This window comes from Pseudomonas sp. CC120222-01a (genome assembly GCF_003097235.1).
GTDB lineage: Bacteria > Pseudomonadota > Gammaproteobacteria > Pseudomonadales > Pseudomonadaceae > Aquipseudomonas.
On the sequence record NZ_QEQQ01000030.1, the window covers coordinates 1 to 57,671 of the forward strand.

Here is a 57,671-nt window from a genome sequence, read left to right on the forward strand (position 1 = left end):
AGCCTTTTTTAGTATCGACTTCTCGCGTTCAAGGCGCGTGATGCGAGCTTCCAGCTCTTGGATTTTTTGCTGCTCTGGCGTCAACGCTTTGCTGGCCGGCGTGATGCCGCCGCGCTCTTGCTGAAGCTGATTAACCCACCGGCGCAGGGCTGACTCGACCAAGCCGAGCGAGCGTGCAGCTTCGGCGTGGCTATAGCCTTGGTCGAGCACCAGGCAGGCAGCTTCGCGCTTGAATTCAGGAGTAAAGGTACGGCGTTGCTTGGTCATCAGACACCTCTCTGTGGCGAGCATTCTCGCCTAAATTGGTGTCCGGGGTTAGTAGACCACTACACATCCGAGATTCGTAAAGACGAGAAGTAGGGAGGGGACAGGTTGGCGCATCCGCAGCTGATTCCGATTGAGGCTGCTGCTGGCCTCGTCATGAATGAAGGTGTGCTGGATGAGAATTGTAGAGTCATATCATGCAGTGGTGGCATTATGCCTTTTTAAGCGCGCGGTTTCCGCGTGGGATGACACTCACTGCTCTATGCACTCATCCCGATGTTTGCAAACTTGACACATCAGCTCGTAACGCCCACCCAAGGTCCCGCTCAAGGAATGAACGCAATGATCAAAAAATCGGTGACGGAGCTCGCGTTCGTCAACAGTAAATCGCCCCTACCCACCGTCGAGGTCGATTCGCAGTCCATAGAGGACGCAGGTTTTAGCATCTACCGTACGGTCATGCAGGTGCTCACCCAATTGGCTGAGCAGGACGCATCACTGCGAGCGACTCTCTATATGTACGGTACTGTCAGCGTCAATTTCCGCGAGCCGTGCTGGTCTGAATTTTTGCTGGTTGCAGGCCCAGAAAAGGTGCTGCGTGCCTTGGGGGCTGGCTTTGAACGTTTGCCGGCCGTGAAGTCGCGCTTCAGTGATTACGTTCCGTCTTCCGCAGCCCTGCGCACCTTCCATGTCCAGGATGGCTTAGTGTGGGAACAAGAGGATGCCAGCACTTGGTACTCCCACGCCCAGACGCTGGCTGACCTGACCGCTGAAGTCGACGAGGCTGAAGAGGCCGACGACGATGGCGACCTTATCGAGGAGGATGAAGCGGAAGAGACCTGGGATGTCGAGGACCTGGAGGCTTCGGATGACCAGGAAGAAGACTCGACGGTTGTTATCGGAAACCGGAAGGCGGCTCGCTATCGCGCCGCGCGCTCGGATGCGAAAGTGAGCACCATCCGGGCAAGGATCGAAGAAGTCTTCGGGTTGCCGGAAGGTTCTGTCGCGCTCTGTGGGCCGGACGGCCGCGCGTTGCGAGGGAACGCGCTGATCAGGACGCTGCGTAAACGTTGGGACGAAAATTGATTCGGGAAATTCTACCCGCCAAGCCGAGTTCGCTTGTACGGGTCAGTACTCTGTCTTTCGCAGAATTACTCAATGCAAGCGATTGGCCGTTGGCATTGGACAGCTATCAGCGTGGTTTCGTCTGGGGGCCAGACAAGCTGACGCAACTGGTCAATGACCTAGCAACATATGCAGCACAGGCGGATACCACCCTGCCTTACTACATGGGTGGTGTACTACTGCATCGCGACGCAAGCCAGTCGAAGCGGTTCATCATCGATGGTCAGCAGCGCATCACCGCGCTGTCGCTGTTGTACCACCGCTCTACCGGCAAGCTGCCAGTGGGGCAGGCACTCAGCTATTCGGGACAATCCCTGCGACATATTGCTGAAGGATTGCAGGCATTGAGGCAAATGGAGGCGATTGCGCCGCAGATCATCGAAAGGCTGCGACTGACAGTGATCGAAGTGGACAGCACTGACCTAGCTTTCACCTTCTTCGACACCCAGAACAACCGCGGGGTGCGCTTGGAGGCCACTGACCTGCTCAAGGCCTATCACCTGCGTGCGATCGACTACGCGCAAGGGAAGACTGAACTCAAGGCTGCACTGCAGAGGGACTGTGCAGAGCGCTGGGAGAGGCTGCAACGCCTCCCGGCGGTGCTGAGCCCAGGTCAGGACTTCGCCCCTAACTTATTCAATCGTTTTCTCTGGCGTGCGCGGCGTTGGCGCGGATCGCACACGCCTGCGGGGAAGCACGAACCGCTCCTGGCAGAATTCCAGCGCGACACTTGGCCCCACGCCGCCGACAGCCGTAGCCGTATTGACAGCGTGCCGCTCTACGCGACCCGGCACAATCGGCTAGCGTCCTGCATGACGCTGGCGGGAGATGGTGATTATGTGCTGCAGGGTAGCCAGCTGCGAGTCGGGCAAAATCCTGCAAACCTGCCTATGGCGTTGCGTCAGCCCATCCATGAAGGTGTTGGGTTCTTTCTATACGCAGACAAGTACGCAGCGTTGCTGCAACGGTTAATGAATGATCCTGCGCCTTGTCCGCAGGTCAGTATCTTCCGCATGATTTACAAACAGCTGCTGCGTAGTAACCAGGAGTACCTGCGCGAGATCTTCATGCTCTGCAGCCTGATGTATGTCGATCAGTTCGACGTTGAACAACTGACCGCTTTTGCCCTGCGCTTGGAGTTTTTGCTGGGCGCGATTCGCCTGGAGAAAAAACAGGTCAAGCAGGAAACCGCGGCCAATTTCTTCAGGCTGGCCGAGCTGAACCTGCTGGATGTGATTGCCCAGAGTTACCACCCGAAGCAGGTGCTGGACTTTCTTCAGCACCGACAACAAGCGGTGGTGTCTTCGTATGCTAACGAATCGGTATCAGTAGGGCAGGGGGTGCAGGGGCGATACAAGAGGGCGGTCCTTGATTTCTATCAAGGGCAGCTGGACTCCGAATGCTCGACCCTTGCGGGTAAATCGCAATGGCTCGAAACGTACTTGAAGGCTTGTCAGGAAGATCGCCATGAGTATTGATTCCCGTCTCTTCACCTTGGAACAGCTTGTTCATCAAGACGACGCGGCCTGGTGCTTCAACGTGCCTATCTACCAGCGTCTGTACGTCTGGGGTGATGATCAGATCAAGACATTGCTGACCGATATGGCGAATGCCTTTGATCGGGGCGAAGACCAGTTTTTTCTGGGTGGTGCCCTGCTGGTTGAAAAAACCTCTGAGCAAGATCGCCTTAAGGGTCTGCGCCGCTTCGACCTAATCGATGGGCAGCAGCGCTTCACGACGCTGTGGATGCTCAGCACGGTCGCCATATGGAACCAAGTGATGGGCGACTTCAGCAGGGTAGTGCTGAAAGACAGCGTGATTCCACGCCTGCATTTCTCGATCCGCGAGCAGGTGAACACCTTCCTCGCCAGCATGATGCCTGGCAAAAGTGGTGCAAGCCCAGAGATCCCCGATACTCAAAGCATGAGAAAAGCTCAGCAACTGATGGCTTCCTTCAAGCAGACCTACAAGCGTGCGGATGGCAAGCCTGTGGATGACAAATACCTCGAGGAGCTGGCTTCCTTCGTTTATCGCAAGGTTTCGCTCGTGCTCACGCAGGTGCCTGAGGGGATGGACTTGAACAAGTTGTTTGAGGTCATCAACAACCGTGGAGTCCAGCTTCAGCATCACGAAATTCTCAAGGCCAGGTTATTGCGCGACATCCCCGTCGAAAGCCGTTCCCGTTACGCAGCTTTGTGGAACGCTTGTGCCGACATGAGTGGCTTTGTCGAACGTAATCTCTGCCAGGATACACAGCTGGAGGCTCACCGCTTGGGTGATCTCTATAGCAAAGGGCAGTTGCTTCACGCAGTAGCTGTGCACGGGCTGCTGTCGCGAAGAGCCGAGGCTGCACAGGTGGAATCTGCTGAACGGCTGACCTTGGAGAACATTGTCAACGGCGCAGATGCCAAGTTTGACAATGGATCTGCGACCATCGCGATGGACGAAGGGGAGGCACCATGGGCGCGCAGTATTATTGGCTTCCCTTTGTTCCTTCTGCATGTGCTGCGCATCTGGTTGAAAGAGCAAGGGCAGCCGGACCTGCCCCGCGTGCTGGATCGGCACCTGCTTACCTTGTTCGAGGCCCATTTACTGCAGCCGGCGGAGCCCGCGCAGCGTACCGCGAGGGCACAAGGGTTCATTGACCTGCTTTGGCGTATGCGGGTGCTTTGGGATGAATACGTCATCAAGTGGGTCGATCAGGGGGATGACGAGGTTCATCAAATTTGCCACACCTCGATCTCTGCCAATGATGACAAGCGTTACATCAATCGCAGCCGTGACAATGATCTGAAACAAGGCATGTCGTTACTGCAGAGCATGCTCTACCACTCCCAGGAGATCACCACCCATTATTGGCTGACACCGTTCCTTTATTTCATCCACAAGCATGCGCAAACCGTGCGTGGCGGCGTGGAGGAGGTTGAGCGCTACTACGGCTTCCTGTGCCATTTGGATAACCAATTGCTCGGGGAAGTAACGAGCGATCCCTTGGTAGTGCGCACGCGGGCATTCATGAATGAGCCCTGGCGTACCGCTGCTGCGCTTCAATTCGAGGCAGTGTTGCCCTGCGATTACGGCGTCGACTTTGCCCATTACTGGTTCTACAAGCTGGACTTTGTGCTCTGGTATGAGCAGCATCGTGATCATGATGCATGGGGCAACTTTCGCTTCACAGCCAAGAACTCGGTGGAACATATTTCGCCGCAGAATCCACAGGCGACCGATACCAATAAGGTCACCAGCGCCTGGCTGAACCGCTTTGGCAATTTGGCGCTGGTCTCGCGCAGCATAAACTCCGAGTACAGCAATCTGCCATACAACGAAAAGCGCCAGCGATTCCTCAACAAGCGAGCCCTTGAGAAGCGGCCAGACTCTTTGAAAATGGACTTGATATATTCGAATAGCGAATGGGGTGATGCGAAGGCAGAAGCGCATCAAACTGCAATGCGGGAGGCAATGCGACGCCATTACCAAAGGGATTTCTGCAAAGACTAGCGGGTAGCGAAGGCTTTGGGTTTCAGCGAATCCCATGCCGTCATTCAGCCGCCTGCTTGTTAAGGCATGGAGCGCCCTCGACAAGCCTTTTCGGTCTCCCAAGTCAGGGGGCCATTAGTGGTTCCCGGCTTTACGACGGTTACGGCTCAGGCTAAGGTGATGGCATAAGGATATTATTCTCCGGCATTTTTTCCAAGGAAGGTTCTGGGGGCGCATTGATGCGCCCATTCCACTACGAGCTTGTAGTGCCCCAAAACGTGCTTGGCAAGGTGCTGTCGCTGTCCCCAGCGGGACAGGCGATTGGCGCATCCGTGTGGGTAATGCGGTCTTGCTGAATATCAAAAAATGCTTAATTGAAGGCGGAAGGTATGGATTTTTCGACGTTGTTGCACCTATGGGGTGCAGCAAGCTCTGAGCAGCTGATCGCACCCAAAATGGTTGTTGGTCTCGTTTTCATTCTTTGCGCTTGGTACTTCGTCCGTTACTTCTGTAGGTCATTCAAGCTTAGCGCCCAGCTGAAACGTTTGATTGTTAGCTTGCAGAACGTGAAAACTCTCGATCCACCTCTCCGGCGTTCTGAGCTGGAACGTCTATTCAGTGGCAGCAGACTGGAGCATTCCTGGCGCGAGTATGCTGAAACGCTGCACGATCAGTTCGAGCTCAAGGAGGGCGAACAGGTTCTTCTCCGATCACGAGCCACTGCCGGTGCTGCACATTTCTTCTCACCGCAAAGTGTGGTTGATACCCCGCTGGGGACCGAGTTCTACAAGCATCTACCGGGTATTTTGACCGGTATCGGGATCGTCGGAACCTTCTTCGGCTTGATGCTGGGCCTTCAGCACTTTGACCCGAGCACGCCTGAACAGGTTAACGCCAGCGTCGACAAGCTGTTGAAAGACGTGCTGTTCGCTTTCATCGGCTCTTTTATCTCAATCATGGCCTCCATCGCCGTCACGCTCACTGAAAAGTGGCGCCTGGGGCAGTGCTACAAGCTGCTTGAAGCGTTCAATGAAACAATCGACGGGCTTTTTGACAGCGGTGTCGGTGAGGAATACCTGGCTGAGCTGGTGCGCTCTAGCGCTGAAAGCTCGGTGCAAACCCGCCAGCTGAAGGACAGCCTGGTGACTGATCTGCGGGAAATGTTACAGAACCTCGTCGATACCCAGGTCCGTGAAAGCCTCAAATTGGCAGATACCTTGTCGACGACGTACCGAGACTCTGGGCAGCTGCTGGCCGATCAGGTGAGCGGCGCAATCGAGAATAGCCTCAAGTCGCCGCTTGAAGCCATCGCGGGTGCGGTGCAGGCCGCCAGTGGCGAACAGTCCGGGCAGGTACAGAACCTGCTACAGGATGTTCTGGTTGCCTTCATGAACAAGCTGGAAGGTACGTTCGGCCAGCAGTTCAATGGCCTGCACGAGTTGATGGGCCAGTCGGTTGCCGCCATGCAGTCGATGCAGCAGGGCTTCTCGACGCTGATCCAGGACATGCGTTCGGCTAGCGAGTCCTCTAATCAAAGCAGTTCGTCCATGATTGCCCAGTTACTGGCCGATATGCAGGCCGGGCAAAATGCCATGCAAGCGGGGATGAACGACATGCTCGCCAATCTTCAGGCTTCGGTTGCCCGTATCGGCAACGAAGGGGAGGGCGCTGGCGCTCGAATGGCCGAGCAACTAGAGAAGCTGTTCGCTCAAAGCGAGGCCCGCCAAGAGGCGATGGCTGAAAATCTCCAGGCTTTTGTCGAGTCGATCAAGCAGAGCATCGGCCAGGGCCAACAGGAAACCATGGCCAAGATTGCAGGCTCCGTCGAGGTGTTGGGTGAACAGCTCTCGGCAGTCTTCAAGCAACTGGAACAGGGTCAGCAGCAGATGGATCAATCCACCCGCGCTGCCCAGGCAGACCTGCACCAAGGTACCCGCGACCTGGTGGGCGGCCTCGACGAGCAGGTCAAAGCATTGCTGCAGACGGTTTCCGAGCAACAGAAATCTGCCCAAGACACTGTCAATGCATTGAGCGCGCAGACAGAGCAGCATCTGCTCGGTATGCAGCAAGGTGCGGACAAGATGCGGGCCGCGGCTGAGCGATTTGAAACTGCTGGGCAAAGTGTTGCGCGAGCCAGTGAATCGACGGCGGGGCTGATGGGTACAGTCCAGGGCGCAGGGGCTGAGCTTGCACAGGCGTCGCGTGAGCTGAACACCGTTGTCGCGGACTACCGGAACAATCGTGAAGCGCTCGCGAAAACCCTCGCGGTCATCGAAGGGGTAGTTGCCAGTGCTCAAGGGGAAGCCAGCGGTCGCAGCCAGTATCTTCAGGACCTGAAGGTTCAGAGCGAGCGGATGCAGGCGCTTAACCGCGAAGTGTATGAATACCTCGAAAACATCAGTGGTGTGCTGGGTAACGGTTTCAAGGAATTCGGTGAAGGCATGGACCGGGCGTTGAGACAAACCCTGGGTAGCCTCGACACCGAGCTCGATAAAGCAGTCAAGAGCCTCGCTGGCGGTGTGGAAGGGGTCAAGGAAAGTCTCGAAGACTTCGGCGACATCATGGAACGCATCAGGCGGTAACGGAGGCTAGTCGATGTTTGGTAAGCAAATGCCTTCGGCTGCCCGTTCAAAGGACGAGGGAGAGAAGCCTTTCTGGATTTCCTTCGCTGACTTGATGACAGCGATGATGATTCTGTTTCTTGTGGTCATGGTGGCGGCTTTGAGTTCCGTGACGCAGCGTATCAACCAGGCGGAGCAGGGGGAGAAGCAGCGTAGCAAGGACATCAGTCAGATTTGCGAGCACCTGAGCCTCAAGGCGAAGACTGCCAGCAAGACCATCGTCGTGGACTGCAAGGACAACCGGATCAGCTTCGGCGATGCTGGCCGCTTTGGGCATAACCAGTACGCGCTGAGCAACGATGGCCAATCGGCACTTCAGGAGGTCGTGCCGATGATTCTGGACGCAGCCAACAGTGAAGAGGGGCGCAAGTGGTTCAAACAGGTCGTGATCGAGGGGTCGACCGACACCGACGGTTCCTACCTTTACAACTTGCACCTGTCATTGCAGCGCTCGGAGTGGGTGATGTGCAGCCTGCTCGATAGTCGCAGTCCGCTCCAGGTCGGATTGTCGCCGGAGCATCAGCAGCAGATCAGATCGATGTTTCTGGCGGGGGGCGTGTCGTTCAACAATGCGAAGGACACCAAGGAAGAAAGCCGGCGAGTGGAGTTGCGTATGCAGTTCTTTGGCTTGAAGGAGAAGGAGGGCAATCTCAAGCCTGATGTGCCGGTGTTCACTAATACTGATGTGGAAAAATGTCAGTTGGCGATGAACCGATGACCAGTTCGATCGCGAGGCTTTCCGCCGCCATTAGCCAAAGCCTGTCAGCTCATCGCACGGTGCAGGCCCCAGAACCGTTGGAGCGATTTCCCCGTCTGGCTGCTGCGGGAGTCGATCTTTATGAGCGATTCGAGCGCGCTGAAAAGGCATTGCCGCCACCCGAAGAAAAGCGCCGTGCTGCGATAAGCAAGTTTCGCAATGTACTACCACTCAACGCCTCGGAATGGCGCTTGGTATTCGCCGGCCTTTCCGACAAGAGTGAGCGCGTCGGGCCGATACTGGACGATGACCAGCTTTATGCCCGCGTACACGAAGAAGTACATCAGCGTATCGAAAAGCGAAGACTGAGCCGCCGGGATTGGTTGGCGCTATGCTTCAGCTACTTTGGCTACGACGCCGCTACGCCTGCGCAGAACGCCAATTGGTGCATGTTACGCGAAGATGTTCAGCTCGGTTTCGAATGCGTCAGAGACCAGCAGAAGCGTGTGAAGGAATGGGTGCAGATCGTTCAGCAACATCAGGAGCTCTTTTCCGAGCAGGCAGGAGCCACGCTGGGTGACCAGATGTTCAAGGGCGAGATTAGCGACCTTTCGGCATTGCAGACAATTGCGCAGATCCCGGACAACAGCTGGCTGTGGCGCAGGATTTTTACCGTACTGATTTCTCGCATTTTCATGTTGGATGACGCTGAGTTTTCTCAGCGCTTGCCCGACCTGGTCGACATTGGCCGACAGCACCCGCGGTACATGAACGACATTCTGAGTGCATGCCTGTCGCGTTACCACTTGGCAGCTTATCGGGAGAAGCCATCGTCGCTGCTCAAACAGCTGGCGCTAGACAATTGGGGGAGTCCGCAGATCCGCTCTAGACAAAACAGCTGGCTGCAGTATGTCGATAAAGATGTCTGTGCGATGGTTGTGGCGTGGTTTGCGAAGGAGGATCTGGAGCACTTCTTCAACCTGCTCAAAGGGGAGGCAGAAGTCGATCAATCTCGTCTGCATTATTGGCTGCGTTTTGCCAACCAGATGAGTTACACCAGGATTGTCATGGGTTCGGATGCCTGGCATGACAGCGGGCGAGACTTCGTCCACTTCCGGGAGAAGAACAAGGGGCGCCTCAGCCGACTGGTAGGCGGGCCCGGCCATAACAATGCCGTCATTATGCAGATCGGGAACTACTTTTTCGTGGAATTCTCCGGTACGGGTAATGCCTGCTATGTGTATCAAGCAGACAAGTCGCCTTTCAACCCAGACAAGATGCAGCTCGAATTGGCGAGCGAGCTGAAGCAGCCTAATCGTGCACTGGATCGAATGCGGCATTCACCTGCACCCAGCCGCCCGGACCGCATAGAGGGTTGGCTCAGCAAATTCGATTATGCCCTCGAGCAATGGGGTATTCGTGTACAGAGTCAGGCCGCAGCGGCAGGTTCAGCCAAGCCGTTGCCTTTTGAAGACCAGGTCCGTGACGCTCTAAAGTCGGTCAAATACAAGGTCTATGATCAGCGCGAACGCGGCGGTGCATTTCAGGTCCAGCTTGATGATCATGACCCGGCCGCAGTAACTGCACTGCAGCGCCTGGGCTTCAGGCCCGTCAATAACCAGCCACTCCGGTTCTGGAGGCAGTAATGCTCAAGCGTTTCCTCAAAGGCATTGGCCTGCAGCCGAACTCGGCAGCAGAAAGTACTGAGCCGGTTTTTTCCATTGAAGAGCAGGGCATCTGTTATCCCCTGAGCTTGGCGGAGAGCACGGAGTCCTGGTCGCTGGCGAGTTATCTTGATCAGCTGGAAGAAGAGGAGTTCGTCTCCCAGTTGAGCGATCGCTGGCTTTTGACGTGGGATGAGCTCTACCGGCTGCTGGATGAGCCCGAGCATGTAACAAGCCTGCCGCTATTGGGGTTACCATCGCTTACAGCCCTCATCCCTCAATTGAGCAGCCAAGGTAGCCTTGCCTCCGACGATTTCAAGGTTTCCATCAGTGGCTGGCGTGATCCGCAGTCCAATGCCAGCGTGCAGGTGCAGCGAACGGGGGCCATCGTTCAACATCAGGGAGCCACAGAAATGCTGCCTGAGGCGTCCTGGAAACTGACCGGTGCTGTACGACAGCTTTATCTGGCACAACAAAATGAGCCCGGTGAAGTAACCAACCAGATCGGTTGGGCCAGCATCAGAAAGCTGGCGCGCAAGGCTGGCGCTGGTATGGATGGTTTCTTGGATAAGACCGTCGTTATCAAACCCGAGAAACTGCGGCTCAACCCACGAAAGTCGACGCTTGGCGACACACCAGTTATCGAGTTGCAACCGAGCTTTGATGGCCAGCCGGCCAACTGGCTTGAGAGCTTTGACGGTGCCAAGCAGGTTCAGGATCGATACCGGGTAACGGGTGACGATGGCTCGCTGACTCATGTTCTGATTGAGCCTGAAGTCAAGTCGGTACTGGACTATGTGCGTTCGTTGCCTGGGCGTCGGGTTGCTGGTGACGATGCCCTTTCATTCGTCCGTAACCCTTACAGCACACTCGGCGAAAGTGCCGCACACGTGCTGGATGCCGAAGCCTATGAAGACGAGCTCGCTGAGGCCGGTATTTTCTTTCATCGCTTCCATCTGGAACCCAAACTGGATGAAGCGGGCCAGCGTATCGAGCAGGTAACACTGACGCTCGAGCCGATTTCTCCAACCCCGCAGGCGCCTATCGAAATTGAGTTCAAAGCGGCCCATGAATTCGCGCCGCTTGTGCATGAACTGCACCTGAAGTTGGCCGCCGGCATGCCTGCAGGCTTCTGGCAGGGCTATGAGCTGGAACTCAGCGATTTTGATTTGCGCCAGTTGGCAGGCATCAATGACCTGCTCAAGCGTTGGCAAAACGAAGCGGCCGGAATCGAGTTTGAATCGGTCCTGGACCTTTCTCTCTACGGCGACCGTGTGACAGGCATTGGTGAGGCGGAAAGAATTACTTCGCCTTTCCTGGTCAAAGAGGCGACCGAGAACTGGTTGCCGAAAGATGTGGCAGCGCTGGGCATCGACGCAGAAATCCTGGGTCGGTGGGATCCTTCCGATCGTACTCAATTTGAAGCGTTTGGGCAGCGGCTGGATCAAGCACGCGCTGCCGGTGATGACACGGTCTGTTTGCCAGAGTCCGAAACACCACTCTCGATTGCCGCAGCAGAACAACTGTTGGATGCCTGGTCGAAGAAGATTGCACCTGTCGAGACCGGCCAAGTTGAGCAACGGGAGAAAGTTGGCCGCGCCGTACTGCAAATCGGCCACAACATTGACGAGCCGACTTACGTACAGGTACGTCAAGCAGCGTTACGCGCCGCTTTGGATGCAACGCCAGAGTTGCCTGGTTTGCTCAAGCCTGAGGTCGTTCTGCGTGACCATCAGTTGCAAGGCGTGGCGTGGTTGCAGCATTTGTTCCGCTTGTCCCCCACGGACGTATCGGGTTGCTTGCTCGCTGATGACATGGGGCTTGGGAAAACGATCCAGTTGCTCACCTTCCTGGTCTGGTACCTGGAACAGTACCCAAACGATCAGCCAACGCTGATCGTCGCTCCGGTTTCGTTGCTCGATAACTGGGAGCGAGAGCTTCACCGTTTCTTTTTTGCTGACGCACTGCCCGTATTGAAGCTGTACGGCTCGGCCTTGAGTGCGGTGAAGTTCAAGAAAGATGAAATCCCTGCGGACTTGAAAGCCAAAGGCATCAAGAACCTGCTGCGCCCGGGTTGGATGGGCGATGCCCGAATCGTCCTGACGACTTACGAGACACTGCGCGATCAGGAGTTTTCCCTGGCGCGCCAGCAATGGTCCATCGTCGTGTGTGACGAAGCTCAGAAGCTGAAGAACCCGGCGGCACTGGTGACTCAAGCGATCAAAGCTATCCCCGCACGCTTCCGAGTGGCGTGTACTGGTACACCAGTCGAAAATACCTTGATCGATCTTTGGTGCCTGTTCGACTTCATTCAGCCAGGATTTCTGGGCGGCTTGAACCAGTTCGGTCGCGACTATCAGCGCCCCATCGAAGCCGCACTGGAGCGTGATACGGATGCGCTGGAACGTCTGCGTGGGCTGATCGAACCGCAGACTTTGCGGCGGACCAAGCAGGACATCGCCAAGGACCTGCCGGCCAAAATCGAAGACGCAGCATGCCGTTCACTTGGCATGCATACCCTGCAGCGTAACCTGTATCTGTCCGAAGTTTCCGCATACAGCCAGAAGCAGCAGATCGAAGAGCAGCTCGATCAGAAGACCTCCCGCATGCTGGGCTTGCTGCACAAGCTAAAGCTGATTTGTGCCCATCCTTACAGCGTTCAGCCAGACACGCGGTTGCGCGACAACTCGCCGAAGCTTCAGTGGCTGATTCAGACGCTCGAGTCGATCAAAAGGGCCGGCAACGGCGACAAGGTCATCGTCTTTACCGAGTTGCGCGATATTCAGCGGGAATTGCAGCACGCAATTCAGCAGCATTTCGGCTTTCGGGCGACGGTCATCAATGGCGATACCAGTACCAGCAGTCAGAGCTCTAATAGCCGGCAGAGGCTGATCGATCAATTCCAGGAGCTGCCAGGTTTCGCCGTCATCATCCTGTCCACTATCGCCGTCGGATTCGGGGTGAACGTGCAGTCCGCCAACCACGTCATTCACTTCACGCGCTGCTGGAACCCGGCCAAGGAAGATCAGGCGACCGATCGGGCCTATCGGATTGGGCAGCAGAAGGATGTGTATGTGTACTACCCGACGGTTCGGGATGCGACGATGCCGACGTTTGAAGCGACGCTGAACGAGCTGCTGAGTAAGCGGCGAGCGTTGGCGCGAGATATGTTGAGTGGGACCTCGGAGCTGCAGGCTTCTGATTTTGAGGCCGTGCTGAACACGCATTGATATGTCAATTATGGGTACAGGTGCGCTCATCTCCAAGCGTGCCAATCCGCAAGAACCTGCGAGCTAGGGCGGGTGCGTCAGTGGTAACTGAGTGGATTATTTACCTGTTCGCACGTCAAGTGTTGGCACTGGACGTTCTGAGGCTTAATGTGCGCGGCATCCAGGCCGCCCATGAGCCCTCGGGCTGTGACATTCAGTCGGCTCGAAAGGTTAAACTCACCCTTTTGCCTGTGTATTCCAAGGAATTATTGAGTGAACACGGAAAATCATTCCCAGACGGCCGCCTTTCTCTGGTCGATTGCCGACCTACTGCGTGGTGATTTCAAGCAGTCCCAGTACGGCCGCATCATCCTGCCATTCACCCTGCTGCGGCGTATGGAGTGTGTGCTGGCGCCGACCAAGGATGCCGTGATTTACGAGTCCTACGCTCAGGAAGGCCGCCCGGACACCGTACGTGAAATGTACATGCTGCGCGCCGCTGGCCAGCAGTTCTTCAACTCCTCATCGTTGACCCTCGGCACCCTGTCCGACACCCAGACCGCCGCCGACCTGATGAGCTACGTGCAGTCCTTCAGCAAGGATGCCCGCGAGATTTTCGAGCACTTCCACTTTGAAGACTTCGTTCAGCAACTGGAAACTGCCAACCTGCTGTATCAGGTGGTGCAGCGCTTCGCCGCTACGGATCTGAGTCCAGAGTTCATCAGCAACTTCGGCATGGGTATCATCTTTGAAGAGCTGATTCGCAAGTTCGCGGAAAGCTCCAACGAAACCGCCGGGGAGCACTTTACCCCGCGCGATATCGTGCACCTCACCACCTCGCTGGTGATCACCGATCAGGACCACAAGCTTGCGCCCAACAGCATCGTCACCATCTACGACCCAACCGCCGGCACCGGCGGCTTTCTGTCTGAGGGGGACGAGTACATCCAGTCCATCAGCGAAAAGGTCAGCGTGTCGCTGCACGGCCAGGAGCTTAACCCCGAGTCCTACGCCATCTGCAAGGCGGACATGCTGATCAAGGGCCAGGACGTGGCCAGCATCAAACTCGGCAACACCCTGTCCAACGACCAGTTGGCCGACAAGCGCTTCGACTTTATGCTGAGCAACCCGCCGTTCGGCGTGGAATGGAAGAAGGTGCAGAAGCAGATCACCGACGAGCACAGCCATAAAGGCTTCGACGGCCGCTTCGGCCCCGGCCTGCCGCGCGTATCTGACGGTTCGCTGCTGTTCCTCCTGCACCTAGTCAGCAAGATGCGTGACCCGCGCGACGGTGGCTCGCGCATCGGCATTATCCTCAACGGTTCGCCGCTGTTTACCGGTGGCGCGGGTTCGGGCGAGTCGGAGATCCGTCGCTACCTGCTGCAGAACGATCTGGTCGAAGCCATCGTCGCGTTGCCGACCGACATGTTCTATAACACCGGCATCGCCACCTATGTGTGGATACTCAGCAACCACAAGGCTACCGCGCGCCAGGGCAAGGTGCAGTTGATCGACGGCAGCCAGCACTACGCCAAAATGCGCAAGTCGCTGGGCAGCAAGCGCCAGTACATCACCGAAGATCAAATCAGCGAGCTGGTGCGCCTGTACGGCAGCTTCGAGGAAACCCCGCAGAGCAAGATTTTCCCCGTCGATGCCTTCGGTTACCGCCGTATCACTGTTGAGCGCCCGCTACGCCTGAACTTCCAAACCAGCGCCGAGCGCATCGCTAATGTGCAGGAAGAAAAAGCCCTGCAGAAACTCGACAGCGCCGCCCAGCAGCAATTGATGACGGCCCTGCAAGCGATGGACGCCAGCGTGCTGCACCGCAACCGCGAGCAGTTCAGCAAGCTGCTGAAAAAAGCCCTTACCGCCCACAGCGTCAGCCTCAGTGCACCGGAGTTGAAAGCCCTGCTCAACGCCTTGAGCGAGCGCGACCCCGAGGCGGATGTCTGCATGACCAAGGGCCAGCCGGAAGCAGACGCCGGCTTGCGCGACAACGAGAACGTGCCGCTGGGCGAGTCGGTGTACGACTATTTCCAGCGTGAAGTCACCCCCCATGTGCCGGATGCCTGGATCGACGAGAGCAAACGGGATGAGCAGGACGGCGAAGTCGGCATCGTCGCTTTCGAAATTCCCTTCAATCGCCACTTCTACGTGTTCCAGCCACCACGCTTGCTAGCTGAGATCGACCGTGACCTCAAGGCCTGCACCGATCGCATCAAACAAATGATCGAGGGGCTGTCAGCATGAGTATTCCTGCGTATTCCACATACAAGGACTCCAGTGTTGAGTGGTTGGGAGAGGTGCCAACCGACTGGGTAGTTTCAAAGTTGGGTTATTTTTTTCGAGAGCCTCCATGCTATGGAGTTTTGGTTCCTGATTTCGAAAATGATGGCGTTCCAATGTTGCGGATTACGGACATGGAGCATGAATTCATCGATACTTCAGGCCTTGTAACCATAAGTGCAGGGCTCTCCGCTCAATATTCGCGCACGATTGTCAAAGAAGGTGACGTTGTTCTGTCGCTGGTCGGAACAATAGGAAAGGCATTTGAGGTAGGCCCAAAGCTTGCCGGAGTAAATTTGTCTCGAGCCATTGCTCGAATCCAGCTCGATGACAACACCCTTCCTCGATATTTATGCTGGATTTTCCAGTCCCGCGCATTTACCCATTTTATTGACTTGGTGTGCAGAGGTACCGCGCAGCGTGTCCTAAATTTGTCGGACTTGAGTGCGTTCAGCTTTGTCTTTCCAACTTACGTCGAGCAGTCCTCAATCAGCGCATTTCTTGACTACGAAACCGCCCGCATCGACGCGCTGATCGAAGAGCAGCAGCGCCTGATCGAACTGCTCAAGGAAAAACGCAAGGCCCTGATCTCCCTCGCCGTTACCAGAGGCCTCGACCCCACGGTGCTGATGAAAGACTCCGGCGTGGAGTGGCTGGGCGAGGTGCCGGCGCATTGGACTATAAAAAAAGGTGGCCACATTGGAATGCTTTTTGGCTCCGAAGCAGTTCCGGAAGGTATGGTGAATGACTATGGAAATCTGCCATTTTTGAAGGTTGGCTCTCTCTCGTCAGATACGCTGAGCATCAGGCAGTGGGACTTTTTTGTAGATGAATCTATTGAAAGATATTATCGACCAAAAAGTCGGTTTGTTGTTTTTCCCAAGCGTGGGGCTGCAATTTTTCTTAATAAAGTAAATGTTGTGGAAGTGGGCGCATTACTTGACCCTAATCTCATGGGCTGGGAGATGCAAGCTGGTAATAATGCGTACTACTTCGCCAGTGTGCTGAAGTGCCGAGGGCTTTCGGAGTTGGCGGATGTTTCAACAGTTCCCCAGATTAACAACAAGCACATATCCCCTGAGAAGTTTCCAGTGCCACCGTATGTTGAACAAAATGGCATTGTGGCGTTTCTGGATACGGAGACTTTTAAGTTCGATCAGCTCGTAACTGAAGCCGAGCATGGTGTTTCTTTGCTTCAAGAACGCCGTTCTGCCCTAGTCTCCGCCGCCGTCACCGGCAAAATCGATGTGCGCAACTGGCAGCCACCGGCCAGCGCTCAAGCCCCCGAACCAGCAGTAGCAGAGGCCGACTAAATGGCGGACAGCAAGGAAGCGCAATTCCAGCAGGACATTATCGACGCCCTGGCCGCCCAAGGCTGGTTGGTGGGTACGGCCAGCGGCTACGACCGCCGCACGGCGTTGTATACCGAAGATGTGCTGGGCTACTTCAAGGATGCCTGGCCGGAGCGCTGGGACAAGTTTGCCAAGGCCAACCCGAATGGCCCGGACGCTGTACTGGTGCAAAAGCTGGTGCGCGAGCTGGAGCAGAGCGGCACCCTAGATGTGCTACGGCACGGCTTTAAGCTACCTGCGGTAAAGGTTGAGCTGTGCAGCTTTCAGCCTGACCACGGCATGAACCCGGACACACTCAAGCGCTACCAGTGCAACCGACTGCGCGTGGTGCCGGAGGTGTCCTACTCGCCACATGCGCGTGAGGCTGGCAGCAGTGGGCAGAGCTACAATCCACGGCTGGATCTCGTGTTGTTCGTCAACGGCATCCCCACCGCCACTCTGGAGCTGAAAAGCGAGTTCAAGCAGTCGGTAGAAAACGCCAAGCGCCAATACCGTTACGATCGCCCGGTAAAAGACCCGCTCACCCGTAAGCCCGAGCCACTGCTGACCTTCAAGCGCGGCGCGCTGGTGCACTTTGCCGTGGGCCAGAACGAGGTGGCGATGACCACCAAGCTGGCGGGCAAAGACACCTTCTTCCTGCCGTTCAACCTCGGCAGCGCGGATGGCGGCGCGGGCAACCCGATGCCTGAAGACGACAGTCAATACGCCACCAGCTACCTGTGGCAACGCCTGATGCAGCCGGATGCCTGGCTCAAGGTGCTGGGACGCTTTCTGCACCTGGACAAGAAAACCAGCGAAGGCTTCGACGGCACGCCGGTGACCAAGGAGACGATGATCTTCCCGCGTTACCACCAGTGGGAAGTGGTCAACCAACTGGTCAACACCACCCGCGCCGAAGGGCCGGGCAAACGCTATTTGATCCAGCACAGCGCCGGGTCGGGCAAGTCCAACTCCATCGCCTGGACGGCGCATCAGCTGGCTTCGCTGTACGACGATGCCGGCCAACGACTGTTCAACTCGGTGATCGTGGTCACCGACCGCACGGTGCTGGATAGCCAGTTGCAGAACACCATCTACCAGTTTGAGCACGCCCAGGGAGTGGTCAAACCGATCAGCCGGGATGTCGGCAACCAGAGCAAATCCGAACAGCTGGCCGAGGCGCTGGCCGAGCAGGCGCGCATCATCATCGTCACCATCCAGACCTTCCCGGCGTTGTTCGATGCCCTGGACAAGTACCCCAAGCTGGCCAGCGGGCGCTATGCGGTGATCGCTGACGAGGCGCATTCCTCGCAAACCGGCTCATCGGCCAGCAAGCTGAAACAGATACTGGGCAGTGAGGCCCTAGAGGCTGAAGAGGTCAGCGCCGAAGAGTTGCTGGACGCCGCCGTGCAGGCGCGCCAACCGAACGAGCGCATCAGCTACTACGCCTTCACCGCTACGCCCAAGGCCAAGACCCTGGAGCTGTTCGGTCGCCCGGCCGACCCAACGCTGCCGGCCAGTGCCAGCAACAAGCCGGAGGCGTTTCACCTGTACTCCATGCGTCAGGCCATCGAGGAAGGTTTTATCCTCGACGTGCTGCGTAACTACACCACCTACAGCACCGCTTGGAAGATCGCCCACCCGGATGGTGAAGATGACGAGGTGGACAGCAAGAAGGCGCGCATCAAGCTGGCGCGTTGGGTGCGTTTGCACCCGTACAATATCAGCCAGAAGGTCGAGGTGATCGTCGAGCACTTCCGCGCCAATATCCGTGGTCTGCTGGGTGGCAAGGCCAAAGCCATGGTCGTCACCAGCAGCCGTCAGGAAGCGGTGCGTTACCAACTGGCGGTGAAGACTTATGTACAGCAGATGGGGTACAGCGATGTGCACCCGCTGGTGGCGTTCTCCGGCAGCGTGTTACCGGATGAGCTGATCCCTGAAGAGGTGACGGAAAGCAGCAGCCTGCTTAACGCCGGCCTGAATGGCCGCGACCTGGCACAGGCGTTCGACACCCAGGACTTCAACGTGATGATCGCGGCCAACAAGTACCAGACCGGCTTCGATCAGCCCAAGCTATGCGCCATGTACGTGGATAAGAAGCTGCAAGGCGTAGACTGCGTGCAAACTTTGTCGCGGCTGAACCGCACCTTCGGCGACAGCAAGCAAACCTTCATTCTCGACTTCTTCAACGAGCCGCAGGACATTCTCGACGCCTTCTTGCCGTACTACACCAAGGCCGAGCTGACCGATGTGACTGATCCGCAGATCATCTATGACCTGCAGAAGAAGTTGGATGCCGAGGGGATCTATCACTGGCAGGAGGTCGAGGCGTTCGCCATGGCCTTCTTCGACCCCAAGGCGGCGGCCAGCAAGCTCAGCTACTACTGCACACCGGCCAAGGAGCGCTTTGCCAAGCGCTACGCCTTCTCGGTGGAGTCACGCCAGCAGGCGCTGGACTTCAAACGCACGGCCGAGGCTAACGGCGACAGTAGCGGCCTGAAAAAAGCCGAGCACGCGCTGAAAGAGGCCGGCGAGCAAATCGATCAACTCGACCTGTTCCGTAAAAACCTGCAGAGCTTTGTGCGCCTGTACGAGTTCCTCTCGCAGATTGTGCCCTACGAGGACCGTGAACTGGAGCAGCTCTGCGTGTACGCCAAACACCTGCACCCGCTGTTGCGCGTGGATCGCCTACAACAAGACGACGTGGATGTGGGCGAGCTGCAACTGAGCCACTACCGTCTGAGCAAGCGCGCCGAGCATCAGCTGCGCCTGAACGAGGAAACCGGCGAATACACCCTCAAACCTAGTAGTGATGTGGGCAGCGGCAAGCCCCATGATCCGGAGAAGAAGCGCTTATCGGAAATCATCGAGGCGCTGAACGATATCTTCGGAGCCGAGGTGAGTGATGACGACCAACTGCAGTTCCTTACCGGCATCGCCCAGCGCATCAGCCGCCAGGAAGATGTGATGGCCCAGGTGAACAACCACTCGGTGGATCAAGTGATGCACGGCCTGTTCCCCAAACGCGTGTTGGACACCGTGCTGGACGCCATGACCGACCACGAGAAACTCTCGCTGGAGGTACTGGATAACGAGACGAAGAGTCGGGCGTTTGCGCTGGTGATTTTGAAGATGCTGAAGACAGCGGCTGGATTTGATCAGAGCGGCTTGCACGGTGCCTGAACACCGTGTGTAAGGATAGGATGCAACGATGGCAATTCCTGATTTTCAAAGCGTGATGCGGCCTGTGCTGGCCACTGTGCAAAATGGTATGCCGATGCCACTCAACGAGGTGCGCGAGCAGGTGGCCGAGCAGTTTCAACTGACCGAGGAGGAGCGCAAGGAGCGGCTGCCCTCTGGCCATCAGTCAGTAATCAACAACCGAGTGGGCTGGGCACGTACTTATTTGAACAAAGCGGGACTGCTGTGCATTCCTACTAAGGGGATGGTGCAGATTACGCCGCGCGGCCTCACTACTTTGGCTGATGGCCCGGAGCGCATCACGGTTAGTTGGCTGAAGCAGTTCCCTGAATTCGCAGACTTCCATACCGCCAAACCGCAAGAGCTTGACGCGCCTGCCTTGCTACCTGTCGAGGTTGCTGAAACCACGCCTGACGAGCAGTTGGCAGAAGCGCATCAAGCATTGGTACAGTCACTGGCAGATGAGCTGTTAGTGCAAGTCCGGGCTGCTACCCCCAGCTTTTTTGAGCAGTTGGTGGTCGATCTCATGATCGCGATGGGCTACGGCGGATCGCGTAAGGAAGCCGGTAAGGCAACCCAGGCAACCAATGATGATGGGATTGACGGGATTATTAAAGAAGACAAGCTCGGGCTTGACGTGATTTATCTGCAGGCCAAGCGCTGGACCAACACTGTGCACCGTCCGGAAGTCGACAAATTTATCGGCGCTTTGACACGCCAGCGTGCCCGCAAAGGCGTGTTTATCACCACGTCGGATTTCTCGGATGGCGCCCGTGCTGCAGCGCTGGGGCTGGATATCAAAGTGGTGCTGATCGACGGTGTCGAGCTGGCGCGACTGATGGTCGAGAACAACTTGGGTGTGAGCATTAAGCAGGTGTATGAGGTGAAGCAGTTAGACAGCGATTATTTCGCAGGGGAGTGAATTGTAACGTTTGGTCTTAACAAGACTTCGGCAGCTAATACTGACTCATATCCCTCTAATATGATGTCAGCGCCCGATGGCTCCCCTGCGCTTCAAGATCAATGCAGCAGTGAGACGATAGTGATACCTGGTGGCGTCGGAATGATCTTTCAGGTACTGGGTAAGAAACCAGCGCACATGCTTTAGCTGCCAGGTCCACGGATTATCTCGATGCCATCGCTGTTGAATGGCAGCCTGCATGATTCGGGCTTGGCGTAGGTGGCGTTGCTGCGTCGTTCTCGAGCCGGCCAGGGTGCCGCTCAGGAACAGCGTCATATCAAAGGGTTTGCTCATGATCGTCCACCAATGTAGGCCGAAACCACATCTATCCGGTTGTGCCCAAGCTCAAGGCTGATCTGTAGGCGTGCCTGATGATCAAGTTCGCGCTCTGTGCGAAAACCATGGCCACCATTGATCGGAGCTGCGAGGCCTGTAAGTTGCTGGTAACGTTTGCAGGCGTATGCCGCACGCAGTTCATGGAACCCCTTTAATCCGTATTCATACATTATTGCGCGAGCAGGGAGCACAGTCCGCTGAATGAACACGGCGTAGGTTTCATCCCGGGACAGTAAGTTGCGGCTGCCGGTCGGCGACGCTTCACGCGCCAACTGTAGTGCCGCCTTTACCTCCTCATTTGCGATGACCCATCGCGGAGCTGAAGCCCCTGAGCGGCCGCCTTTGGTGCCGTCCTGTATATTGATGCGGCCTAAGTACTCGGCTTCGCGGTGCAAGCGTGGCAGGTCCGCCAGGATCGCTTCGCGCAGGCGCATTCCGGTAGTCCGGGCCAGCATGACAATCGCTGCTACCCGCTCATGTTGCTGTTGTGCCAGCACCTGCGCTACTCGTTGAACGTTTTGATAGTCTTGGCCATCCGGCGCACGGGTGCGTACGATGGATCGCTGCTGTCCCAACGCTTGGCTCGGACTGACAATTCTCACGTCCAGATCACCGCGCAGCGCTGCGAGGGCGCGGTTAACGCTGCTCAGGCGGTTTTGCGCGGTGGCGATGCACAGTTCGCCTTGCTGGATCTGCTGGCGCAGGTATGCGACGTAATCCTCCAGCGTCTGTCGATCAATCTGGCGTGCATCGTTGTAACCGGGGCCGTCCTCCGATCGGCACCATCGCACGAAGGCTTGCCAGCGATCGCTGTGTGCTTTGACGGTGGCGAAGTGGCCGCCTGCGAACATATCCTCGAGTGCCTGACGACCGGCATAGCTCAGTTGGCGACCGTAGCCAAAATTGCGACCATCACGCCGACCGACCAGCGCCATTGTCTTCACCTTGATCGTTGGTTTGCAGGAGCCGCAGCAGGGCTTTCCAGTGGGGGCCGATGGTGTCCAACTGTCCCCAGTGTGCTGGGCGGATGAGGAGGGCATTTTCGCTGTGCTGCAGCAAAGCCCCTTCCTCTTGCAACTGCTCGATGAGCTGAGCCAGGTCTATGGGCTCAGGTGTTGCACTGGCGACAGCGGCGACAGTGGCGACAACACCCGCCGCATCTCGCTTGGCAGGTGGCGACAAAGTGGTGACGCTGGCGGCGACACACCGTAACTCGGTCGGCGAGCGATGTTGCGCTCGATAGCGGCGCACGGCGTCATTGAGGCGGAACATGGCGCACCTCGAATATGTCCCCGTCATTGTCCAGCCAGTTATGGGCAACCAACTGCAGCAATAACTCGAAGGTGTGCCGCGTGCTTTTACGGGCAAAGCGGGGGCCGTTGCGCGTTAGGTCGCGCAGGCGAAACGGTGGCCAGTTCTTCTTTATCAACCAGCGCAGCAGGCAGTCGGCCTCTGCGCGAAGCTTATTCAGAGGCTCCTGTTCAGTCAGTCGTTGGTTCTCGGCCAAGTAGTAATCCATCAGCGTAGAGGCGCGCTGAATGTGCATGTCTTCCAATGCAGTCGATTCCTCAACCACCGCCATCACACCAGCCATGCGAAGTACGTTCGCGGCGGCTTTGCCCGCAGCAGCTTGCACGTTGACCAGCTCGCCAAATTCCCCAGACTCGCATTCAATGGTGTCGTGAATGGCAATCCAGGCCTCACGGGCGCGGCGGCTCAACTCCAGGGTTACAGGGTTGAGGCCGCCGTCTTTATGGCGTGACCAAGGCTTCTGCATCAGCGCGGCAATGCGTTGCTGGTACAGGCGCACCTTTGGATCTCGGGTCAGGTCGATGGCTTTGTACAGCCGTTGTCCAATCAGACGCTCGGGCCAACTGATCAGGCAGCGCCCCAGGATGCCCTGGTCTTTGATATCTGCGTCCTGAAGCAAGCGGTTGGCCAGGCGGGGTTGCAGCATCAAGTGCATGCTGAGACGGCGGTCATAGGCACGCAGACTTTCCCCTGCCATCGCGCGCGACCGATCAATCGGGCTGCCGTCCCACAGCGTCGACAAGTGAGTGATCGCCTTAATCATGTTGTCTTTGTTCATGGTGCTGCCGCCCAAAAACTGCCCGCCTTCATCGCTGAACAGCCCCATGCTCGGCAAACCATGGCAGAGGCTTTTGACCAGGCCTTCAATGGTCGGCTCAGCACTGAGGAGTCTCGGTTGGACGGGTTCAGGTTGGGCGTCCAGTGCTGGCTGTGCTGACTTTTTCGAGGCCGGTGACTTCGCGGTGAGGCTCATTGCAGCTCGGTGCGCCTTGAGCTGTTCGCCATAGGCGATCCACTGCTGCCTCTCCCAGCTGCGTACGGCCTGCAACGCAACATGGTCCACCGCGCTTTTGCGATCACCCGAGCAAGCCACTGTCAGCAAGTACAGCGACAACGGATAAATTCTGCCGTCGAGGTGAACATTGGCGTGCGCCTGGCTCGCCAAAGCTGCCGTGGCCAGAACAGATTGCGCGGCCATGGCGCAGGGCACGCCGATCACTTCGGCCATGCGTTCCACGGCCGGCCCCAAAATATCGCCCAGCGCCGCGACCGGGTAGGGTAGAGGCGTAATCTGCTGTTCCAACAAGGGGCGTGGTGGCCCTTGGACTTCGCGCAGTTGCATAGCCTTCCTCCATAAATTACCGATCTCTCCCTCACGTCATCCCGCCAAGAATGTTGAGTGTTATCAGGGATCAAGGCCCCTGCGACCTGTGAGGGTGTCCACTGACGCGGGACTGGCGGCTCCTTACGACCAAGAGCAAGGGCACCTCATGATCTGGCCTCCTGAACACCGTTACCGGTGGGCGGGTGGAGGCTGCATTGGCTGACGAGACCAGTGCCGCGAGATCCTGAGCTAGGTGCAAGCAGCACTGCGATGACCGGGGCATGCCTGAATGTCAGTCAGGTGCAGTCCATTCCCTGGTCTGCGGCACCATCATCTACAGCGCTGTTGCTGGTGACATCGGTGTTTGTCACGCCGATTGTCACGAGGGGAATTGCCGCAAAGCCCTGTGCGATGAGGGCTGCAGCAGTGGTAGGAGCGCCCGTCTCTTTTCTGGAAAAAGAGACGGGCGAACGGTTGGCACAAAACGTTGGCCGAGCAGGTTCGTTGCTGCAGGGCTAAAGGGTTAGCGGGCAGCCGCACTAGGCGGATTGTTTAGAGGGCGTCCATCATTCTGGCGAATGACCGTGCGAGCCTCCGGGCGCGAATCGCACTTTGGGATGAACCACCGGGTTAGCGGCATGACCTTCAAGGCTCTGGTCATCTGGGGTGCTGCCTAAGGCAGCGCTTTGAACCTTCGTTCTATCGCTCACCGCGGCTCGGGTCAATTGGTGAAGGGCACATGGAAATGCGTCAGATTCCACCTCTGGCGTGCTTTGGAAGTCGGTGGGTGTCAGTGGCAAAATGGCCGTTTGTCGCTTTTCTAGTGTTAGCCCGTGAGCATGGGGATGCGAAGCCTCCCCATGCTCACGGGCTTAGCCGGAGAAGCCAAAATCGAGGCGAGTTGGCGACTGTCGCCATCCGCTCAGACGGCAGGATGTAGATGGCACGCGGTCTGTCGCCAGTGTCGCCGTTGTCGCCGCCCTATCGGATGGGTACTACGTTCCGATCCCTAGCCACATTCATCGCGCTGGCCGAGAGATTGCCCGTCGACGCCTTCAGAATGTACTCGCTCCACCAAGCCATCATCGGCCGTCGGCGCTCGATGTAGTCGGCTCGATTGTAGGCACTGCGCACCTCATCCTTGTCGACGTGTGCCAACGCCACTTCGATGAGCTCCGGGTCCCACCCATGTTCATTCAAGATGGTGCTGGCCATCGAGCGCATGCCGTGACTGACCAAGCGGTCCTGGAAGCCCATGCGTTTCAATGCCATGTTGGCGGTCTGGCTATTGGCATGAGTACGAGGGTTTCGGTCTGCGGGGAAGACGTATTCCCGATGACCACTGTGGGACTTCAGTATCTCCAGCAATGACATGGCTTGATCGCTCAACGGGATGCTGTGCGGGCGGCGCTTCTTCATCCGCTCCGGCGGGATGGTCCAGGCACGCCTTTCAAAGTCGATGTCTGCCCAGCGAGTAGTCGCCGCCTCGGCGGGGCGAGTCATGGTGTGCAACTGCCATTCGATCAGACAACGGGTCGTGCGCTTGATACTGGCGTTCGCTATTTCCAGCATGAGTTCAGGAAGCTCTTCGGGTGGTAGCGCCGCCATGTTTTCTTTCTTCGGCTTCTTGAACACCGCCCGAATCCCGCTGAGCGGATTCGCGAAGATCATTCCCGAATTGACCCCGTAGGTCATGATCTCGTTGAGGCGCTGGCTAAGCCGCTTCACCGTTTCCAAGCTGCCTTTGGCTTCGATAGGGCGAAGGATTTTTATCACCATCGGTGCGCTGACTTCCGAGATCGGAGTCGATTTCATGCTCGGGAAAACGTGCAGCGTGAGCGAGCGCCAGATGTCCTCGGCATAGGCCGGAGTGACCGAGTCCTTTTTCAGCTCGAACCAGGCGGTAGCTACTTTCTCGAACGTATGTTCCGTCTCGGCTAGCTTGGCCTGCGCGAGCTCATTGCGCTGAGCTTTTGGGTCGATCCCCTGCGCAAGTACTTCCCTAGCCTCAACCGCTTTTCGCCGAGCTTGCGCCAGAGAGACCTCAGGGTAGGAGCCGAGCGCCATGTTGATTCGATTTTTGGTGACCGGATGCCTGTAGTTGAAATTCCACTGCATCGAGCGGTTGACCCGTACTCGGAGCTGGAGGCCGTCGCCATCCGTGAGGACATAGTCCTTGTCTTTGGGCTTGACCGCCTTGAGCTGGCGGTCGGAGAGGCGAGCTGTTTGAGCGCACATGGGAGAAGCTCCATGACACCTTTTGGTATTCCCAAGATTAGCCCCAGGTAGGCTGGAATACCACCGGGAATACCGGGATGGCTGGAACTCAAAAAACCGTTGTGGCCCTCAAAAGAGCAGTAAACCCTTGATTTCACTGGCTTTCAGGCACAAAAAAAGACGTCCGTGGACGTCTTTGATTGATCATTTGGTGGAGCCGGGGGGATTTGAACCCCCGTCCGCCAGTACTCCGCTGTCGGTACTACATGCTTAGCCGTGTCTACTGATTTAATCCGCAGCCGCCCGACGGGCAGGGTGCTTTGGATGAGTTGTGTAAGTTTTAGTCACTTCGCCCACAACGTGCTACGCGACGATCCTGTTCTATATGACAATCAGTTCGGGTTTACAGGCATCCCCTAGTGATTGCTGGAGCCGAAGCTACCAGAAGCAAAGGTCACTTACGCTGCGAGAGCGTAGGATTCCTCGCCGTAGGTTTCGTCATTGGCAACTATAAGAAGTTGCAACAGTGGATTTACGAGTTCTGTTACCAACTCGGCATGCACCTAGAGTTTCGCTACCGGCGTCGAATCCTAATCGGCCCCACACTAGCTCTTGGCTAACGCACCTTACGGCACGTGAGGCGGAGTATACGCCATTGTGCGGGCGACGTCGACAGCCGGTCCTGTCGCCCGCGCTGCGAGGGCTCAAGCACCGCTGCCGCCGGCCGAACCGCTGCCTTTTTCGGTTTTTTCCAGGCGTTCGAGCACCTTGCTGGTGATGGCGATGCAGCCTTTGGTGTCACCGGAAGCCTGGGCGGCCTTGGCTTTGTCGACTTGTTCGGTGAGGGCTTTGTCCAGGCCTTCGGAGGTAGCACCGGCGGTGGCCATGCTGTCGTCGATCTTCTGCAGGTTGGCGGTGCACAGGTCTTCGGCGGCAAAGGCCGGCGAAGCCAGGAGGGTAGCGGCCGCGAAGAGGGCCGAAAGCGCGGTACCTTTCATGGGTGTCTCCTTTTATGGCCGCTTGGAAGTGGGCCTATAAGGGTGGACTGCCGGGGTTTGGCGAGGGTTCAATCGGGGTGAGGATGTGTGGGAGCGGGCGTGCCCGCGAAGCAGGCGCTGCGGTGCATGGCACGGGCTTCGCCCGTGTTCGCGGGCGCGCCCGCTCCCACAGGGATTGCGCCGGTTTCTGGATATTGAGTTTCAGGGGCCGCAGCGCGGCCCCGGGGCAGGTCAGATGCTGCGTGGGCGGGTGACGCGGTCTACCAGGTAGACCAGGCCGTGATAGTCGATGCCGCTGTGGCTGGACAGGCCGATTTCACAGGTGCGGCTGGTGGAGATGCCTTCGCTGCAATACTGCACCGCATCTTTCAGGCTGCGCAGCGAGTGGGCGTTGAGTTCGGGGGTGGTGAAGCCCTTGTCGCCGGCAAAGCCGCAGCAGTGAATGCCTTCCGGAATCACCACCTGCTTGCTGCAGCGGCGTGCCAGGTCGATCAGTGCCTGGCTTTCGCCCAGGTGCTGGGTGCTGCAGGTCACGTGCACGGCCACCGGTTCGTCCTGGGGGGTGAACTCCAGTTTGTCGAGCAGATGGGTGCGGATGAAGCGCACCGGGTCGTACAGGTCCAGCCGGGTTTCGCCCAGGTCCTGCACCAGGCGCAGGGTGCAGGGGCTGGTGTCGCAGTAGATCGGGTCGATGCCGCCGCGGCTGGCGTGGAGCAGGGCGTTGATCAGTTCCTGGCGCTTGTGCTCGGCCTGCTCCGGGTAGCCCTTGGAGGCGAACGGCTGGCCGCAGCAGAGGCTGTCGGCGTTGTCCGGGAACACCACTTGGTAACCGGCCTTTTCCAGCAGGGTGCGGGTCTTGTCGAGCAGCGAGCTTTGCTCGCGGTCGGCGTAGGCGGGGCCCATCACCCTTGAAACACAGGCTGCGAGGTAGACCACGCGGGGGCGGGCGTCGTTGCTCGCCGGGCCGAAGTCCATCGTGCGCAGCGGTTGTGGCATGGCTGGGGTCCACTGGGGCAGGCGGCCTTTGCTGGCCCTGCTCAGTGATGTGCTGAGGCGCCCGAGGCGTGGGGCGCCGAGCAGTTTGCGGGCGGTGTTGGCGGCGGTCAGGGTGAAGCGGGCGCCGCTCAGGGTGGTGTGGAAATGCTCGGCCAGCCAGTCGGCAGCCTTGGCGTGGTTGGCAGCCTGGCTGCGCAGCTTCTTCACCAACTCGCCGGTGTTGATGCCGACCGGGCAGCGCTGGGCGCACAGGCCGGTGGCGGCGCAGGTGTCGATGCCTTGGTACTGGTAGGTCTGCAGCAGCTCGCGAGTGTCGACGCCGGCGCGCTTCTTCGCCTGGATGTCGCGCCACATGACGATGCGCTGGCGTGGGCTGAGGGTCAGGCCCTTGGAAGGGCAGACGGGTTCGCAGAAGCCGCACTCGATGCACTTGTCGACGATCTCGTCGGCGGCAGGCAGCGGCTTGAGATTTTTCAGGTGGATGTCCGGGTCTTCACTCAACACCACGTCAGGGTTGAGGATGCCGTTGGGGTCGAGCAGGCGCTTGAGCTTCCACATCAGCTGGTAGGCGTCGTGCCCCCATTCCAGCTCAACGAACGGCGCCATGTTGCGACCAGTGCCGTGTTCGGCCTTGAGCGAGCCGCCGAACTCGACCGCCACCAGTTGCGCGACGTCGTCCATGAAAGCCTGGTAGCGGGCGACTTCCGCGGCGCTGTTGAAACCCTGGGTGAAGACGAAGTGCAGGTTACCTTCCAGCGCGTGGCCGAAGATGATTGCCTCGTCGTAGTGGTGCTTGTCGAACAGCTGGATCAGGCGGTTGACGCCTTCGGCCAGTTGCTCGACGGGGAAGGTGACGTCTTCGATGATCACCGTGGTGCCGGTCTGGCGCACGGCGCCGACGGCGGGGAAGGTGTCCTTGCGGATCTTCCACAGCTGGTTGTACACGGCCGGGTCTTCGCTGAACTCGACTTTCTGCTCCAGTGGGTAATCAGCGATCGAGGCCATTACCAACTGCAGTTGCTCGTGCAGCAGGCTCTGGCTGGCGGCGCGGGACTCGATCAGCAGCGCGCAGGCGTTATCCGACAGGCCTTTGACCCACAGCGGCATGCCCGGCATGTTCTGCACCGAACGCAGGCTGCGGCGGTCGAGCAGCTCGACGGCGGACACCGGCTGGCGCTTGAGCACGGTGACGGCGCGGCAGCAGCTTTCCACGCTGGGGAACACCAGCAGCGCGCTGGCCTTGTGCGGGTGATCGGGCACGGTGTTGTAGGTGACGGCGCTGATGAAGCCCAGGGTGCCTTCGGAACCGACCAGCAGGTGCTGCAGGATATCCAGCGGCTGGTCGTAGTCCACCAGCGCATTGAGTGACAGACCGGTGGTGTTCTTCAGCCGGTACTTGTGCCGGATGCGGTCGGCCAGTGCGGTGTTGGCGCGGGTTTCGCGGCCCAGCCGGGCCAGCGCTTCGAGCAGGTCGGCGTGGCTGTTTTCAAAGGCTGCGACACTGGCCGGGTCTTCGCTGTCCAGGCGGGTGCCATCGGCCAGCACCAGGCGCAGGCCGGCGAGGGTGTGGTAGGTGTTCTGGGCGGTGCCGCAGCACATGCCGCTGGCGTTGTTGGCGACGATGCCACCGATCTTGCAGGCGTTGATCGAAGCCGGGTCGGGGCCGATCTTGCGCCCGTACGGGGCCAGCCAGGCGTTGGCCTGGGCGCCGATGACGCCGGGTTGCAGGCGGATCTGTTCGCCTTGGTCGCGGATTTCACGGCCGTTCCAGCTATCGCCGAGCACGATCAGCACTGAGTCGCTGATGGCCTGGCCGGACAGGCTGGTGCCGGCGGCGCGGAAGGTCACCGGTACGCGATCGCGTTGGGCCAGTTGAATCAGCCCGACCACTTCGTCCTCGGATTCGACGCGCACCACCAGCTTGGGGATCAGCCGGTAGAAGCTGGCGTCTGTGCCGAAGGCCAGGGTGGAGGTCGGGTCGTCGAAACGGCGTTCGGCGGGGATCAGGCGCTCGGCATCACGCAGGAACGCAGCGGGCAGGCTCATGCAATCTCCTCGCGGGGCCGCAGCGTCTGGCGCGCAGCGTGCCCCGGTCATTCAGGCGGTACTGTAGAGGGGGCGCTCAGGCGCCCAGTTCGCGGACCAGCGAGTCGCGGGTGATCTCGCCGATCGACTTGGCGCCGGTCAGCACCATGGCTACGCGCATTTCCTTCTCGAACAGTTCGAGCAGGTTTTTCACCCCGGCCTGGCCGTGCACCGCCAAGGCCCAGAGGAAGGCGCGGCCGATCAGCACGGTGTCGGCGCCGAGGGCGATCATGCGCACCACGTCGAGGCCGCTGCGGATGCCGGAGTCGGCGAGGATCTTCAGGTCGCCTTTGACCGCGTCGGCAATCGCCGGCAGGGCGCGGGCGCTGGACAGCACGCCGTCGAGCTGGCGGCCGCCGTGGTTGGACACGACGATGCCGTCGGCGCCGAACTTGACCGCGTCACGGGCGTCGTCGGCGTCGAGGATGCCCTTGATGATCATCGGGCCGTCCCAGAATTCGCGAATCCACTCCAGGTCTTTCCACGAGATCGACGGGTCGAAGTTGTTGCCCAGCCAGCCGATGTAGTCGGCAAGGCCGGTGGGGTTGCCGCGGTACTTGGAGATGTTGCCCAGGTCGTGCGGGCGGCCCATCACGCCGACGTCCCACGCCCACTCGGGGTGAGTCATGGCCTGCAGCACACGGCGGATCGGGCCGTTCGCGCCGCTCATGCCGGAGTGGGCGTCGCGGTAGCGGGCACCTGGCACCGGCATGTCGACGGTGAACACCAGGGTTTTAACCCCGGCGGCCTTGGCCCGCTCCAGGGCGTTGCGCATGAAGCCGCGGTCCTTGAGCACATACAGCTGGAACCACATCGGCCGGTCGATGGCGGGCGCCACTTCTTCGATCGGGCACACCGAAACCGTCGACATGGTGAACGGAATGCCATGGGCCGCCGCCGCACGGGCAGCCTGCACTTCACCACGGCGGGCGTACATGCCGGTAAGGCCGACCGGGGCCAGGGCCACGGGCATGCTCAGGGTTTCGTCGAACAGCTTGGTTTCCAGGCTGAGCTCGGACATGTTCTTCAGCACGCGCTGGCGCAGGGCAATGCTGGCCAGGTCCGAGACGTTGTGGCGCAGAGTGTGCTCGGCGTAGGCACCGCCGTCGGCGTAGTGGAACAGGAAGGGAGGCAGCTTGCGTTGGGCCGCGGCGCGATAGTCGGTGGAAGCGGAAATGATCATGGATTCTCGCAGCGTGGGTTGAAGGCGATGCCGGGCGCGTGATGGCGCCCGGCCCCTTTCACTTTAGTGATGAACCAGCATGCCGGTCAGCCAATAGGCCTGGATCAGGGTGATCAGGCCGACGATGGTGGCGAAGAACAGGCTGTGCTTGACGGTGAAGCGGAACAGGTCGGATTCCTTGCCGACCAGGCCGGTGGCGGCGCAGGCCACGGCGATCGACTGTGGCGAGATCATCTTGCCGGTCACGCCGCCGCTGGTGTTGGCCGCTACCAGCAGGGTGTCGTTGACCCCGATCTGGTGCGCGGTGGTGGCTTGCAGCGAGCTGAACAGGGCATTGGACGAGGTGTCGGAGCCGGTCAGGAACACGCCCAGCCAGCCGAGGAACGGCGAGAAGAACGGGAACGCGGCGCCGGTGCCGGCCAGGACCAGCGCCATGGTCGAGGACATGCCCGAGTAGTTGGTGACAAAGGCGAAGGCCAGCACCATGCCGATCGACAGGATCGGCCAGCGCAGCTCCCAGAAGGTCTCCTTGAAAGTGGTCAGACCAGTTTTGAAGTTGATCTTCAGCACGGCCATGGAGATCAGCGCCGAGAGGAAGATGGCAGTGCCGGTGGCGGAGATCGGGTCGAGCTTGAACACCGCTGGCATGGCGGTTGGCGCAGTGACGATCGGCGCGGTCTTGATCACCAGCTGGTCGAGGTGCGGGATGGCGAAGTTGAACACGAAGTTGTACATCGCGCCGCCTGGGGCGAAGGCCGCCTTGAACGGTTTCAGGGTCCAGATGGTGACCAGCACGGTGAGGATCAGGAACGGCGACCAGGCCTTGAAAATCTCGCCGAAGCTGTACGGGGTCGGCTGGCTGCCGCTCGGCTGTACCACGGCGGCACCGACGCTGCCTTTGGCTTCGCTGAAGGAGCGCTTGGGCTGCCAGACTTTCAGGAACAACGTCAGGCAAATCAGGCTGGCCAGGGCCGAGGTGATGTCCGGCAGCTCAGGGCCGATGAAGTTCGAAGTGAAGTACTGGGTCACGGCGAAGCTCAGGCCGGCGACCAGGGCGGCGGGCCAGGTTTCTCTCACGCCGCGCAAGCCGTCCATCATGAACACCAGCCAGAACGGTACGAACAGCGACAGCAGTGGCAGCTGGCGGCCGGTCATGGCGCCGATGTGGAAGGCGTCGATGCCGGTGACCTGGCCGGCCACGATGATCGGGATGCCGAGGGCGCCGAAGGCCACCGGTGCGGTGTTGGCAATCAGGCACAGGCCGGCGGCGTACAGCGGGTTGAAGCCCAGGCCCACCAGCAGCGCGGCAGTGATGGCCACCGGGGCGCCGAAACCGGCCGCACCTTCGAGGAAGGCACCGAAGCAGAAGCCGATCAGCAGTACTTGCAGGCGCTGGTCGTCGGTGATCGACAGTACCGAGCTGCGGATCACTTCGAACTGGCCGCTCTTGACCGTGAGTTTGTACAGGAACACCGCGGCAACGATGATCCAGGCAATCGGCCAGAGGCCGTAGAGGAAGCCATAACCTGCGGCAGCCAAGGCCATGTCGACAGGCATCTGGAAGGCAAAGATCGCCACCAGGATCGACAGGGCAAGGGTGATGCTGCCAGCCACGTGCCCTTTGAGGCGGAACACGGCCAGGGCCAGGAAGAAGAACACGATAGGGATGACCGCCGCCAGCGCGGACAGGCCGAGACTACCAAGCGGGGTATAGAGTTGTTGCCAGGTTTGCATATGGGGTGGCCCCTAATTGTTGTTGGTCAGGCACTGGCATTGGATAATTGGTAAGACCAATTTACAATGGCTGGTCGCTAGGTTAAAAGCGCTGTCGTGGGTGTGTCAATTTGTCCCGTGCAAAACTTTGGTCGCGGGTCGATGAACGGGCAGCTGCTTCCTTGCGAAAACCGTCGGCTGATGCGTGCTGGCGCGGCGCGGATCGGCGAGAATAGGCGCCCCCTGAAATTGGCCGGGGGTTTGTGGAGAGCATGTGATGGTTTTTGATCAGGTCCGCCAACGGCGCCTGTCCGACGACATCGTCGATCGGTTGGAAGGGATGATTCTGGAAGGCACGCTGACCTCCGGGCAGCGGCTGCCGGCCGAGCGCGTCCTGGCCGAGCAGTTCGGTGTGTCGCGCCCGTCACTGCGTGAGGCGATCCAGAAGCTGGTGGCCAAGGGGCTATTGGTGAGCCGCCAGGGTGGCGGCAACTACGTGGCTGAATCCCTTGGCTCGACCTTCAGCGACCCATTGCTGCAACTGCTTGAGCACAGTGCCGAAGCGCAGCGTGACCTGCTTGAGTTTCGCCATACCCTGGAGGCGTCATGCGCCTATTACGCGGCCCAGCGCGCCACCGAGCCTGATCGTGCGCGGCTGAAGGCGGCGTTCGATACCTTGCAGGATTGCTATGCGCGGGCCGACGAGGTGACGCGGGTGGAGGAGGGCGCGGCCGATGCGCGTTTCCACCTGGCGATTGCCGAGGCCAGCCATAACGCGGTGTTGCTGCATACGATTCGTGGCTTGTTCGACTTGCTCAAGCGCAACGTGGTGACCAACATTGGCGGCATGTACCAGCAGCGTACGGAAACACGCGACATGCTGATCAGTCAGCACCGCGAGTTGTACCAGGCGATTGTCGAGGGCAGGGCGGAGGATGCGCGGGAGGTGTCCAGCCGGCACATTCTGTATGTGCAGGAGGTGCTGGAAGAGGCGCAGCATGAAGCTCAGCGGGTGGCGCGGGCGGAGCGGCGCAGCGGGCGTTGAAGCCACGCTTGCCCGCAACATGCACGGTTAATGTGGGAGCGGCCTTGTGTCGCGAAAGGGCTGCGAAGCAGCCCCAGGATCTCAGCTTCGCAGCTTGATCTGCCGGGGCTGCTTCGCAGCCCTTTCGCGACACAAGGCCGCTCCCACAAGGGCCGCACAGGGCAAGAATTACTCTTCCTTGCCCTTGTTCCGCACCGCACGCTGCAGCTCGCGGTTGGAGTCGCGTTCGCGCATGGTGTCGCGCTTGTCGAACTCCTTCTTGCCCTTGCCAAGCGCGATCTCGCACTTGATCAGGTGCTTGCTCCAGTACAGCGCCAAGGCTACGCAGGTGTAGCCTTTTTGCGCCACGGCGGCCTCCACACGCTCGAGCTCGCGCTTGTTCAGCAGCAGCTTTCGGGTGCGCGTGGGGTCGGCGATGACGTGGGTGCTGGCGGTGGTCAGCGGGGTGATGTGGCTGCCGAACAGCCAGGCTTCGCCATCTTTGAGCAGCACGTAGCTGTCGGTCAGATGCGCCTTGCCGGCCCGCAGGCTCTTTACTTCCCAGCCGGACAGGACCAGCCCGGCCTCGAACTTGTGTTCGATGAAGTAATCGTGTCGCGCTTTTTTGTTTTGCGCGATGGTCCCGGTCGGATGTTTCTTTTGTTTAGCCATAGGGGCGGCATTATAGGCAAGTCATTGCGCGGTCGGCTACGGGATTTCAGTGTGCTTGAGCCACTGCAATGAATACCGGACAATACAAGGCCTGTTCTATGCACAGAACCTGTTTTCGGCACGCTGCGAAGCGCCGCCAACCAGCCTTGGAAGTGACGCCTGGATGACTACCCATATTCAACGCTCCGCCCTGCTGCCGTACCCTGCTCAGGCGCTCTACGATCTGGTCAATGACGTGGCCAGCTACCCTGAATTCCTGCCTTGGTGCTCGGCGTCGACGGTGATCGAGGCTAGCGACACGCACATGCGGGCGAAGCTGGAAGTGGCCAAGGGCGGCATGAGCCAGCAGTTCGTTACAAGCAATGTGCTGGTGCCGGGGCAGTCCATCGAAATGAACCTGGAAGAAGGGCCGTTCACCCAGTTGCATGGCCTGTGGGTGTTCAAGCCGCTCGGTGAAAAAGCCTGCAAGATCAGCCTCGACCTGACCTTCGACTACGCCGGCGCGATCGTGCGTGCCACGCTCGGGCCGTTGTTCAACCAGGCGGCCAATACTCTGGTGGATGCGTTCTGCCAGCGTGCCAAGCAGCTCAATGGTCAAGGTTGAAGTGGCCTACGCCACGGCCGAGCGCCAGTGGCTGTTGGTTTGTGACGTGCCGGATGGGGTGACAGTGCGTGAAGCGTTGCGCCTGTCCGGGATTGCCGGGCAAGTGAGCGGGCTGGATGTCGAGCAATGCCCGGTGGGTATTTTCGGCAAGGTGGTCGCAGATGCGCATGAGCGTCCGGTCGAGGAGGGGGATCGGTTGGAGATCTACCGGCCTCTGCAGCTCGATCCTAAAGAGGCGCGCAGGCAGCGCGCTGCAAAGGCCAAGGCCAAGCGCTAGCTGCTCTGGCAGGCAATAAAAAGCCCGGACCTTGGTCCGGGCTTTTTCGTCTGGCCGGCAATTACTGCGGCGAGGTTTCCAGCGGTGCTGGCGTCGGCACCGGGGTGGTCTCGATGGTGTCGATCTCGCGTTGGATAGACTCTTCCGTCGAGCCTGGCTTGGCTGGCTTCTCTTCCGGCTGCGGCTTGGCCTGCTCTGGCTGGGTGGCCGGGCTGACCGTGGTGGTGTTGCTGCCACCGAGGATTTCCTGGTCGCGGCTCACACCCGGCATGAAGTCGCCAGACAGGCTGACCAGTTGGTCGCTGTCGTTGAAGAAGATGCTCATGCGTTCCTGCTGGCGTTTGCCTCCACCAGGTTGCAGGCTGTACAGGTAGTCCCAACGGTTGGTGTTGAAGGTGTCCTGCAGCAGCGGGTTACCCATGATAAACCTTACTTGCCGGCGGGTCATTCCGGGGCGTAATTGGTCTATCATGTCTTGCGTAACGACATTGCCCTGCTGGATGTCGATTTTGTAAACCCCGGGAAACGAGCAACCGGCGAGTGCGAGCAGTCCCGCGAGGGCGAGGCTGTTTAGCAAGAGCTTGGTGTTTTGCATCGGTGGGCGACTTCCACTATCTTGGCTGGACAACGTAAACCCCGATCATACCCGTATTAAGAGAAGCTGCGAAGCAGCATCGGCGAGAAAGCTGACCATGGTTGAAAATAGCGAATTGCGCAAAGCCGGTCTCAAGGTGACCCTGCCTCGAGTCAAGATCCTTCAGATGCTCGACTCCACCGAGCAACGTCACATGAGCGCCGAGGATGTCTACAAGGCGCTGATGGAGGCTGGCGAGGACGTCGGTCTGGCAACCGTCTATCGCGTACTGACCCAGTTCGAAGCGGCTGGTTTGGTGGTGCGCCACAACTTCGACGGTGGCCACGCGGTGTTCGAGCTGGCTGACGGCGGTCACCACGACCATATGGTCAACGTGGAGACCAGTGAAGTCATCGAGTTCATGGATGCTGAAATCGAGCGCCGTCAGAAAGAGATCGTGGCCGAGCATGGCTACGAGCTCGTGGACCACAATCTGGTCCTTTATGTACGTAAGAAAAAGTAACGATTTAGCTCGTTATGAATGACAAAAGGCGACCTTCGGGTCGCCTTTTTGCTTTCTGGGGGTGAGTGCGATCTTTGTGGGAGCAGCCTTGCGTCGCGAAAGGGCTGCAAAGCAGCCCCGCGATTTATGCTTCACGGCTGAAATCGAGGGGCCGCTTTGCGGCCCTTTCGCGACGCAAGGCCGCTCCCACAGAAGGTCGTGCCAGTTTCAGGCCTTGCCGGAAACCACCATCTTGCGCGCATGGGCCAGGGATTCCTTGGTCAGGTCGATGCCGCCGAGCATGCGCGCCACTTCCTCGACCCGCTCGCGCTTGCCCAAACTTGCCACTGCGGTATGGGTGGTATCGCTGTTGCGCACCTTGTGCACGAACAGGTGATGATGCCCTTGCGCGGCCACCTGCGGCAGGTGGGTCACAGTCAGTACCTGGCCGCGCTCGCCCAGGCGGCGGAGCAGCTGGCCGACGATTTCGGCCGTCGGGCCGCCGATGCCGACGTCCACTTCGTCGAACACCAGCGTCGGAATGCGCGAGGTCTGTGCCGTGATCACCTGGATCGCCAGGCTGATACGCGACAATTCGCCCCCGGACGCCACCTTGGCCAAGCCCTTGAGCGGCTGCCCGGGGTTGGCGCTGACCAGCAGTTCGATCTGCTCCAGGCCATGGGGAGACAGGTCGTTGCCTTCGTTGGGCGTGAGTTCGATGCAGAATCGGCCACCCGGCATGCCCAGGCGCTGGATTTCCTGCTCCACGGCGACGGCCAGCTGTTTGGCGGCCTGCTGGCGCAGGGCGCTCAGCTCCAGGGCCTTCTCCTTATAGTGCTGGGCAAAGGCGCCAAGCTCCTCGCCCAGGCGTTCGATCGACTCATCACTGGCGTTCAGGCCTTCGAGTTCGTCCATCAGCTGCTGCTGCAGGTGCGGCAGCTCGGTGGGATGCACGCGGTGCTTGCGCGCCAGGGTGTAGATCGTGTCGAGGCGCTCTTCCAGGGCTTGCAGGCGCATGGGGTCGGCATCGAAGTTGTCGAGGAAGCGGTTGAGCTCGCCCATCGCTTCTTCTACCTGAATCTGTGCGCTGGCGATCATGTTCGCCGCCTCGCCCAGTGCGCGTGGGGCATTGGCTGCGGCACCGAGGCGGTTGAGGCTGGAGGTGAGGGCGCTGAGCACGTTGCCCGAATCGCTTTCGCTGCACTGGTCGATGACCTGGCGGCAGATGCCGAACAGGGCTTCGGCGTTGGTCAGGTTCTTGTGCTCCTGCTCCAGTTGCTCCAGTTCGTTTTCGCCCAGGCCGAGGTTGTCGAGTTCTTCAAGCTGATAGCTCAGCAGCTGATGGCGGGCGCGTTGCTCATCGCCGGAATTGCTCAGGCGTTCCAGCTCCAGGCGGGTCTGGTTCCAGCGCTTGGCGGCAAGCTGCACCTGGCGGGCCAGGTCGATGGCGCCGGCGTATTCGTCCACCAGGCGGCGGTGGGTGTCGGTCTTGAGCAGCGACTGGTGTTCATGCTGGCTGTGGATGTCGATCAGCAGCTCGCCGAGTGCCTTGAGGTCGCCGAGCGGGCAGGGTGTGCCGTTGATGTAGCCACGGCTGCGGCCTTCGGCAGTGATCACGCGGCGCAGGATGCACAGGCCGTCGTTGTCCAGATCGCGCTCGGCCAGCCAGGCATGGGCTTCGGGGATGTCCACCAGGTCGAACGTGGCCAGGATGTCCGCCTTGTCGGTGCCGGGGCGCACCACGCCGCTGTCGGCACGGTCGCCCAGGGCCAGGCCGAGGGCATCGAGCATGATCGACTTGCCCGCACCGGTCTCGCCGGTGATGACCGACATGCCGCGGGCGATTTCGAGGTCGAGGTGTTCGACGATGGCGTAGTTGTGGATGGACAGGTGCACCAGCATGGGGGCGGCTCCCGAAGTTCAGGTCTGGTTATTTATACAGTACTTTTTTCAGGCCTGCCAATGCCCTCTGGCGGATTCTGTTGCGGCCTGCAAAACCCACTTGCCCCTTGAAGCTGGTTTTTCCGGCCCCATATAGCCGGCAGACACGGCGAGCTTTGCTCGTACAACAGAAATTGCGGAGGAGAGTACCCATGGCTGACGAACAGCTGAATGAAAAAGACCTTAACGCCGAAGAGGCTGGTGCAGTGGATAACGGCGCCCGCGTTCAGGAGCTCGAGGAGCAGCTGGCCGCCGCCAAGGATCAGTCCCTGCGTGTTGCTGCCGAAGCGCAGAACAGCATTCGTCGCGCCGAGCAGGAGGTCGACAAGGCCCGGAAGTTCGCCCTCGAGAAGTTCGCTAGCGACCTGCTGCCGGTGATCGACAGCCTGGAGCTGGCCCTGGCGCACTCCAGTGCCGAAGACGAGCAGGTCAAGACTATCCGTGATGGCGTCGAGCTGACCCTGAAAATGTTCCAGGACACCCTCAAGCGCTACAACCTCGAAGCCATCGAGCCGCACGGCCAGCCGTTCAACCCTGAGCACCACCAGGCCATGGCCATGCAGGAAAATGCCGACGTCGAGCCGAATAGCGTGCTGAACGTCTTCCAGAAAGGCTACCTGCTCAACGGCCGCCTGCTGCGCCCCGCCATGGTGGTGGTGAGCAAGGCTCCGGCTGCCCCGCAACCTTCTATCGATGAGAAGGCTTGAAATCTGTCGGGGCATCCCCATCTAGGTGTCAAGCGTTCAAGTATTACCGCAGTTGGCCACGACAGTAGCCGCTGCCGCCAAATTCAAGTTTCGGGAGAGTAAACATGGGCAAAATCATCGGTATCGACCTGGGGACCACCAACTCGTGCGTCTCCATTCTGGAAAACGGTAACGTCAAGGTCATCGAAAACGCCGAAGGCGCGCGTACTACCCCTTCGATCGTGGCCTACGCCAATGACGGCGAAATCCTGGTAGGTCAGTCGGCCAAGCGTCAGGCTGTCACCAACCCGCACAACACCCTGTTCGCAGTGAAGCGCCTGATCGGCCGCCGCTTCGAAGAAGACGTCGTGCAGAAAGACATCAAGCTGGTGCCATACAAGATCGTCAAAGGCGGTAACGGCGACGCTTGGGTACAGGCCAGCGGCAAGGACATGGCGCCACCACAGATCAGCGCCGAAGTTCTGAAAAAAATGAAGAAGACCGCCGAAGACTACCTCGGCGAGGCCGTGACCGAAGCGGTCATCACCGTTCCGGCCTACTTCAACGACAGCCAGCGCCAGGCTACCAAGGACGCCGGCCGCATCGCCGGTCTGGACGTCAAGCGCATCATCAACGAGCCGACCGCTGCTGCACTGGCGTACGGCATGGACAAGGCCAAGGGCGACCACACCGTCATCGTTTATGACCTGGGTGGTGGTACCTTCGACGTTTCGGTCATCGAAATCGCCGAAGTCGACGGTGAGCACCAGTTCGAAGTACTGGCCACCAACGGCGACACCTTCCTGGGTGGCGAAGACTTCGACATGCGCCTGATCGACTACCTCGTGGACGAGTTCAAGAAAGAGTCCGGCATGGACCTGAAGAACGATCCACTGGCCCTGCAGCGTCTGAAAGAAGCGGCTGAAAAGGCCAAGATCGAGCTGTCTTCGGCACAGTCGACCGACGTCAACCTGCCGTACATCACTGCAGATGCTACCGGTCCGAAGCACCTGAACGTGAAGATCTCCCGCGCCAAGCTGGAGTCGCTGGTCGAAGACCTGGTCAACCGTACCATCGAACCTTGCCGCATCGCCCTGAAAGACGCCGGCATCGACGCCAGCAAGATCGACGACGTGATCCTGGTCGGTGGCCAGACCCGTATGCCGATGGTGCAGAAGGCCGTTGCCGACTTCTTCGGTAAAGAAGCGCGCAAGGACGTCAACCCGGACGAAGCCGTGGCCATGGGTGCTGCCATCCAGGGCGCCGTACTGGCCGGTGACGTGAAAGACGTACTGCTGCTGGACGTCAGCCCGCTGACCCTGGGTATCGAAACCATGGGTGGCGTGATGACCGCGCTGATCGAGAAGAACACCACCATCCCGACCAAGAAGTCGCAGGTGTTCTCGACTGCCGACGACAACCAGGGCGCCGTGACCATTCACGTGCTGCAGGGTGAGCGTAAGCAGGCTGCGCAGAACAAGTCGCTGGGCAAGTTCGACCTGGCTGACATTCCGCCAGCGCCACGTGGCGTGCCACAGATCGAAGTGACCTTCGACATCGACGCCAACGGCATCCTGCATGTCGGCGCCAAAGACAAGGCCACCGGCAAGGCTCAGTCGATCGTGATCAAGGCCAACTCGGGCCTGTCCGACGAAGAAATCGAGCGCATGGTGCGTGACGCCGAGGCCAACGCCGAGGAAGACCGCAAGTTCGAAGAGCTGGCCGCTGCCCGTAACCAGGGTGACGCGCTGGTGCACTCGACTCGCAAGATGGTCGTTGACGCAGGTGACAAGGTCACTGCTGAAGAGAAGACCGCTATCGAAGCCGCCGTGGTTGCCCTGGAAGCCGCTGTCAAAGGCGACGACAAGGCTGCCATCGACGCCAAGGTCGAAGAGCTGTCCAAGGTGTCGGCTCCAGTTGCTCAGAAGATGTACGCCGAGCAGCAGGCCGAACAGCCTCAAGGTGGCGCGCAGCAGGCAGAGCCGGAAGCCAAGCACGATGACGTGGTTGACGCCGAGTTCGAAGAAGTGAAAGGCGACGACAAGAAGTAATCGTTGCATGCTGTCGACCAGTTCACCGGCTTGTGCCGGTGAACTGGTAGGATGTCGCCGCGCGGGGGCTTGCTCCCGCGTTGGCGTATCTGGAATTCGAGATTTTTTACAGCATTTGTCCGGGCCATTCGTGGTGTGCGGGCAGGTGCTGATGGCGCGGCGCAGATGCCGGACGCCCCACAAGGTGCAAATGACCTATGTCCAAGCGTGATTATTATGAGGTCCTGGGTGTCGAGCGCGGCGCCAGCGAAGCTGACCTCAAGAAGGCCTACCGCCGCCTGGCGATGAAATACCACCCGGACCGCAACCCGGGCGATAAAGAGTCGGAAGACAAGTTCAAGGAGGCCAACGAGGCCTACGAAGTACTGTCCGATGCCAGCAAGCGCGCGGCGTTCGACCAGTACGGCCATGCCGGCGTCGACCCGAGCATGGGTGGCGGCGGTGCCGGCTTCGGCGGCGCCAACTTCTCCGACATCTTCGGCGATGTTTTCAGCGACTTCTTCGGTGGCGGTCGCGGTGGCGGACGTGGCGGTGCCCAGCGCGGCAGCGACCTGCGCTACACCCTGGAACTGAACCTGGAAGAAGCGGTGCGTGGCACCACGGTCAGCATCCGTGTGCCAACGCTGGTGAACTGTAAGCCGTGCGACGGCTCCGGCGCCAAGAAGGGCTCGACCCCGTCGACCTGCCCGACCTGCGGCGGTATCGGCCAGGTGCGCATGCAGCAAGGCTTCTTCTCGGTGCAGCAGACCTGCCCACGCTGCCACGGCCAGGGCAAGATCATCACCGACCCGTGCACCTCCTGCCATGGCGAAGGCCGTGTCGAGGAATACAAGACCCTGTCGGTCAAGGTGCCGGCGGGCGTCGATACTGGCGACCGCATCCGTCTGTCCGGCGAGGGCGAGGCGGGCACCCATGGTGGGCCGACCGGCGATCTGTACGTTGTGATCAACGTGCGCGAGCACGAGATATTCCAGCGTGATGGCAAGCATCTGTACTGCGAAGTGCCGATCAGCTACACCGATGCCGCCCTGGGTGGCGAGCTGGAAGTGCCGACCCTCGATGGTCGCGTGAAGCTGAAAATTCCGGAAGGCACCCAGACCGGCAAGCAGTTCCGCTTGCGTGGCAAGGGCGTTGCCCCGGTGCGCGGTGGTGGTGCCGGTGACCTGCTGTGCCGCGTGGCGGTAGAGACCCCGGTCAACCTGACCCGTCGTCAGCGCGAACTGCTCGAAGAGCTGCGCAGCTCGCTGGAAGGCGACAACTCGCCCAAGGCCAGTGGCTGGTTCGATGGCGTGAAGCGCTTCTTCGGCGATCTCTGACAAGGAAAATGGCTATGCGACGTATTGCAGTGATGGGCGCGGCGGGGCGGATGGGCAAGACCCTCATCGAAGCCGTTCAGCAAACCCCAGGTGCGGGACTGACAGCGGCGATCGATCGTCCGGACAGCTCGCTGGTCGGGGCCGATGCGGGTGAGTTGGCAGCGCTGGGCCGTATCGGCGTACTGCTGTCCGATGACCTGGCCAAGGTTGCCGATGAGTTCGACGTGCTGATCGACTTTACTCACCCTTCGGTGACGCTGAAGAACCTGGCGTTCTGCCGCAAGCACGGCAAGGCAATGATCATCGGTACCACCGGTTTCACCGTCGAGGAGAAGCAATTGCTCGCCGAAGCGGGCAAGGAAATCCCGATCGTGTTCGCCGCCAATTTCAGTGTCGGCGTCAACCTCAGCCTCAAGCTGCTGGACATGGCTGCGCGGGTATTGGGTGATGATGTCGACATCGAGATCATCGAGGCGCACCACCGGCACAAGGTCGATGCGCCGTCGGGTACCGCGCTGCGCATGGGTGAAGTGGTTGCCAATGCGTTGGGGCGTGATCTGCAGGAAGTGGCAGTGTATGGCCGTGAAGGCCAGACCGGCGCGCGTGATCGCAAGACCATCGGCTTCGCCACCGTGCGTGCCGGCGATGTGGTCGGTGATCACACCGTGCTGTTCGCCGCTGAAGGTGAGCGCCTGGAAATCACCCACAAAGCCTCCAGCCGCATGACCTTCGCCAAGGGCGCGGTGCGTGCGGCGCTGTGGCTGGATGGGCGCGAGCCGGGCCTGTATGACATGCAGGACGTGCTCGAGCTGCGCTGATCAGTTCGGGTCGCTGCGCCCTCTGTCGCAATCATGTGTTTTAGAGACACATATGCGGTAGACCGAAAACGCACTTTTCTGTAAGCTACAGCTTTAGTGTGTCCACTAAAAGCGCGCAGCGAATTGAATTCAGCACATAAAAGCGGGGTGACGTGTCCATACGTCACTCCGCTTTTTTGCAACCTGCGATCGCCCTTTCATGCTTGATTTACGGGAGGTCTTCTTGACAAAGCCAGCCATACTCGCCCTTGCCGACGGCAGTATTTTCCGCGGTGAAGCCATCGGTGCCGACGGTCAGACCGTTGGTGAGGTGGTATTCAACACCGCTATGACCGGCTACCAGGAAATCCTTACAGACCCTTCCTACGCGCAGCAAATCGTTACCCTGACCTACCCGCACATCGGCAACACCGGCACCACGCCGGAAGACGCCGAGTCGAACCGTGTCTGGTCCGCTGGCCTGGTCATCCGTGACCTGCCGCTGCTGGCCAGCAACTGGCGTAACACCCAGTCGCTGCCTGAGTACCTCAAGGCCAACAATGTCGTCGCCATCGCCGGCATCGACACCCGTCGCCTGACCCGTATTCTCCGCGAAAAAGGCGCTCAGAACGGGTGCATCCTGGCGGGTGACAACATCAGCGAAGAAGCCGCCATCGCTGCTGCCCGCGGCTTCCCAGGCCTGAAGGGCATGGACCTGGCCAAGGTCGTTTCCACCAAGGAACGCTACGAGTGGCGCTCCAGCGTGTGGGAGCTGAAAACCGACAGCCACCCGACCATCGACGCTGCCGACCTGCCGTACCACGTGGTCGCCTTCGACTACGGCGTCAAGCTGAACATCCTGCGCATGCTGGTCGCCCGCGGCTGCCGCGTGACCGTGGTGCCTGCCCAGACCCCGGCCAGCGAAGTGCTGGCACTGAATCCGGACGGTGTGTTCCTGTCCAACGGCCCTGGTGATCCGGAGCCATGCGACTACGCGATCCAGGCGATCAAGGAAATCCTCGAAACCGAGATTCCGGTATTCGGCATCTGCCTCGGCCACCAGCTGCTGGCCCTGGCTTCCGGCGCCAAGACCGTGAAGATGGGTCACGGTCACCACGGTGCCAACCACCCGGTCCAGGACCTGGATACCGGCGTGGTCATGATCACCAGCCAGAACCACGGTTTCGCCGTTGACGAAGCCACCCTGCCGGGCAACGTCCGCGCCATCCACAAGTCGCTGTTCGACGGCACCCTGCAGGGTATCGAGCGCACCGACAAGAGCGCGTTCAGCTTCCAGGGCCACCCTGAAGCGAGCCCAGGCCCGACCGACGTCGCGCCACTGTTCGATCGTTTCACCGATGCCATGGCCAAGCGCCGCTGAGCATCCTGCATCAAGGCCCCGGGCCGGCTTGCGCCGCGCCCGGAAGCGCCTGACCCAGATTGTTCAAGACGGCTTGCCGACTGACCCGCGGATTTGAGTGACAACCATGCCAAAACGTACAGACATCAAAAGCATCCTGATTCTCGGCGCTGGCCCGATCGTGATCGGCCAGGCCTGCGAATTCGACTATTCCGGCGCCCAGGCCTGCAAGGCCCTGCGCGAGGAAGGTTTCCGCGTCATCCTGGTGAACTCCAACCCAGCCACCATCATGACCGACCCGGCCATGGCCGATGCCACCTACATCGAGCCGATCAAGTGGCAGTCGGTGGCCAAGATCATCGAGAAAGAGCGCCCGGACGCGGTACTGCCGACCATGGGTGGCCAGACTGCACTGAACTGCGCCCTGGACCTGGAGCGCCACGGCGTTCTGGAGAAGTTCGGCGTAGAGATGATCGGTGCCAACGCCGACACCATCGACAAGGCCGAAGATCGTTCGCGCTTCGACAAGGCGATGAAGGACATCGGCCTGGAGTGCCCGCGCTCCGGTATCGCCCACAGCATGGAAGAGGCCAATGCGGTCCTCGAGAAGCTTGGCTTCCCGTGCATCATCCGTCCGTCGTTCACCATGGGTGGCACTGGCGGCGGTATCGCCTACAACCGTGAAGAATTCGAAGAAATCTGCACCCGTGGTCTGGACCTGTCGCCGACCAAGGAACTGCTGATCGACGAATCGCTGATCGGCTGGAAGGAATACGAGATGGAGGTGGTCCGTGACAAGAAGGACAACTGCATCATCGTCTGCTCCATCGAGAACTTCGACCCGATGGGCGTGCACACCGGTGACTCGATCACCGTGGCTCCGGCACAGACCCTGACCGACAAGGAATACCAGATCATGCGCAACGCCTCGCTGGCGGTGCTGCGTGAAATTGGCGTCGAAACCGGTGGTTCCAACGTGCAGTTCGGTATCTGCCCGAACACCGGCCGCATGGTCGTGATCGAAATGAACCCGCGCGTTTCGCGTTCGTCGGCCCTGGCGTCCAAGGCCACCGGCTTCCCGATCGCCAAGATCGCCGCCAAGCTGGCCATCGGTTACACCCTCGACGAACTGCAGAACGATATCACCGGCGGTCGCACCCCGGCGTCCTTCGAGCCGTCGATCGACTACGTCGTGACCAAGCTGCCACGCTTCGCCTTCGAGAAATTCCCGAAAGCCGACGCCCGCCTGACCACCCAGATGAAATCCGTGGGTGAAGTCATGGCCATCGGCCGTACCTTCCAGGAATCCCTGCAGAAAGCCCTGCGCGGCCTGGAAGTCGGTGCCTGCGGCCTCGATCCGAAAGTCGACCTGGCCAGCCCTGACGCTGCCGCCATCCTCAAGCGCGAACTGACCGTGCCGGGTGCAGAGCGTATCTGGTACGTCGCCGACGCCATGCGTTCGGGCATGACCTGTGAAGAAATCTTCGCACTGACCGGCATCGACATGTGGTTCCTGGTGCAGATGGAAGATCTGATCAAGGAAGAAGAGAAGGTCAAGACCCTGGCCCTGTCGTCGATCGACAAGGACTACATGCTGCGCCTCAAGCGCAAGGGCTTCTCGGACCAGCGCCTGGCCAAGCTGCTCGGCATCACCGACAAGAACCTGCGCCGTCACCGCCACAAGCTGGAAGTGTTCCCGGTGTACAAGCGCGTCGACACCTGCGCCGCCGAGTTCGCCACCGACACCGCCTACCTGTACTCGACCTATGAGGAAGAGTGCGAGGCCAACCCGTCGACCCGCGACAAGATCATGATCCTGGGTGGCGGCCCGAACCGTATCGGCCAAGGCATCGAGTTCGACTACTGCTGCGTACACGCGGCACTGGCGCTGCGTGAAGACGGTTACGAGACCATCATGGTCAACTGCAACCCGGAAACCGTCTCCACCGACTACGACACCTCCGACCGCCTGTACTTCGAGCCACTGACCCTGGAAGACGTGCTGGAAGTCTGCCGCGTCGAGAAGCCGAAGGGCGTCATCGTTCACTACGGCGGCCAGACCCCGCTGAAACTGGCTCGCGCCCTGGAAGAGGCCGGCGTACCGATCATCGGTACCAGCCCGGACGCCATTGACCGTGCCGAAGACCGTGAGCGCTTCCAGCAAATGGTTCAGCGCCTGAACCTGCTGCAGCCGCCAAACGCTACCGTGCGCAGCGAAGAAGAAGCCATCCGCGCTGCTGGTGGCATCGGTTACCCGCTGGTCGTGCGCCCGTCCTACGTACTGGGCGGTCGTGCCATGGAGATCGTCTACGAGCTGGACGAGCTCAAGCGCTACCTGCGTGAAGCCGTACAAGTGTCCAACGACAGCCCGGTACTGCTCGACCACTTCCTCAACTGCGCCATCGAGATGGACGTGGATGCGGTTTGCGACGGCACCGACGTGGTGATCGGCGCGATCATGCAGCACATCGAGCAGGCCGGTGTTCACTCCGGTGACTCCGCGTGCTCGCTGCCACCGTACTCGCTGAGCAAGGAAGTGCAGGACGAAGTCCGCGTACAGGTCAAGAAAATGGCCCTGGAGCTGGGCGTTGTCGGCCTGATGAACGTGCAGCTGGCCCTGCAGGGCGACAAGATCTACGTGATCGAAGTCAACCCGCGTGCTTCGCGTACCGTACCGTTCGTGTCCAAGTGCATCGGCACCTCCCTGGCCATGATCGCTGCCCGCGTGATGGCTGGCAAAACCCTGAAAGAGCTGGGCTTCACTCAGGAAATCATCCCGAACTTCTACAGCGTCAAGGAAGCCGTCTTCCCGTTCGCCAAGTTCCCAGGGGTTGACCCGATCCTCGGCCCTGAGATGAAATCGACCGGTGAAGTCATGGGCGTCGGTGACAGCTTCGGTGAAGCGTTCGCCAAGGCCCAGATGGGTGCCAGCGAAGTGCTGCCGACCGGCGGTACCGCGTTCATCAGCGTGCGTGACGACGACAAGCCACAAGTGGCTGGCGTTGCCCGCGACCTGATCGCCCTGGGCTTCGAAGTGGTTGCAACGGCAGGTACTGCCAAGGTCATCGAAGCGGCTGGCCTGAAAGTGCGCCGTGTGAACAAGGTGACCGAAGGTCGTCCGCACGTGGTCGACATGATCAAGAACGACGAAGTGTCGCTGATCATCAACACCACCGAAGGCCGCCAGTCGATCGCCGATTCCTACTCGATTCGTCGCAATGCGCTGCAGCACAAGATCTACTGCACCACTACCATTGCGGCTGGTGAAGCCATCTGCGAGGCGCTGAAATTCGGTCCCGAGAAGACTGTTCGTCGCCTGCAGGATCTGCATGCAGGACTCAAAGCATGAGCATGACCAAGTACCCGATGACTGTCCAGGGCGCTCGCGCCCTGGAAGAGGAGCTGACTTTCCTGAGCAAGACCGAGCGCCCGCGCCTGAGCCAAGCCATTGGCGAAGCGCGTGAGCTGGGCGACCTCAAGGAAAACGCCGAATACCATGCCGCCCGTGAAGAGCAGGGCATGGTCGAGGCGCGCATCCGCGATATCGAAGGCCGTCTGCAGAACTCGGTGGTGATCGACGTCACCACCATTGCCCACACCGGCAAGGTGATTTTCGGCACCACCGTGGTGCTGGCAAATACCGAGACCGATGACGAAGTGACCTACCAGATCGTTGGCGAAGATGAAGCCGACGTGAAACAAGGCAAACTGTCGAGCAGTGCACCGATCGCCCGTGCCATCATTGGCAAGGAAGAAGGTGACACCGTGGTGGTGAAGACACCAAGCGGTACGGTCGAGTACGAGATTGTCGAAGTCAAACACATCTGACCGGCGCCTGCGGGCGCCATCCCTCGAGGGGATCCTCTGGCAACTGGCCCAGGTTTTCTGGGTCGGTGGCTTGTGGGTGTTCCATGTGGGATTGGTGCCAGCGCTGAAAGTCAGTGGCCTTGCACCCTTGCTGGTGCAGGACGTCGCCGGGCAGATCGATCGCTGGTTGATCGGCGTGGCGTTGCTTGGCTTGTTGACCCAGCTGGCGGTGCTGGCGAAGGTAGACGGCCTGGCGGCCTGGTGGCGGCAGTTTCGCGGCCAGATGCTGTTGTTGGGCTTTGCGGCCTGCGTGGGGTATTACACCTTGCGCTACGGCATCTCGGTCGGCGAGCGCTGGCAGATGTTCTGTTTTCTCGTGTTGGGCTTCTCCGGCATCGTGCTGGTGGCCCAACCGGTCCCGGTCAGGGCGCGCCAGGCGCGCCACTGAGCGGAGCCACCGTCACTTGTAACGGTGGATGTTGGACAGCTGCTTGTTCGGCTGCGGATTCTTGCGATAGATCAGCGCCTTCTTGCCGATGGTCTGTACCAGTTCGGCGCGGCCGGCCTTGCACAGTTCGGCAATGACAGCGGCGCGCTCTTCGCGATCTTCCGAGCGAATTTCGACCTTGATCAGTTCGTGATCGACCAGCGCACGCTCCAATTCGGCGATTACGCCTTCGTTCAAACCGTTGCCAGCAACGATCAGGACCGGCTTCAGGTCATGACCAATGGACTTGTATTGCTTCTTCTGCTCGTTATTGAGCGGCATAATCTGACCCTTTCCGTCTGATTCTGTAAAATTGACCGGCATTTTACCCGAGGGCCACCGGCTCCGCCCAGTCAATCACGACGCATATCATCGAGGTGCCCCGTGGTACAACGTTCCAAAAGCAGCGCAAACTGGCTGCGAGAGCATTTCAACGATCCTTTTGTCAAACAGGCACAGAAGGATGGCTATCGTTCGCGTGCGAGCTACAAACTGCTGGAGATCCAGGAGAAAGACCGCCTGATCCGCCCCGGCATGAGCGTGATCGACCTCGGCGCGGCCCCTGGAGGCTGGTCGCAGGTGACCAGTCGTCTGATTGGTGGTCAGGGTCGCCTGATCGCTTCCGACATCCTGGAAATGGACTCGATCCCTGACGTGACTTTCATTCAGGGCGACTTCACCCAGGATGAAGTGCTGCAGCAGATCCTGCAGGCGGTCGGTGATTCGCATGTAGACCTTGTGATTTCCGACATGGCCCCCAATATGAGTGGTACGCCTGCGGTGGATATGCCGCGAGCCATGTTCCTCTGCGAGCTGGCCCTGGATCTGGCGACCCGCGTGCTCAAGCCGGGCGGGGACTTCCTGATCAAGATCTTCCAGGGCGAAGGTTTCGACATGTACCTCAAGGACGTGCGTAGCAAGTTCGACAAGGTACAGATGCGTAAACCGTCGTCTTCGCGGGACCGTTCCCGTGAGCAGTACCTGCTTGGCAGGGGTTTCAAGGGGGCATGAGGCGTGTTGCGGGGTGGCTGATAGTTATTTCCAATCGGCCGCTCCGTCTGGATCGTCCGAACTTCGTGTAGTCTAGGTTTCACAAAGGGTTACAGACGGTGCCTGCGGATGCGTAGGTAATGTAGTAAGTTAGGGCGATGAATATCATGCGAGGCACGGCTGCGTCGTGCGCCGGCCTCAGAGGGTAGCGAATTGAACGACATGGCAAAGAATCTGATCCTGTGGTTGATCATCGCAGCTGTCCTGGTGACAGTGATGAACAACTTCTCCAGCCCTAACGAGCCGCAGACCCTCAACTATTCCGACTTCATCCAGCAGGTCAAGGATGGCAAGGTCGAGCGTGTGACCGTCGACGGCTACATCATTACCGGCAAGCGCGCCGACGGTGACAACTTCAAGACCGTGCGTCCGGCCATCACCGACAATGGCCTGATCGGCGATCTGGTCGACAACCACGTGGTCGTCGAAGGCAAGCAGCCTGAGCAGCAGAGCATCTGGACTCAGTTGCTGGTGGCGAGCTTCCCGATCCTGGTGATCATCGCCGTGTTCATGTTCTTCATGCGCCAGATGCAAGGTGGTGCAGGCGGCAAGGGCGGGCCGATGAGCTTTGGCAAGAGCAAGGCTCGCCTGCTGTCCGAAGACCAGGTCAAGACTACCCTGGCTGACGTCGCCGGTTGCGACGAGGCCAAGGAAGAGGTTGGCGAGCTGGTCGAATTCTTGCGTGACCCGGGCAAGTTCCAGCGCCTGGGTGGTCGTATCCCGCGCGGTGTGCTGATGGTCGGCCCACCCGGTACTGGTAAGACTTTGCTGGCCAAGGCCATTGCCGGTGAAGCCAAGGTGCCGTTCTTCACCATTTCCGGTTCCGACTTCGTCGAGATGTTCGTCGGTGTGGGTGCCAGCCGCGTTCGTGACATGTTCGAGCAGGCCAAGAAGCACGCGCCTTGCATCATCTTCATCGACGAGATCGACGCCGTGGGTCGCCATCGTGGCGCCGGCATGGGCGGTGGTCACGACGAGCGCGAGCAGACCCTCAACCAGTTGCTGGTGGAGATGGACGGCTTCGAAATGAACGATGGCATCATCGTCATTGCCGCTACCAACCGCCCGGACGTGCTCGACCCTGCGCTGCTGCGCCCTGGTCGCTTCGACCGTCAGGTCGTGGTCGGTCTGCCGGATATCCGTGGTCGTGAGCAGATCCTCAAGGTGCACATGCGCAAGGTGCCGGTCGGCGAGAACGTCAACCCGGCGGTCATTGCCCGTGGTACCCCAGGCTTCTCCGGTGCCGACCTGGCCAACCTGGTCAACGAGGCTTCGCTGTTCGCCGCCCGCTCCAACAAGCGCCTGGTCGAAATGAAAGAGTTCGAACTGGCCAAGGACAAGATCATGATGGGCGCCGAGCGCAAGACCATGGTCATGTCCGAGAAGGAAAAGAGAAACACCGCCTATCACGAGGCTGGGCACGCGATTGTAGGTCGCCTGGTGCCTGAGCATGATCCGGTCTACAAGGTTTCGATCATTCCCCGTGGTCGTGCCCTGGGTGTGACCATGTTCCTGCCGGAAGAAGACCGCTACAGCCTGTCCAAGCGCGCGCTGATCAGTCAGATCTGCTCGCTGTACGGCGGCCGTATCGCCGAGGAAATGACCTTGGGCTTCGATGGCGTCACCACCGGTGCTTCCAACGACATCATGCGAGCCAGCCAGATCGCTCGCAACATGGTGACCAAGTGGGGCCTGTCGGAAAAACTCGGCCCGCTGATGTACGCAGAAGAGGAGGGCGAGGTGTTCCTCGGTCGTAGCGCTGGCAGCCAGCACGCCAGCGTTTCCGGTGAGACTGCCAAGCTGATCGACTCTGAAGTGCGCAGCATCATCGACCAGTGCTATGCCACTGCCAAGCAGTTGCTGATCGACAACCGCGACAAGCTCGAGGCAATGACCGAAGCCCTGATGAAGTACGAGACCATCGATGCCGATCAGATCGACGACATCATGGCTGGCCGTACTCCGCGCGAACCCCGTGATTGGGACGATGACAAGGATTCGGGCACCCCGGCTGCCCAGAATGATCGCCCGGAATCGCCGATCGGCGGCCCGGCAGCTCAACACTAAGGGCATCTATGAGCTCAGTGCAGTACCCGACCCGGTTGCCTTGCGGCAACCGGGTTCTTGATCTTTCCCGTACCCATGTCATGGGTATTCTCAATATCACACCCGATTCCTTCTCCGATGGTGGACGCTTCAGCCAGCGCGACGAGGCGTTGCGCCATGCCGAGGCGATGATCGCGGCAGGTGCCACGCTGATCGATATCGGTGGCGAGTCGACCCGCCCCGGCGCGCGTGCGGTTTCGGTCACCGAAGAGATCGAGCGCGTGGCGCCGATGGTCGAGGCTATCAATAGTCGCTTCGACGTGGTCATTTCGGTCGATACCTCAACGCCTGCGGTCATTCGTGAGTCGGCACGCCTTGGTGCCGGGCTGATCAACGACGTGCGTGCCCTGGAGCGTGATGGTGCCCTGGATGCGGCGGCGGACACCGGTTTGCCGGTCTGCCTGATGCATATGCGCGGCGAGCCTGGGAACATGCAGGACGACCCGCATTACGAAGATGTGACCGTCGACGTAACGCGCTATCTTGAACAGCGGATGGCCGCCTGCGCAGCGGCAGGCATCCCCGCTGAACGAATCATTCTTGATCCAGGCTTCGGTTTCGCCAAGACATTGGCGCACAACCTCAGCCTGTTCAAGCACATGGAAGCGCTCTATCGCCTCGGGCGCCCGCTGCTGGTGGGCGTTTCGCGCAAGAGCATGATCGGCCTGACGCTGGATCGTCCGGTTGGTGAGCGACTGTACGGCAGCCTCGCGTTGGCGGCTCTGGCCATGACCAAAGGGGCCAGCATCCTGCGCGTCCATGATGTGGCCGAAACCGTCGATGTGGTGCGCATGATTGCCGCGGTGCAGAACGCCGAATAAGAACATTGGAGTCCCTATGAGCAGAAAATACTTTGGTACCGACGGCATCCGTGGCCGCGTCGGCGAATACCCGATCACGCCGGACTTCATGCTGAAGCTGGGCTGGGCGGCTGGCATGGCCTTCCGCAAGCAAGGCAATTGCCGTGTGCTGGTGGGCAAGGACACGCGTATTTCCGGTTACATGTTCGAGTCCGCGCTCGAAGCCGGTTTGTCTGCAGCCGGTGCTGACGTGATGCTGCTCGGGCCGATGCCGACACCGGCCATCGCCTACCTGACCCGCACCTTCCATGCTGAAGCGGGCATCGTCATCAGTGCCTCGCACAACCCGCATGACGATAACGGCATCAAGTTCTTCTCCGGGCAGGGCACCAAGCTGCCCGACGAAGTCGAACTGATGATCGAAGAGTTGCTCGATCAGCCAATGACCGTGGTCGAGTCGAGCAAGCTTGGCAAGGTTTCCCGTATCAACGACGCCGCTGGTCGCTATATCGAGTTCTGCAAGAGCAGCGTGCCGAGCAGCACTAGCTTCGACGGCCTCAAGCTGGTGGTCGACTGCGCCCACGGTGCCACTTACAAGGTTGCCCCGAGCGTATTCCGCGAACTCGGTGCCGACGTGACCGTGCTGCATGCGCAACCGGACGGCCTGAATATCAACGAGGGCTGCGGTTCGACCCATATCGAGTCGTTGCAGGCTGCCGTGCTGGTGGGTCATGCCGACCTGGGTATTGCCTTCGATGGCGACGGTGACCGGGTCTTGATGGTCGACCATACGGGTGCCATCGTTGATGGCGACGAACTGCTGTTCATCATTGCGCGCGACTTGCACGAGCGTGGCAAGTTGCAGGGCGGCGTGGTCGGAACGCTGATGAGCAACCTGGGCCTGGAGCTTGCGCTCAAGGAACTGGATATTCCGTTCGTGCGGGCCAAGGTCGGCGATCGCTACGTCATGGCCGAACTGCTGGAGCGTGACTGGTTGCTCGGTGGTGAGAACTCCGGGCACGTGGTGTGCTGCAACCACACCACCACCGGTGATGCGATCATCGCCGCGCTGCAGGTGCTGATGGCGCTGAAGCGCCGAGGCGAGACCCTGGCACAGGCGCGCCAGGCCCTGCGCAAATGCCCTCAGGTGTTGATCAACGTGCGTTTTGGTGCAGGCAAGGTCGACCCTCTGGAGCATCCTGCGGTCAAGGAAGCCAGTGCCAAGGTCACCGAGGCCATGGCTGGGCGAGGGCGTGTGCTGCTGCGCAAGTCCGGTACCGAGCCTTTGGTGCGGGTGATGGTCGAAGGTGACGACGAAAACCAGGTGCGTGGCCATGCCGAAGCCCTGGCCAAGCTGGTCGCAGAAGTTTGTGCCTGAAAGAGGCTTGCCAGCGCAGATCGGGTTGGGTAAGATCTGCGCCCACTTTGACCGACGAGGTAAAGCATGCGTCGCCCTATGGTAGCTGGTAACTGGAAGATGCACGGTACCCGCGCCAGCGTCGCTGAGCTGATCCTGGGCCTGGGCAATATGCCGGTGCCAACTGGTGTCGAAGTCGCGGTGTTTCCGCCGGTGCTGTTCATCAATCAAGTGGTTGATGGGCTGCAGGGCAAGGGAATCACTGTCGGAGCACAGAATTCTGCGGTAAAGCCCGAACAGGGCGCGCTGACCGGTGAAGTTGCACCGAGTCAGTTGGTTGAAGCAGGTTGCAAGTTGGTCTTGATTGGCCATTCCGAGCGTCGCCAGATCATCGGCGAAAGTGAAGAAGTGCTGAAAGAGAAGTTTGCAGCCGCTCAACTTAGTGGTTTAATGCCGGTGCTCTGCGTAGGGGAAACTCTTGAAGAGCGTGAGGCAGGCAAGACCCTCGAAGTTGTCGGGGGTCAACTAAGCAGTATCATCGACGCGTTCGGTGTTAAGGCTTTCGCCAATGCAGTAATCGCCTATGAGCCGGTTTGGGCCATTGGCACAGGTTTGACGGCTTCGCCTCAGCAAGCTCAGGATGTGCATGCAGCCATCCGTGCCCAGTTGGCGGCCGAAGACGCCGAAGTTGCCGCAAACGTGCAGCTTCTCTACGGCGGCAGCGTGAAGGCGGCCAATGCGGCCGAACTGTTCGGCATGCCGGATATCGATGGGGGGCTCATTGGTGGAGCGTCCCTGAACGCAGACGAATTCGGTGCAATTTGTCGCGCCGCAGGAAACTGAGCAAATGCTGGAAACAGTTATCGTTGTTTTTCATCTGTTGGCAGCGCTGTCGCTTGTAGTGCTGGTTCTGCTTCAACAGGGTAAAGGTGCGGAAGCAGGTGCATCTTTCGGCGCAGGTGCCTCAAACACTGTGTTCGGAAGCCAAGGTTCTGCTACCTTCCTGAGTAAATTGACTGCTATACTCGCTGCCACTTTCTTTTTGACAGCACTTGGGTTAGGATACTTCGCGAAGCAACAAGCTCACCAGCTTAGCCAAGCAGGTCTTCCAGATCCAGCGGTGCTAGAAGTGAAAGAGCCGCAGAAACCGGCAGTTAATGATGATGTACCGGTGCTCCAGGAACAGAAGAGCGACACCGCCCCTAAAGGTGATGTTCCTCCTCCAGCCGAAGAGCAGAAGTAACGGGTTTCAAATGTAGTATTGCCGAGGTGGTGGAATTGGTAGACACGCAACCTTGAGGTGGTTGTGCCCATAGGGTGTAGGGGTTCGAGTCCCCTTCTCGGTACCAATTGAAGCTTGAGAGCCCGCTTTAGCGGGCTTTCTTGCAGGTGAAGGTTTGGGTTTGACCCATAAGCAGGTTAAGTCTTATACTTTCGCCCCAGCTTTGTCGCGGGGTGGAGCAGCTTGGTAGCTCGTCGGGCTCATAACCCGAAGGTCGTTGGTTCAAATCCAGCCCCCGCAACCAGCTTCAGCGGAGCCCCTTTTCAGGGGCTTTTTGCTAGCCGAACAAAATTTACGGCGTCGTAGTCCTACGGCGCTTTCAGGGATGGGCGCTTCGCCCATTTTTTATTTGCACAGCATGCACGAGGGGGTTCAGGTGTCGAGCAAGCTAGAACAGTTGCAGGCCTTGTTGGCCCCGGTGGTCGAGGGTCTGGGCTATCAGTGCTGGGGGATCGAATTCGTATCCCAGGGTAAGCATTCGGTACTGCGCATCTATATCGACAAGGACGGCGGCATCCTGGTGGACGACTGCGAAGCGGTCAGCCGTCAGGCCAGCGCGATCCTCGATGTGGAAGATCCGATCAGCAGCGAATATACCCTTGAGGTCTCCTCTCCAGGCATGGATCGCCCACTGTTCACTCTGGAACAGTTTGCCTCGCATGCCGGCGAACAAGTGAAGATCAAGCTGCGTTCACCCTTCGAGGGTCGTCGTAACTTCCAGGGCCTTCTCCGCGGTGTGGAGGATCAGGACGTGGTGGTCCAGGTGGACAACCAAGAGTTCCTGCTGCCGATCGACTCGATCGACAAGGCCAATATTATTCCCAGTTTTGACTGAGACGTGCCGGGCCCGGCGGACTATCCGGGCCCAATGGCTTGCGCAAGGCGAGGCGTACGATGAGCAAAGAAGTACTGCTGGTTGTTGAATCGGTATCCAACGAAAAAGGTGTACCGCCCGGCGTCATTTTCGAAGCGCTGGAAGTGGCCCTGGCTACTGCAACCAAAAAACGTTTTGAGGACGAAGTCGACCTGCGTGTGGAAATCAACCGCCACACCGGTAGCTATGAGACTTTCCGTCGCTGGACCGTGGTCGACGAGAACGACCTGGACGACCCGGCGATCGAAACCTGGCTGGACAAGATCAAGGACACTCACCCGGAAGCTAAAGTCGGTGACGTGATCGAAGAAAAGATCGAGTCCATCGAGTTCGGCCGTATCGCCGCGCAGACCGCCAAGCAGGTCATCGTGCAGAAGGTCCGTGAAGCCGAGCGCGCCCAGGTGGTCGACGCCTACCGCGAGCGGGTCAACGAGATCATCTCCGGCACCGTCAAGAAGGTCACCCGCGACAACGTCATCGTTGACCTGGGTAACAACGCCGAGGCCCTGCTGGCCCGCGAAGACATCATTCCACGTGAGACTTTCCGTGTTGGCGTGCGCCTGCGTGCGCTGCTCAAGGAAATCCGCACCGAGAACCGCGGTCCTCAGCTGATCCTGTCGCGCACCGCGCCGCAGATGCTGATCGAACTGTTCCGCATCGAAGTGCCGGAAATCGCCGAAGGCCTCATCGAAGTCATGGCTGCTTCCCGTGATCCGGGATCGCGTGCCAAGATCGCCGTCCGCTCCAAGGACAAGCGCATCGACCCGCAAGGTGCCTGCATCGGCATGCGCGGTTCGCGCGTCCAGGCCGTATCCGGCGAGCTGGGTGGTGAGCGTGTGGATATCGTCCTGTGGGACGAGAACCCGGCGCAATTCGTCATCAACGCCATGTCGCCGGCTGAAGTCGCGGCGATCATCGTTGATGAAGATGCCCATGCAATGGACATTGCCGTTGCCGAAGACAACCTGGCGCAAGCCATTGGCCGTGGTGGTCAGAACGTTCGCCTGGCCAGTCAGCTGACCGGCTGGACCCTGAACGTGATGACCGAGAAGGACATCCAGGCCAAGCAACAGGCTGAAACCGGCGACATCCTGCGCAATTTCAT

45 protein-coding genes, 2 tRNA genes and 1 other RNA gene (1 of these 48 running past the window's edge) are annotated in these 57,671 nt (G+C 59.6%); 33 read left to right on the forward strand and 15 right to left on the reverse strand.

What is annotated here, in order from left to right; all coding sequences use genetic code 11:
- Positions 1-267, reverse strand: a 267-nt coding sequence (locus N430_RS26130; RefSeq protein WP_133248855.1) for a transposase, incomplete at its 3' end; no start/stop codon positions are given.
- 339 nt (positions 268-606) lie between these two features.
- On the opposite strand from N430_RS26130, the gene N430_RS26135 reads away from it, so the two are divergent.
- The 11 genes from N430_RS26135 (at position 607) to N430_RS26185 (ending at position 20,797) form a co-directional block, all read left to right on the forward strand.
- On the forward strand, positions 607-1,350 hold the full coding sequence (locus N430_RS26135) for a hypothetical protein (RefSeq protein ID WP_110639693.1): 744 nt from the start codon (positions 607-609) through the stop codon (positions 1,348-1,350).
- A gap of 89 nt (positions 1,351-1,439) precedes the next feature.
- Positions 1,440-2,867: a DUF262 domain-containing protein gene (locus N430_RS26140; protein ID WP_165837388.1), complete on the forward strand. Its 1,428-nt coding sequence runs from the start codon at positions 1,440-1,442 to the stop codon at positions 2,865-2,867.
- Positions 2,857-4,887 carry a DUF262 domain-containing protein gene (locus N430_RS26145; RefSeq protein WP_110639691.1) on the forward strand — a complete coding sequence of 677 codons (2,031 nt, stop codon included), beginning with the start codon at positions 2,857-2,859 and terminating at the stop codon, positions 4,885-4,887. The genes N430_RS26140 and N430_RS26145 overlap by 11 nt, the downstream gene beginning before the upstream one ends.
- Positions 4,888-5,255: 368 nt before the next feature.
- Positions 5,256-7,448, forward strand: a complete 2,193-nt coding sequence (gene zorA1, locus N430_RS26150; protein WP_110639690.1) for a type I Zorya anti-phage system protein ZorA1 — start codon at positions 5,256-5,258, stop codon at positions 7,446-7,448.
- A 13-nt stretch (positions 7,449-7,461) separates the two neighbouring features.
- Positions 7,462-8,205, forward strand: a complete 744-nt coding sequence (gene zorB1, locus N430_RS26155) for a type I Zorya anti-phage system protein ZorB1 (protein ID WP_110639689.1) — start codon at positions 7,462-7,464, stop codon at positions 8,203-8,205.
- Positions 8,202-9,830, forward strand: a complete 1,629-nt coding sequence (gene zorC, locus N430_RS26160) for a type I Zorya anti-phage system protein ZorC (protein ID WP_110639688.1) — start codon at positions 8,202-8,204, stop codon at positions 9,828-9,830. Before zorB1 ends, zorC begins: the two co-directional genes overlap by 4 nt.
- The gene (gene zorD, locus N430_RS26165; RefSeq protein ID WP_110639687.1) at positions 9,830-13,078 is read left to right on the forward strand and encodes a type I Zorya anti-phage system protein ZorD; all 3,249 of its coding nucleotides are present in this window, start codon (positions 9,830-9,832) and stop codon (positions 13,076-13,078) included. Before zorC ends, zorD begins: the two co-directional genes overlap by 1 nt.
- 252 nt (positions 13,079-13,330) lie before the next feature.
- Positions 13,331-15,307, forward strand: coding sequence for a class I SAM-dependent DNA methyltransferase (locus tag N430_RS26170; protein WP_110639686.1), 1,977 nt, complete (start codon positions 13,331-13,333; stop codon positions 15,305-15,307).
- A complete protein-coding gene (locus N430_RS26175) occupies positions 15,304-16,656 on the forward strand; it encodes a restriction endonuclease subunit S (RefSeq protein ID WP_110639685.1) in 1,353 nt (450 codons plus the stop codon). The genes N430_RS26170 and N430_RS26175 overlap by 4 nt, the downstream gene beginning before the upstream one ends.
- Positions 16,657-19,857, forward strand: coding sequence for a type I restriction endonuclease subunit R (locus tag N430_RS26180; RefSeq protein ID WP_110639684.1), 3,201 nt, complete (start codon positions 16,657-16,659; stop codon positions 19,855-19,857).
- A gap of 28 nt (positions 19,858-19,885) precedes the next feature.
- Entirely contained in the window at positions 19,886-20,797 is a 912-nt protein-coding gene (locus tag N430_RS26185) for a restriction endonuclease (protein ID WP_110639683.1), read from the forward strand.
- Positions 20,798-20,863: 66 nt separating this feature from the next.
- On the opposite strand, the gene N430_RS26190 is transcribed toward N430_RS26185, so the two are convergent.
- From N430_RS26190 to N430_RS26235, 10 genes are all read right to left on the reverse strand, one after another.
- Positions 20,864-21,130 (reverse strand): hypothetical protein, encoded by a 267-nt coding sequence (locus N430_RS26190; RefSeq protein WP_110639682.1) that lies wholly within the window; start codon positions 21,128-21,130, stop codon positions 20,864-20,866.
- Entirely contained in the window at positions 21,127-22,107 is a 981-nt protein-coding gene (locus tag N430_RS26195) for an integrase domain-containing protein (protein ID WP_110639681.1), read from the reverse strand. Before N430_RS26195 ends, N430_RS26190 begins: the two co-directional genes overlap by 4 nt.
- Positions 22,085-22,444 carry a hypothetical protein gene (locus N430_RS26200; protein WP_110639680.1) on the reverse strand — a complete coding sequence of 120 codons (360 nt, stop codon included), beginning with the start codon at positions 22,442-22,444 and terminating at the stop codon, positions 22,085-22,087. Before N430_RS26200 ends, N430_RS26195 begins: the two co-directional genes overlap by 23 nt.
- Complete coding sequence (locus tag N430_RS26205) at positions 22,428-23,825, reverse strand: YfjI family protein (protein WP_110639679.1); 1,398 nt, start codon at positions 23,823-23,825, stop codon at positions 22,428-22,430. Before N430_RS26205 ends, N430_RS26200 begins: the two co-directional genes overlap by 17 nt.
- A 963-nt stretch (positions 23,826-24,788) precedes the next feature.
- Positions 24,789-26,045 (reverse strand): integrase domain-containing protein, encoded by a 1,257-nt coding sequence (locus N430_RS26210; RefSeq protein WP_110639678.1) that lies wholly within the window; start codon positions 26,043-26,045, stop codon positions 24,789-24,791.
- A 188-nt stretch (positions 26,046-26,233) separates the two neighbouring features.
- Positions 26,234-26,626: a transfer-messenger RNA gene (gene ssrA, locus N430_RS26215) on the reverse strand.
- Positions 26,627-26,728: 102 nt separating this feature from the next.
- Complete coding sequence (locus N430_RS26220) at positions 26,729-27,022, reverse strand: hypothetical protein (protein WP_110639677.1); 294 nt, start codon at positions 27,020-27,022, stop codon at positions 26,729-26,731.
- A gap of 231 nt (positions 27,023-27,253) precedes the next feature.
- Complete coding sequence (locus tag N430_RS26225) at positions 27,254-30,064, reverse strand: FAD-binding and (Fe-S)-binding domain-containing protein (protein WP_110639676.1); 2,811 nt, start codon at positions 30,062-30,064, stop codon at positions 27,254-27,256.
- A gap of 76 nt (positions 30,065-30,140) precedes the next feature.
- Entirely contained in the window at positions 30,141-31,286 is a 1,146-nt protein-coding gene (lldD, locus tag N430_RS26230) for an FMN-dependent L-lactate dehydrogenase LldD (protein WP_110639675.1), read from the reverse strand.
- A gap of 63 nt (positions 31,287-31,349) precedes the next feature.
- Positions 31,350-33,020, reverse strand: coding sequence for a lactate permease LctP family transporter (locus N430_RS26235; RefSeq protein WP_110639674.1), 1,671 nt, complete (start codon positions 33,018-33,020; stop codon positions 31,350-31,352).
- 256 nt (positions 33,021-33,276) lie between these two features.
- Between N430_RS26235 and N430_RS26240 the strand changes: the two genes are divergently transcribed.
- A complete protein-coding gene (locus tag N430_RS26240; RefSeq protein WP_110639673.1) occupies positions 33,277-34,044 on the forward strand; it encodes an FCD domain-containing protein in 768 nt (255 codons plus the stop codon).
- A gap of 168 nt (positions 34,045-34,212) precedes the next feature.
- Here the strand turns inward: N430_RS26240 and smpB are convergent, their stop codons facing one another.
- A complete protein-coding gene (gene smpB / locus N430_RS26245) occupies positions 34,213-34,695 on the reverse strand; it encodes an SsrA-binding protein SmpB (RefSeq protein ID WP_003249914.1) in 483 nt (160 codons plus the stop codon).
- Between the two features lie 163 nt (positions 34,696-34,858).
- On the opposite strand from smpB, the gene N430_RS26250 reads away from it, so the two are divergent.
- Positions 34,859-35,299 carry a type II toxin-antitoxin system RatA family toxin gene (locus N430_RS26250; protein WP_110639672.1) on the forward strand — a complete coding sequence of 147 codons (441 nt, stop codon included), beginning with the start codon at positions 34,859-34,861 and terminating at the stop codon, positions 35,297-35,299.
- Complete coding sequence (locus N430_RS26255) at positions 35,286-35,576, forward strand: RnfH family protein (RefSeq protein ID WP_178083408.1); 291 nt, start codon at positions 35,286-35,288, stop codon at positions 35,574-35,576. Before N430_RS26250 ends, N430_RS26255 begins: the two co-directional genes overlap by 14 nt.
- Before the next feature lie 61 nt (positions 35,577-35,637).
- Here N430_RS26255 and N430_RS26260 read toward each other — a convergent pair whose 3' ends face one another.
- Complete coding sequence (locus tag N430_RS26260) at positions 35,638-36,171, reverse strand: outer membrane protein assembly factor BamE (RefSeq protein ID WP_110639670.1); 534 nt, start codon at positions 36,169-36,171, stop codon at positions 35,638-35,640.
- Positions 36,172-36,268: 97 nt separating this feature from the next.
- Here N430_RS26260 and fur point away from each other — a divergent pair, with 97 nt between their 5' ends.
- Positions 36,269-36,673 (forward strand): ferric iron uptake transcriptional regulator, encoded by a 405-nt coding sequence (gene fur / locus N430_RS26265; protein WP_008096237.1) that lies wholly within the window; start codon positions 36,269-36,271, stop codon positions 36,671-36,673.
- Positions 36,674-36,880: 207 nt separating this feature from the next.
- Here the strand turns inward: fur and recN are convergent, their stop codons facing one another.
- Positions 36,881-38,554, reverse strand: a complete 1,674-nt coding sequence (gene recN, locus N430_RS26270) for a DNA repair protein RecN (protein ID WP_110639669.1) — start codon at positions 38,552-38,554, stop codon at positions 36,881-36,883.
- Between the two features lie 191 nt (positions 38,555-38,745).
- On the opposite strand from recN, the gene grpE reads away from it, so the two are divergent.
- The 8 genes from grpE to N430_RS26310 all read left to right on the forward strand — a co-directional run bounded on the left by grpE (position 38,746) and on the right by N430_RS26310 (position 49,058).
- Positions 38,746-39,300, forward strand: a complete 555-nt coding sequence (gene grpE / locus N430_RS26275; protein ID WP_110639668.1) for a nucleotide exchange factor GrpE — start codon at positions 38,746-38,748, stop codon at positions 39,298-39,300.
- Between the two features lie 104 nt (positions 39,301-39,404).
- Entirely contained in the window at positions 39,405-41,330 is a 1,926-nt protein-coding gene (gene dnaK / locus N430_RS26280) for a molecular chaperone DnaK (RefSeq protein WP_110639667.1), read from the forward strand.
- A 197-nt stretch (positions 41,331-41,527) separates the two neighbouring features.
- Positions 41,528-42,646, forward strand: a complete 1,119-nt coding sequence (gene dnaJ / locus N430_RS26285; protein ID WP_110639666.1) for a molecular chaperone DnaJ — start codon at positions 41,528-41,530, stop codon at positions 42,644-42,646.
- 14 nt (positions 42,647-42,660) lie between these two features.
- Complete coding sequence (dapB, locus tag N430_RS26290) at positions 42,661-43,464, forward strand: 4-hydroxy-tetrahydrodipicolinate reductase (protein ID WP_110639665.1); 804 nt, start codon at positions 42,661-42,663, stop codon at positions 43,462-43,464.
- A gap of 223 nt (positions 43,465-43,687) precedes the next feature.
- Positions 43,688-44,824: a glutamine-hydrolyzing carbamoyl-phosphate synthase small subunit gene (carA, locus tag N430_RS26295; RefSeq protein WP_003249935.1), complete on the forward strand. Its 1,137-nt coding sequence runs from the start codon at positions 43,688-43,690 to the stop codon at positions 44,822-44,824.
- A 106-nt stretch (positions 44,825-44,930) separates the two neighbouring features.
- Positions 44,931-48,152, forward strand: coding sequence for a carbamoyl-phosphate synthase large subunit (gene carB, locus N430_RS26300; RefSeq protein ID WP_110639664.1), 3,222 nt, complete (start codon positions 44,931-44,933; stop codon positions 48,150-48,152).
- On the forward strand, positions 48,149-48,631 hold the full coding sequence (greA, locus tag N430_RS26305) for a transcription elongation factor GreA (protein WP_177326679.1): 483 nt from the start codon (positions 48,149-48,151) through the stop codon (positions 48,629-48,631). The genes carB and greA overlap by 4 nt, the downstream gene beginning before the upstream one ends.
- Entirely contained in the window at positions 48,609-49,058 is a 450-nt protein-coding gene (locus N430_RS26310; protein WP_110639663.1) for an MFS transporter, read from the forward strand. Before greA ends, N430_RS26310 begins: the two co-directional genes overlap by 23 nt.
- A 12-nt stretch (positions 49,059-49,070) precedes the next feature.
- Here the strand turns inward: N430_RS26310 and yhbY are convergent, their stop codons facing one another.
- Positions 49,071-49,379: a ribosome assembly RNA-binding protein YhbY gene (gene yhbY / locus N430_RS26315; RefSeq protein ID WP_027917692.1), complete on the reverse strand. Its 309-nt coding sequence runs from the start codon at positions 49,377-49,379 to the stop codon at positions 49,071-49,073.
- A gap of 102 nt (positions 49,380-49,481) precedes the next feature.
- On the opposite strand from yhbY, the gene rlmE reads away from it, so the two are divergent.
- The 10 genes from rlmE to nusA all read left to right on the forward strand — a co-directional run.
- On the forward strand, positions 49,482-50,108 hold the full coding sequence (rlmE, locus tag N430_RS26320) for a 23S rRNA (uridine(2552)-2'-O)-methyltransferase RlmE (protein ID WP_054885642.1): 627 nt from the start codon (positions 49,482-49,484) through the stop codon (positions 50,106-50,108).
- Positions 50,109-50,309: 201 nt separating this feature from the next.
- The gene (ftsH, locus tag N430_RS26325) at positions 50,310-52,214 is read left to right on the forward strand and encodes an ATP-dependent zinc metalloprotease FtsH (RefSeq protein ID WP_110639662.1); all 1,905 of its coding nucleotides are present in this window, start codon (positions 50,310-50,312) and stop codon (positions 52,212-52,214) included.
- 8 nt (positions 52,215-52,222) lie between these two features.
- Positions 52,223-53,074, forward strand: a complete 852-nt coding sequence (gene folP, locus N430_RS26330; RefSeq protein ID WP_110639661.1) for a dihydropteroate synthase — start codon at positions 52,223-52,225, stop codon at positions 53,072-53,074.
- A gap of 16 nt (positions 53,075-53,090) precedes the next feature.
- Positions 53,091-54,431: a phosphoglucosamine mutase gene (gene glmM / locus N430_RS26335; protein WP_110639660.1), complete on the forward strand. Its 1,341-nt coding sequence runs from the start codon at positions 53,091-53,093 to the stop codon at positions 54,429-54,431.
- 66 nt (positions 54,432-54,497) lie between these two features.
- Positions 54,498-55,253: a triose-phosphate isomerase gene (gene tpiA / locus N430_RS26340; RefSeq protein ID WP_110639659.1), complete on the forward strand. Its 756-nt coding sequence runs from the start codon at positions 54,498-54,500 to the stop codon at positions 55,251-55,253.
- 4 nt (positions 55,254-55,257) lie between these two features.
- Positions 55,258-55,653 carry a preprotein translocase subunit SecG gene (gene secG, locus N430_RS26345; protein WP_110639658.1) on the forward strand — a complete coding sequence of 132 codons (396 nt, stop codon included), beginning with the start codon at positions 55,258-55,260 and terminating at the stop codon, positions 55,651-55,653.
- Positions 55,654-55,673: 20 nt separating this feature from the next.
- Positions 55,674-55,759, forward strand: a tRNA-Leu gene (locus tag N430_RS26350).
- Positions 55,760-55,859: 100 nt separating this feature from the next.
- Positions 55,860-55,936 (forward strand) — tRNA-Met (locus N430_RS26355).
- Positions 55,937-56,068: 132 nt separating this feature from the next.
- On the forward strand, positions 56,069-56,527 hold the full coding sequence (gene rimP / locus N430_RS26360; RefSeq protein WP_158288805.1) for a ribosome maturation factor RimP: 459 nt from the start codon (positions 56,069-56,071) through the stop codon (positions 56,525-56,527).
- Positions 56,528-56,586: 59 nt separating this feature from the next.
- Positions 56,587-57,671, forward strand: the 5' portion of a protein-coding gene (gene nusA, locus N430_RS26365) for a transcription termination factor NusA (protein WP_110639657.1). Its footprint extends 397 nt past the window's final position; only the first 1,085 of its 1,482 coding nucleotides appear in the window; it begins with the start codon at positions 56,587-56,589; its stop codon lies beyond the right edge, outside the window.

Coding starts and splice junctions, on each gene's coding strand:
- N430_RS26135 (WP_110639693.1), top strand. CDS start 607: ATGATCAAAAAATCGGTGACGGAGCTCGCGTTCGTCAACAGTAAATCG.
- N430_RS26145 (WP_110639691.1), top strand. CDS start 2,857: ATGAGTATTGATTCCCGTCTCTTCACCTTGGAACAGCTTGTTCATCAA.
- zorA1 (WP_110639690.1), top strand. CDS start 5,256: ATGGATTTTTCGACGTTGTTGCACCTATGGGGTGCAGCAAGCTCTGAG.
- zorB1 (WP_110639689.1), top strand. CDS start 7,462: ATGTTTGGTAAGCAAATGCCTTCGGCTGCCCGTTCAAAGGACGAGGGA.
- zorC (WP_110639688.1), top strand. CDS start 8,202: ATGACCAGTTCGATCGCGAGGCTTTCCGCCGCCATTAGCCAAAGCCTG.
- zorD (WP_110639687.1), top strand. CDS start 9,830: ATGCTCAAGCGTTTCCTCAAAGGCATTGGCCTGCAGCCGAACTCGGCA.
- N430_RS26175 (WP_110639685.1), top strand. CDS start 15,304: ATGAGTATTCCTGCGTATTCCACATACAAGGACTCCAGTGTTGAGTGG.
- N430_RS26180 (WP_110639684.1), top strand. CDS start 16,657: ATGGCGGACAGCAAGGAAGCGCAATTCCAGCAGGACATTATCGACGCC.
- N430_RS26185 (WP_110639683.1), top strand. CDS start 19,886: ATGGCAATTCCTGATTTTCAAAGCGTGATGCGGCCTGTGCTGGCCACT.
- N430_RS26190 (WP_110639682.1), bottom strand. CDS start 21,130: ATGAGCAAACCCTTTGATATGACGCTGTTCCTGAGCGGCACCCTGGCC.
- N430_RS26195 (WP_110639681.1), bottom strand. CDS start 22,107: ATGGCGCTGGTCGGTCGGCGTGATGGTCGCAATTTTGGCTACGGTCGC.
- N430_RS26200 (WP_110639680.1), bottom strand. CDS start 22,444: ATGTTCCGCCTCAATGACGCCGTGCGCCGCTATCGAGCGCAACATCGC.
- N430_RS26205 (WP_110639679.1), bottom strand. CDS start 23,825: ATGCAACTGCGCGAAGTCCAAGGGCCACCACGCCCCTTGTTGGAACAG.
- N430_RS26210 (WP_110639678.1), bottom strand. CDS start 26,045: ATGTGCGCTCAAACAGCTCGCCTCTCCGACCGCCAGCTCAAGGCGGTC.
- N430_RS26220 (WP_110639677.1), bottom strand. CDS start 27,022: ATGAAAGGTACCGCGCTTTCGGCCCTCTTCGCGGCCGCTACCCTCCTG.
- N430_RS26225 (WP_110639676.1), bottom strand. CDS start 30,064: ATGAGCCTGCCCGCTGCGTTCCTGCGTGATGCCGAGCGCCTGATCCCC.
- lldD (WP_110639675.1), bottom strand. CDS start 31,286: ATGATCATTTCCGCTTCCACCGACTATCGCGCCGCGGCCCAACGCAAG.
- N430_RS26235 (WP_110639674.1), bottom strand. CDS start 33,020: ATGCAAACCTGGCAACAACTCTATACCCCGCTTGGTAGTCTCGGCCTG.
- N430_RS26240 (WP_110639673.1), top strand. CDS start 33,277: ATGGTTTTTGATCAGGTCCGCCAACGGCGCCTGTCCGACGACATCGTC.
- smpB (WP_003249914.1), bottom strand. CDS start 34,695: ATGGCTAAACAAAAGAAACATCCGACCGGGACCATCGCGCAAAACAAA.
- N430_RS26250 (WP_110639672.1), top strand. CDS start 34,859: ATGACTACCCATATTCAACGCTCCGCCCTGCTGCCGTACCCTGCTCAG.
- N430_RS26255 (WP_178083408.1), top strand. CDS start 35,286: ATGGTCAAGGTTGAAGTGGCCTACGCCACGGCCGAGCGCCAGTGGCTG.
- N430_RS26260 (WP_110639670.1), bottom strand. CDS start 36,171: ATGCAAAACACCAAGCTCTTGCTAAACAGCCTCGCCCTCGCGGGACTG.
- fur (WP_008096237.1), top strand. CDS start 36,269: ATGGTTGAAAATAGCGAATTGCGCAAAGCCGGTCTCAAGGTGACCCTG.
- recN (WP_110639669.1), bottom strand. CDS start 38,554: ATGCTGGTGCACCTGTCCATCCACAACTACGCCATCGTCGAACACCTC.
- grpE (WP_110639668.1), top strand. CDS start 38,746: ATGGCTGACGAACAGCTGAATGAAAAAGACCTTAACGCCGAAGAGGCT.
- dnaK (WP_110639667.1), top strand. CDS start 39,405: ATGGGCAAAATCATCGGTATCGACCTGGGGACCACCAACTCGTGCGTC.
- dnaJ (WP_110639666.1), top strand. CDS start 41,528: ATGTCCAAGCGTGATTATTATGAGGTCCTGGGTGTCGAGCGCGGCGCC.
- dapB (WP_110639665.1), top strand. CDS start 42,661: ATGCGACGTATTGCAGTGATGGGCGCGGCGGGGCGGATGGGCAAGACC.
- carB (WP_110639664.1), top strand. CDS start 44,931: ATGCCAAAACGTACAGACATCAAAAGCATCCTGATTCTCGGCGCTGGC.
- greA (WP_177326679.1), top strand. CDS start 48,149: ATGAGCATGACCAAGTACCCGATGACTGTCCAGGGCGCTCGCGCCCTG.
- yhbY (WP_027917692.1), bottom strand. CDS start 49,379: ATGCCGCTCAATAACGAGCAGAAGAAGCAATACAAGTCCATTGGTCAT.
- ftsH (WP_110639662.1), top strand. CDS start 50,310: ATGGCAAAGAATCTGATCCTGTGGTTGATCATCGCAGCTGTCCTGGTG.
- folP (WP_110639661.1), top strand. CDS start 52,223: ATGAGCTCAGTGCAGTACCCGACCCGGTTGCCTTGCGGCAACCGGGTT.
- glmM (WP_110639660.1), top strand. CDS start 53,091: ATGAGCAGAAAATACTTTGGTACCGACGGCATCCGTGGCCGCGTCGGC.
- tpiA (WP_110639659.1), top strand. CDS start 54,498: ATGCGTCGCCCTATGGTAGCTGGTAACTGGAAGATGCACGGTACCCGC.
- secG (WP_110639658.1), top strand. CDS start 55,258: ATGCTGGAAACAGTTATCGTTGTTTTTCATCTGTTGGCAGCGCTGTCG.